At 72.2% G+C, this 56,221-nt stretch carries 50 protein-coding genes (1 of these 50 cut by a window edge); 17 read left to right on the top strand and 33 right to left on the bottom strand.

What is annotated here, in order from left to right; genetic code table 11:
* Positions 1-191, top strand: the final stretch of a protein-coding gene (locus tag ACIRFL_RS25590) for an NADPH-dependent F420 reductase (RefSeq protein WP_404032629.1). 544 nt of this gene lie to the left of the window's left edge; only the last 191 of its 735 coding nucleotides appear in the window; its start codon lies beyond the left edge, outside the window; it ends in the stop codon at positions 189-191.
* A 692-nt stretch (positions 192-883) separates the two neighbouring features.
* On the opposite strand, the gene ACIRFL_RS25585 is transcribed toward ACIRFL_RS25590, so the two are convergent.
* From ACIRFL_RS25585 to ACIRFL_RS25540, 10 genes are all read right to left on the bottom strand, one after another.
* Positions 884-1,369, bottom strand: coding sequence for a hypothetical protein (locus ACIRFL_RS25585; protein ID WP_404032626.1), 486 nt, complete (start codon positions 1,367-1,369; stop codon positions 884-886).
* 272 nt (positions 1,370-1,641) lie between these two features.
* Positions 1,642-2,901 (bottom strand): sulfite oxidase, encoded by a 1,260-nt coding sequence (locus ACIRFL_RS25580; protein ID WP_404032624.1) that lies wholly within the window; start codon positions 2,899-2,901, stop codon positions 1,642-1,644.
* A gap of 531 nt (positions 2,902-3,432) precedes the next feature.
* Positions 3,433-5,715, bottom strand: coding sequence for an SWIM zinc finger family protein (locus ACIRFL_RS25575; protein ID WP_404032621.1), 2,283 nt, complete (start codon positions 5,713-5,715; stop codon positions 3,433-3,435).
* Complete coding sequence (locus tag ACIRFL_RS25570; RefSeq protein WP_404032618.1) at positions 5,712-8,729, bottom strand: SNF2-related protein; 3,018 nt, start codon at positions 8,727-8,729, stop codon at positions 5,712-5,714. The genes ACIRFL_RS25575 and ACIRFL_RS25570 overlap by 4 nt, the downstream gene beginning before the upstream one ends.
* A gap of 99 nt (positions 8,730-8,828) precedes the next feature.
* Entirely contained in the window at positions 8,829-9,410 is a 582-nt protein-coding gene (locus ACIRFL_RS25565) for a sugar kinase (protein ID WP_404032615.1), read from the bottom strand.
* On the bottom strand, positions 9,407-10,552 hold the full coding sequence (locus tag ACIRFL_RS25560; protein WP_388706551.1) for an ROK family glucokinase: 1,146 nt from the start codon (positions 10,550-10,552) through the stop codon (positions 9,407-9,409). The genes ACIRFL_RS25565 and ACIRFL_RS25560 overlap by 4 nt, the downstream gene beginning before the upstream one ends.
* A 64-nt stretch (positions 10,553-10,616) precedes the next feature.
* On the bottom strand, positions 10,617-11,408 hold the full coding sequence (locus ACIRFL_RS25555) for an ATP-binding cassette domain-containing protein (protein ID WP_404032612.1): 792 nt from the start codon (positions 11,406-11,408) through the stop codon (positions 10,617-10,619).
* The gene (locus ACIRFL_RS25550; protein WP_404032609.1) at positions 11,405-12,442 is read right to left on the bottom strand and encodes an ABC transporter permease; all 1,038 of its coding nucleotides are present in this window, start codon (positions 12,440-12,442) and stop codon (positions 11,405-11,407) included. The genes ACIRFL_RS25555 and ACIRFL_RS25550 overlap by 4 nt, the downstream gene beginning before the upstream one ends.
* The gene (locus ACIRFL_RS25545; RefSeq protein WP_404032606.1) at positions 12,439-13,443 is read right to left on the bottom strand and encodes a sugar ABC transporter substrate-binding protein; all 1,005 of its coding nucleotides are present in this window, start codon (positions 13,441-13,443) and stop codon (positions 12,439-12,441) included. Before ACIRFL_RS25545 ends, ACIRFL_RS25550 begins: the two co-directional genes overlap by 4 nt.
* A 509-nt stretch (positions 13,444-13,952) precedes the next feature.
* Positions 13,953-14,702 carry a GntR family transcriptional regulator gene (locus ACIRFL_RS25540; protein ID WP_404032649.1) on the bottom strand — a complete coding sequence of 250 codons (750 nt, stop codon included), beginning with the start codon at positions 14,700-14,702 and terminating at the stop codon, positions 13,953-13,955.
* A gap of 117 nt (positions 14,703-14,819) precedes the next feature.
* On the opposite strand from ACIRFL_RS25540, the gene ACIRFL_RS25535 reads away from it, so the two are divergent.
* Complete coding sequence (locus ACIRFL_RS25535; RefSeq protein WP_404032603.1) at positions 14,820-15,860, top strand: Gfo/Idh/MocA family oxidoreductase; 1,041 nt, start codon at positions 14,820-14,822, stop codon at positions 15,858-15,860.
* Between the two features lie 294 nt (positions 15,861-16,154).
* Complete coding sequence (locus ACIRFL_RS25530) at positions 16,155-17,174, top strand: DUF4331 family protein (RefSeq protein WP_404032600.1); 1,020 nt, start codon at positions 16,155-16,157, stop codon at positions 17,172-17,174.
* A 116-nt stretch (positions 17,175-17,290) separates the two neighbouring features.
* Here the strand turns inward: ACIRFL_RS25530 and ACIRFL_RS25525 are convergent, their stop codons facing one another.
* The 5 genes from ACIRFL_RS25525 to allB all read right to left on the bottom strand — a co-directional run bounded on the left by ACIRFL_RS25525 (position 17,291) and on the right by allB (position 22,879).
* Positions 17,291-18,475, bottom strand: a complete 1,185-nt coding sequence (locus tag ACIRFL_RS25525; RefSeq protein WP_404032598.1) for a hypothetical protein — start codon at positions 18,473-18,475, stop codon at positions 17,291-17,293.
* A gap of 252 nt (positions 18,476-18,727) precedes the next feature.
* Positions 18,728-19,114 (bottom strand): ribonuclease domain-containing protein, encoded by a 387-nt coding sequence (locus ACIRFL_RS25520; protein WP_404032596.1) that lies wholly within the window; start codon positions 19,112-19,114, stop codon positions 18,728-18,730.
* Positions 19,115-19,217: 103 nt separating this feature from the next.
* The gene (locus ACIRFL_RS25515) at positions 19,218-19,838 is read right to left on the bottom strand and encodes a dihydrofolate reductase family protein (RefSeq protein ID WP_404032593.1); all 621 of its coding nucleotides are present in this window, start codon (positions 19,836-19,838) and stop codon (positions 19,218-19,220) included.
* Between the two features lie 531 nt (positions 19,839-20,369).
* A complete protein-coding gene (gene alc / locus ACIRFL_RS25510; protein WP_404032590.1) occupies positions 20,370-21,485 on the bottom strand; it encodes an allantoicase in 1,116 nt (371 codons plus the stop codon).
* Positions 21,486-21,538: 53 nt separating this feature from the next.
* Positions 21,539-22,879: an allantoinase AllB gene (allB, locus tag ACIRFL_RS25505; protein WP_404032588.1), complete on the bottom strand. Its 1,341-nt coding sequence runs from the start codon at positions 22,877-22,879 to the stop codon at positions 21,539-21,541.
* A 267-nt stretch (positions 22,880-23,146) separates the two neighbouring features.
* On the opposite strand from allB, the gene ACIRFL_RS25500 reads away from it, so the two are divergent.
* Positions 23,147-23,938 (top strand): IclR family transcriptional regulator, encoded by a 792-nt coding sequence (locus ACIRFL_RS25500; protein ID WP_404032585.1) that lies wholly within the window; start codon positions 23,147-23,149, stop codon positions 23,936-23,938.
* Positions 23,939-24,190: 252 nt separating this feature from the next.
* Here ACIRFL_RS25500 and ACIRFL_RS25495 read toward each other — a convergent pair whose 3' ends face one another.
* A complete protein-coding gene (locus ACIRFL_RS25495; RefSeq protein WP_404032582.1) occupies positions 24,191-24,502 on the bottom strand; it encodes a DUF5955 family protein in 312 nt (103 codons plus the stop codon).
* A 184-nt stretch (positions 24,503-24,686) separates the two neighbouring features.
* Between ACIRFL_RS25495 and ACIRFL_RS25490 the strand changes: the two genes are divergently transcribed.
* Complete coding sequence (locus tag ACIRFL_RS25490; RefSeq protein WP_404032580.1) at positions 24,687-25,295, top strand: NTP transferase domain-containing protein; 609 nt, start codon at positions 24,687-24,689, stop codon at positions 25,293-25,295.
* A gap of 172 nt (positions 25,296-25,467) precedes the next feature.
* A complete protein-coding gene (gene aceB, locus ACIRFL_RS25485) occupies positions 25,468-27,093 on the top strand; it encodes a malate synthase A (protein WP_404032577.1) in 1,626 nt (541 codons plus the stop codon).
* Between the two features lie 558 nt (positions 27,094-27,651).
* Here the strand turns inward: aceB and ACIRFL_RS25480 are convergent.
* From ACIRFL_RS25480 to kdgD, 9 genes are all read right to left on the bottom strand, one after another.
* Entirely contained in the window at positions 27,652-27,921 is a 270-nt protein-coding gene (locus ACIRFL_RS25480; protein ID WP_404032575.1) for a SelT/SelW/SelH family protein, read from the bottom strand.
* Entirely contained in the window at positions 27,918-28,871 is a 954-nt protein-coding gene (locus tag ACIRFL_RS25475) for a HipA family kinase (RefSeq protein WP_404032573.1), read from the bottom strand. The genes ACIRFL_RS25480 and ACIRFL_RS25475 overlap by 4 nt, the downstream gene beginning before the upstream one ends.
* 118 nt (positions 28,872-28,989) lie before the next feature.
* The gene (locus ACIRFL_RS25470) at positions 28,990-29,448 is read right to left on the bottom strand and encodes a RidA family protein (RefSeq protein WP_404032570.1); all 459 of its coding nucleotides are present in this window, start codon (positions 29,446-29,448) and stop codon (positions 28,990-28,992) included.
* Between the two features lie 49 nt (positions 29,449-29,497).
* Complete coding sequence (locus tag ACIRFL_RS25465) at positions 29,498-31,147, bottom strand: M24 family metallopeptidase (RefSeq protein ID WP_404032567.1); 1,650 nt, start codon at positions 31,145-31,147, stop codon at positions 29,498-29,500.
* Positions 31,148-31,197: 50 nt separating this feature from the next.
* Entirely contained in the window at positions 31,198-31,977 is a 780-nt protein-coding gene (locus tag ACIRFL_RS25460) for an ABC transporter ATP-binding protein (RefSeq protein ID WP_404032563.1), read from the bottom strand.
* 19 nt (positions 31,978-31,996) lie between these two features.
* Positions 31,997-33,022, bottom strand: a complete 1,026-nt coding sequence (locus ACIRFL_RS25455) for an ABC transporter substrate-binding protein (protein ID WP_404032560.1) — start codon at positions 33,020-33,022, stop codon at positions 31,997-31,999.
* 18 nt (positions 33,023-33,040) lie between these two features.
* Positions 33,041-33,901 carry an ABC transporter permease gene (locus tag ACIRFL_RS25450; protein WP_404032557.1) on the bottom strand — a complete coding sequence of 287 codons (861 nt, stop codon included), beginning with the start codon at positions 33,899-33,901 and terminating at the stop codon, positions 33,041-33,043.
* Positions 33,902-34,145: 244 nt separating this feature from the next.
* A complete protein-coding gene (locus tag ACIRFL_RS25445) occupies positions 34,146-35,768 on the bottom strand; it encodes an aldehyde dehydrogenase (NADP(+)) (protein WP_404032554.1) in 1,623 nt (540 codons plus the stop codon).
* Positions 35,769-35,803: 35 nt separating this feature from the next.
* Positions 35,804-36,730 (bottom strand): 5-dehydro-4-deoxyglucarate dehydratase, encoded by a 927-nt coding sequence (kdgD, locus tag ACIRFL_RS25440; protein WP_404032551.1) that lies wholly within the window; start codon positions 36,728-36,730, stop codon positions 35,804-35,806.
* A 111-nt stretch (positions 36,731-36,841) separates the two neighbouring features.
* On the opposite strand from kdgD, the gene ACIRFL_RS25435 reads away from it, so the two are divergent.
* Positions 36,842-37,744, top strand: a complete 903-nt coding sequence (locus ACIRFL_RS25435) for a LysR family transcriptional regulator (protein ID WP_404032548.1) — start codon at positions 36,842-36,844, stop codon at positions 37,742-37,744.
* A gap of 47 nt (positions 37,745-37,791) precedes the next feature.
* Here ACIRFL_RS25435 and ACIRFL_RS25430 read toward each other — a convergent pair whose 3' ends face one another.
* On the bottom strand, positions 37,792-38,478 hold the full coding sequence (locus ACIRFL_RS25430; protein WP_404032545.1) for an SDR family NAD(P)-dependent oxidoreductase: 687 nt from the start codon (positions 38,476-38,478) through the stop codon (positions 37,792-37,794).
* Between the two features lie 146 nt (positions 38,479-38,624).
* Here ACIRFL_RS25430 and ACIRFL_RS25425 point away from each other — a divergent pair, with 146 nt between their 5' ends.
* Both ACIRFL_RS25425 and ACIRFL_RS25420 read left to right on the top strand, forming a co-directional pair.
* Positions 38,625-39,233, top strand: a complete 609-nt coding sequence (locus tag ACIRFL_RS25425; protein WP_404032542.1) for a TetR/AcrR family transcriptional regulator — start codon at positions 38,625-38,627, stop codon at positions 39,231-39,233.
* Between the two features lie 188 nt (positions 39,234-39,421).
* Positions 39,422-40,912 carry a phosphoesterase gene (locus tag ACIRFL_RS25420; protein ID WP_404032540.1) on the top strand — a complete coding sequence of 497 codons (1,491 nt, stop codon included), beginning with the start codon at positions 39,422-39,424 and terminating at the stop codon, positions 40,910-40,912.
* A 172-nt stretch (positions 40,913-41,084) separates the two neighbouring features.
* Here ACIRFL_RS25420 and ACIRFL_RS25415 read toward each other — a convergent pair whose 3' ends face one another.
* The gene (locus ACIRFL_RS25415) at positions 41,085-42,590 is read right to left on the bottom strand and encodes an IucA/IucC family protein (protein ID WP_404032537.1); all 1,506 of its coding nucleotides are present in this window, start codon (positions 42,588-42,590) and stop codon (positions 41,085-41,087) included.
* Between the two features lie 123 nt (positions 42,591-42,713).
* Between ACIRFL_RS25415 and ACIRFL_RS25410 the strand changes: the two genes are divergently transcribed.
* Genes ACIRFL_RS25410 through ACIRFL_RS25400 form a run of 3 tightly spaced genes read left to right on the top strand, consistent with a single transcriptional unit; the run spans position 42,714 to position 46,315 of the window.
* The gene (locus ACIRFL_RS25410; RefSeq protein ID WP_404032535.1) at positions 42,714-44,231 is read left to right on the top strand and encodes an IucA/IucC family protein; all 1,518 of its coding nucleotides are present in this window, start codon (positions 42,714-42,716) and stop codon (positions 44,229-44,231) included.
* A 9-nt stretch (positions 44,232-44,240) separates the two neighbouring features.
* Positions 44,241-45,503, top strand: coding sequence for a VWA domain-containing protein (locus tag ACIRFL_RS25405; protein WP_404032532.1), 1,263 nt, complete (start codon positions 44,241-44,243; stop codon positions 45,501-45,503).
* Complete coding sequence (locus ACIRFL_RS25400; RefSeq protein ID WP_404032529.1) at positions 45,503-46,315, top strand: hypothetical protein; 813 nt, start codon at positions 45,503-45,505, stop codon at positions 46,313-46,315. Before ACIRFL_RS25405 ends, ACIRFL_RS25400 begins: the two co-directional genes overlap by 1 nt.
* A 41-nt stretch (positions 46,316-46,356) precedes the next feature.
* On the opposite strand, the gene ACIRFL_RS25395 is transcribed toward ACIRFL_RS25400, so the two are convergent.
* Positions 46,357-46,983 carry a winged helix-turn-helix transcriptional regulator gene (locus tag ACIRFL_RS25395; RefSeq protein ID WP_404032526.1) on the bottom strand — a complete coding sequence of 209 codons (627 nt, stop codon included), beginning with the start codon at positions 46,981-46,983 and terminating at the stop codon, positions 46,357-46,359.
* Positions 46,984-47,070: 87 nt separating this feature from the next.
* On the opposite strand from ACIRFL_RS25395, the gene ACIRFL_RS25390 reads away from it, so the two are divergent.
* The 4 genes from ACIRFL_RS25390 to ACIRFL_RS25375 all read left to right on the top strand — a co-directional run bounded on the left by ACIRFL_RS25390 (position 47,071) and on the right by ACIRFL_RS25375 (position 50,251).
* Positions 47,071-48,279, top strand: coding sequence for a pyridoxal phosphate-dependent aminotransferase (locus ACIRFL_RS25390; protein ID WP_404032523.1), 1,209 nt, complete (start codon positions 47,071-47,073; stop codon positions 48,277-48,279).
* Between the two features lie 106 nt (positions 48,280-48,385).
* Complete coding sequence (locus ACIRFL_RS25385; protein WP_404032521.1) at positions 48,386-48,982, top strand: histidine phosphatase family protein; 597 nt, start codon at positions 48,386-48,388, stop codon at positions 48,980-48,982.
* A 119-nt stretch (positions 48,983-49,101) separates the two neighbouring features.
* The gene (locus tag ACIRFL_RS25380; RefSeq protein WP_404032518.1) at positions 49,102-49,773 is read left to right on the top strand and encodes a hypothetical protein; all 672 of its coding nucleotides are present in this window, start codon (positions 49,102-49,104) and stop codon (positions 49,771-49,773) included.
* Between the two features lie 55 nt (positions 49,774-49,828).
* Complete coding sequence (locus tag ACIRFL_RS25375) at positions 49,829-50,251, top strand: acyl-CoA thioesterase (protein ID WP_404032515.1); 423 nt, start codon at positions 49,829-49,831, stop codon at positions 50,249-50,251.
* 106 nt (positions 50,252-50,357) lie between these two features.
* Here the strand turns inward: ACIRFL_RS25375 and ACIRFL_RS25370 are convergent, their stop codons facing one another.
* Positions 50,358-50,759, bottom strand: coding sequence for a winged helix-turn-helix transcriptional regulator (locus ACIRFL_RS25370; RefSeq protein ID WP_404032512.1), 402 nt, complete (start codon positions 50,757-50,759; stop codon positions 50,358-50,360).
* Positions 50,760-50,901: 142 nt separating this feature from the next.
* Here ACIRFL_RS25370 and ACIRFL_RS25365 point away from each other — a divergent pair, with 142 nt between their 5' ends.
* Entirely contained in the window at positions 50,902-52,332 is a 1,431-nt protein-coding gene (locus tag ACIRFL_RS25365) for an MFS transporter (protein ID WP_404032509.1), read from the top strand.
* Positions 52,333-52,571: 239 nt separating this feature from the next.
* On the opposite strand, the gene ACIRFL_RS25360 is transcribed toward ACIRFL_RS25365, so the two are convergent.
* From ACIRFL_RS25360 to uraD, 4 genes are read right to left on the bottom strand one after another with little or no spacing between them, the layout of a single operon-like run.
* Positions 52,572-53,948, bottom strand: coding sequence for an 8-oxoguanine deaminase (locus ACIRFL_RS25360; RefSeq protein ID WP_404032506.1), 1,377 nt, complete (start codon positions 53,946-53,948; stop codon positions 52,572-52,574).
* 20 nt (positions 53,949-53,968) lie between these two features.
* Positions 53,969-54,871, bottom strand: a complete 903-nt coding sequence (pucL, locus tag ACIRFL_RS25355) for a factor-independent urate hydroxylase (RefSeq protein WP_404032503.1) — start codon at positions 54,869-54,871, stop codon at positions 53,969-53,971.
* 4 nt (positions 54,872-54,875) lie between these two features.
* Complete coding sequence (locus ACIRFL_RS25350; protein ID WP_404032500.1) at positions 54,876-55,328, bottom strand: hydroxyisourate hydrolase; 453 nt, start codon at positions 55,326-55,328, stop codon at positions 54,876-54,878.
* Positions 55,329-55,330: 2 nt separating this feature from the next.
* Entirely contained in the window at positions 55,331-55,843 is a 513-nt protein-coding gene (uraD, locus tag ACIRFL_RS25345) for a 2-oxo-4-hydroxy-4-carboxy-5-ureidoimidazoline decarboxylase (RefSeq protein ID WP_404032497.1), read from the bottom strand.
* Positions 55,844-56,221 lie beyond the last annotated feature (378 nt).

Genomic DNA, 56,221 nt, shown 5'->3' with positions numbered 1-56,221 from the left:
GGCGCCAGCAGCCGATGGGTCCCGCCTACTGCACCGAGCTGACCCTCGACGAGCTGCCCGCCGCCCTGGCAGCGGCCGAACGCGCCAAGGACACGGCCGTACGCGACAGCATGCCCGAGCGCTTCGCAGCCCTCCCGGCCAACCCCGGCCTGGACGACGTCGTCGAAATGAACCGCGCCGCCCACCGCTGACACCCCGCCCATCCACAGGGCGACGCCCGCACGTGCCCCTGGCGCAGCGGCCCCGCGCGGCTGCCCACCGGTCACACAGGCGCATCGACACCACAGCGCCTTCTCCGCAGCCGCAGCCGACTCGTCGGGCGGAGGGCACGGCATCCTGTCCGTCAGCGCCGTGGTCGCAGACACCGAGGCCGAGGCTCGGCGCCGACGTGCACGCGCTCGTCAAGACTGGCCGGCGGCAGCGGGCCCTCGTATGTTCCTGACGGGCCTCTTCGTCTCACCGCGCTACCACGCACCTGTCACGGATTGAGCAGGCTTCTCCGGACCAGAGGGTGCTGAGTTGGAATTGTGCGCCTGCTACGGACTGGTTCGGCCCCACCTGGACACCTTCTACGACCTGTGCCAGGTGGTACCCAGTGACCTGCCTTGACACGGCGCTCGGCTTGCGGCGTCCTCGCTCGTACGGGGGCCCGACCGCCCGGGACGGCGTCTGCGGTCGGCGCGCGGCGGGGGGCGACGAGGGGCGGCGTGGTGGGAGGTGCCCGGCGGGCGGGCCGGTGAAGGGGGTCGGTGGGTGGAGTGGGCGGGCGGCCGGCAGGGTGCTCGCGGCGCGCGGGTTGTCACACAATGGTGGGGTCCGGGCCTTGCCCGGAGGGGATCGCGGCCCGATTCCGGCGGGCCGGGATCCCCGTCGGACGGCCGGGTCAGAACTTGCCGTCGCGGTCCTTGACCACCCGGAAGCTGCCCACCACTGCCTTCTCCTCGTCGAAGAAGCCGTCATTGGACCGCGGGTTCACGCCGTCGCTGGAGCTGTGCGGCCCGACCGTGGCGATGGGAGCGCCGTTGTCGCAGACCGCACCGCGGAAGACCTCGACGGTACGGCGGGTGTCGTTGCGGATGTTCAGGCTCTTGGCGCCCAGTCCGCTGACCACGGTGATGCAGCCGCCCGGGTGGGCGGAGTACGACCGCTCGTTGATGTGGATCAGACCCTCCTCGTCGAAGCCCTTGCCCCGGCCCTCGTTGCCCTCATTGCCCTCATTGCCCTCGTTGCCCTTTCCGGAACCGGCGAGGGGCGCCTGGGCGGGGGCCGCCTGGCCCGGAGCGGAGGCGGCCGAGGCGTAGGTGATGCCGGTCGCGGCCAGGGCCGCGGCGGCCGCGATACCGGCGGTGACGGCAGTGGAGCGGGTCATCAGCATGCAACGTCTCCTGTCTGAGAGGGCCGGCTGCGCAGCCGGCGCATGACTGAACGCACAAACAGCTCACATGACTGCCATGTCGGATATGTCGCCAGGCTGCCGTCGGCGAGCCGAACGAGGGACCCGCGACGCCCGCACACCCTCTCGCCGACAGCAGACGAGCCGTCAACTCCCTTCGAAATCGGGGAATTGACGGGAAGTTAGCCCTTTGAGGTGATTATCTGACGATTGGTCACCCCTTCGACGAGAGGACGCGTCCGCCGACGTCACACCACCGTCACCGGGTGCCGGACCACCGCGTCGAAGAGGTAGCCCTGAGTGTTGGGCGTCGTGGCACCGGGCTGGGCGCGGCCCGCGGAGTCGGTGGCCCGGGCCAGCAGGGCGTACGCGCCCGGGGCCGGCGGACGCCAGTCGGTGGACCAGCGGACCCAGCCGGCCCGGCGCGGCGCGTCGTGCAGCCGGGCCCGCCGCCAGGTAGCGCCCCCGTCGGTGCTGACGTCGACCCGGACGATGCCGCCGGCCCCGGACCAGGAGCGGCCGGTGAGCCGGTGCTCGGTGGCGTCGAGGCTCGCGCCCCACTCCAGCTCCCAGGCGCTCTTGACGGTCTGCCGGGTCAGCGGCGCGCTGCCGCCCTCCGGGTACGCGTCGCCGAACAGCCGGTAGAAATCGGTGTTCCAGGGCGAGTACAGCGGCCGTGCCGACACCTCGATGTCGCCGACCCACTTGATCGAGGCGACGCCGATCCAGGACGGCACCAGGACCCGCACGGGGTGGCCGTGGTCGTACGGCAGCGGTTCGCCGTTCATCTCGTACGCGAGCAGCACGTCGTCGAGCGCCTTGGACAGCGGCAGCGGGCGCCGCACCGGGCCGAGGTCCGTGCCGTCGGCCGTGACGTAGTCGGGATCGAGGCCGCGCGGCATGACGTCGACCGCGTGGGGGCCGAGCCCGGCCCGCCGCAGCACGTCGGCGAGCCGGACACCGGTCCAGCGGGCGGTACCGATCGCGCCGAGCGTCCAGGCCGTGCCGGCGACGGTGTCGCCCTGCTGGCTGGTGAACAGGCTGCGCCCGTTGCCCGCGCACTCCACGAAGGCGGTGCGGGTGACTTTCGGCAGCCGCTTGAGGTCGTCGAGGGAGAACTCGACGGTCCTGCGGTGGACGAGGCCGTCACCCCGGACGGTGAGGGTCCACTCGGCGGCGTCCAGGACGGGGGTGGAGGTGTGGTTGCGGACGAAGAAGTGGTCGACGGGGGTGTGGTAGCCGGTGCCCGCGAGGGCGGCGAACCTGGTCTCGGCGTTGGTGCCGCGCACGGTGAACCACGCCTCGGGGAGGGGTTTGACGATGCCGGCGGCGGCCGTCGCGGGCGTGGCGAGGGCGGTGGGCACGGCCGTGGCGGCGAGCCCGGCCGCCGCCACGAGCCGGAGCATGTCGCGCCGGGAGACCCCGTCGGCACGGGCCTCACCGGCGAGCCACTGGCGCAGCCTGCGCCGGTCGTAGGCCAGTTCACGGGCGGATTCGGGGGTGCGCATGGGTACGGGCCTGCCTTTCGGGCGGGGGCGGTACGCGGACGGCGGCGACTCGACCGGGACTAACGGGCCACGGCCCGATCGGCACCGGGCAAGGGCGCGTTCGGGGGTCGCTCGGGGCGCGGAGGAACGGGCCGCGGGGAAAGGGCCGTTCAGACGATGACGATCAACAACAACAGCGAGGGGACGCGAGCGCACGGAACCGCGGGGCGGCGGGGCGGCGTCGGCTGCTGATCACCCGGCCCATGGTACGAGGCCGCGGCCCGGGCCGACAGGGAATCCGACGGAAGCCACCGCCGGGACCGTGACCGATTCCGGGGGGCGCGGGTCCACACCATGCCCGGCGACACGAAACCACGCGCGGACCGACAGCGGGAGAACGGTGCCGGCAGCGAGGGCGGGCCGACAGCGGGAGAACGGTACCGACAGCGGGCGCGGCGGCGGGAGGCCGGGCGGGGGACGGGAGCGGGCGCGCGCGGACGGCGGTGGGGCGGCGGTCGCAGGTGGGGGTGGGAGGGTGCTCGGGGCTCAGGGTCAGTTGGTGTCCAGGATGTCCAGGCCGGTCAGGGCGCTGATGGGGTCCGTGGCCGGGGTGCCGCGGGGCCACCAGTCGTCGTGGCCCGGTTCCGCTTCGTAGGCGTACCACAGGCCGTCCCGGCCCAGGCGGAGTTGGACCTGGCCCCGCGGGTGGGTGAGGTGGTTGCACCAGGGGCGGAACGCGGGGAGGCCGGCGGCGAGCAGCAGCGGGCGGGCCCGGTCGAAGCGGCCCGCCGGCGGGTCCCAGGGCTCCTCCAGCGTGGCGAGCCCGTCCCGTCCGCCCTGCCGCCAGGCGGCGACCGCGCGCGCCAGCTCGGCGGGGGTGCGGCCCGCGGCGGCTGCCAGCGCGGAGTAGAGCGCGCGGGCGGCGGCGGTCAGACCGGAGCCGGGGCGGGCCGCGGCCAGCCGCACCGCGTCCTGCCACAGCGTCAGCTCCCCGACCGTGTCCCGCCCGGTGGACAGCAGCGCGTGCGCCCGGGCGGCGGCGTCCGTCGCCAGCTGGTCCAGCACGAAGGGGTCGGGGCCGCCCGGCGCCGCCGGGTACACCGGGGGCTGTCCGGGATGCGCGGGCGGCGACAACGGCGCCGGGAGCGGGGGGAGTTCACGCGCGGCCAGGGCCTCGGCCGCCCGTACACCGGGCAGCGGGCGCGGCTGCCGGTCCTGCGCGGCGCGGGCCGCAGCGGTGGCGCTGCGGCGGGACAGCGCGTCGAGCAGTTGGCGTTCGCCACGGCCGCGCAGCAGGAGCAGGACGAAGGGATCGGCGTCCAGCAGCCGTGCCGTCTGGTAGCAGAGCGCGGCGGCGTGCTTGCACGGATGGCCCGAGTCCGGGCAGCTGCATCGCGGGTCGAGGTCAGCGGCGCCGGGCAGCAGCGCGGCTCCGGCCTCGGCGAGGGACACGGGCAGTTGCCGGTCGAGCAGCGCGGCGATGCGGCCGGGTCGGTCGGCGGCGGCGTCGAGGAACCGCTCCCAGTCCGCCTCGTCGAACGTGCGCAGCCGCACCTGCACCCGGTAGGGCCGCGGCCGGCTTCCCCGCACGTAGGCCAGCACGAGTCCCGGTGTCACGGTGATCGCGTCGACGTGCCCCTGTTCGGCGTACCCCCGGCCGCGCGCCAGCCGCTTGGCATCCAGCGCGCCCCGCTCCAGCGCCTCGATCCAGGCCTGGCCCCACCAGGTGGCGGCGAAGGGCGCGTCCGTGCCGTCCGACGGCGTCCGGCCGGGAAACGCCGGGAAGGTACGGCGCAGTTCACCGTCGCGGTGGGGGCTGGCCATGGTCCGGGGAAGGCGCGGCGGACCCGTCCGGGTCCCCTGGTCGGTCGGGGTGCCGGTGTGCTCGGTGGCTGGGTCGCTCGATGGCGTCGGAGCGGGGTGCGCGGCGGGCGGTGGTGCGGACGTCCGGGGCGGCCCGCCGGCCCCTCGTGGCTCCCGGCGGGCCGCTCGAAGGGCGTGGCGGGCCGCGTCCGCGGGGCGCCCCGCGGACCGGGCGTGCGAGCCGGCCGGACGTTCGGTGTCCGGGGTGGCTTCGCCGGCGGGAGACGGGGCCGCGTCCGGCACGGCGTCCGTGCCGGAGCGCGGCCCGCCGAGGCCATCTCGTCGTGCCGCCGTGACGAAGGCGGAGCCGGGGCCGTCCCGCCGCGCCGCAGTGCCGGAGGTGGCGTCGGAGTCGTCCTGCCCTGCCGCCGCGCCGGAAGTGCCGTCGAGGTCGTCCTGTCCTGCCGCCGTGCCGGAGGTGGCGTCGCCCTCGTCCGCCCGTCGGTCGCCGCGCCCGGCGGGGTCCGCGGACACGGCCGGTCTGATCGCGGCCCGGGCCGCGTCGCCGGGCCTCGGTCGCCGCGCGGGAGGGGCGCCCTCGCCGTCGGTGCCGTGGGGCGCCTCGCCGGCACCGAACGCGGCTCCGCGCGGCACGTCCTCCGTCGCCTTCGCAGCGGCCCCGCGCGGACGCCGCTCCACCGCACGCGTGCCGCTCCCGCGTGCCGGCCCGTCCGCCGCGTCGCCGGGCGCCGCCCGCGAGGGCGCCCGCGCCGCCTCCGAAGGCACCGCACGCGACGGCGTCCGGGCCGCACCCGAAGCCACTCCCCGTGCCGTCCCGCGTGAGAGCGTCCCCACCTCTTCCCCAGCCGTACCGGGCGAGAGCGTCCCCGCCTCTTCCGCAGCCGTACCGCGCGGTTCCTCCCCCGCCTTGCTCGCAGCCGTGCGCTGTGGTGCGCCGTCGCCTGACCGCTCCCGGGCGGCTCGCAGGGCGCGGCGGGCGATGTCGGCGGGGCGTTCCCGGTCGGCCGTCATGCCGTCCTCCGCAGTGACACCAGGTCGGACAGCTCACGGTCCGTCAGCTCCGTGAGGGCCGACTCACCGGAGCCCAGGATCGCGTCCGCCAGGGCGCGCTTGGACTCCAGCATCCGGGCGATGCGGTCCTCGACCGTGCCCTCGGTGACCAGGCGGTGGACCTGCACCGGCTGGGTCTGCCCGATGCGGTAGGCGCGGTCGGTGGCCTGTTCCTCGACGGCCGGGTTCCACCAGCGGTCGAAGTGGACGACATGGCCCGCGCGCGTGAGGTTCAGGCCGGTGCCGGCGGCCTTGAGGGAGAGCACGAGGACCGGGGTCGCCCCGCTCTGGAAGCGGTCCACCATGCGTTCCCGCTCCGGTACCGGTGTGCCGCCGTGCAGGAGGTCCACGGGGACCGCGCGGGCGCCCAGGTGGGCGGTGATCAGCCGGGCCATCCCGACGTACTGGGTGAAGACGAGGGCGGAGCCGTCCTCGGCCAGCAAGGTGTCCAACAGCTCGTCGAGCAGGGCCAGTTTGCCGGAGCGTGCGGCCAGGCGGTCCCCGGGCGGCGGCTCCTTCAGATACAGCGCGGGATGGTCGCAGATCTGTTTGAGCGCGCCGAGCAGCTTGAGGACCAGGCCCCGGCGTGCGATGCCCTCCGCCGTCTCGATGGCGAGCATCGACTCCCGCACCACCGCCTCGTACAGCGCGGCCTGTTCGCGGGTGAGCGGCACCGGGTGGTCCGTCTCCGTCTTGGGCGGCAGTTCGGGGACGATGCCGGGGTCGGACTTCTTGCGGCGCAGCAGGAAGGGCCGCACCAGGCGGGCCAGCCGGTCCACCGCCTCCTGGTCCTCGCCGTTCTCCACCGCGCGCGCGTGCCGGGCGCGGAAGGACTTCAGCGGGCCGAGCAGTCCGGGCGTCGTCCAGTCGAGCAGCGCCCACAGTTCGGACAGGTTGTTCTCGACCGGGGTGCCGGTGAGGGCGACGCGCGCGGGCGTCGGGACGGTGCGCAGCGCCTTGGCCGTGGCCGAGTACGGGTTCTTGACGTGCTGTGCCTCGTCCGCGACGACCATGCCCCAGGGCTGTTCGGCGAGGCGGGGCGCGGTCGAGCGCAGGGTGCCGTACGTGGTGAGGACGAAGCCGCCGGCCAGGCCGTCGAGGGTGCGGTCGGGGCCGTGGAAGCGGCGGACCGGGACGCCGGGCGCGAACCGGGCGATCTCCCGCTGCCAGTTGCCGAGCAGGGAGGCGGGACAGACCACGAGGGTGGGTTCGTCGCGGGCCCGCTTCAGGTGCAGCGCGATGACGGTGATCGTCTTGCCGAGGCCCATGTCGTCGGCGAGGCAGCCGCCGAGGCCCAGGGAGGTCATCAGGTCGAGCCAGGCCAGCCCGCGCAGTTGGTAGTCGCGCAGCGTGGCGTGCAGTCCGGCGGGCGGCCGGGCGGGGCGGATCCCGGCCGTCAGGCGGTCGCGGAGTGCCACGAGCGCCCCGACCGGCACCGCCTCGACGCTCTCCCCGTCGACCTCCGCGGTGCCGGTGAGCGCCACGGACAGCGCGTCGACCGGGTCGAGCAGGCCCAGTTCGCGCTTGCGGGCCTTGCGGACCAGCGCGGGGTCGACGAGCACCCAGCTGTCGCGGAGCCGGACCACGGGGCGGTGCGCCTCGGCGAGCGCGTCCATCTCGGCCTCGCTGAGCGGATCGCCGCCGAGGGCCAACTGCCAGCGGAACTGGAGCAGTTCCTCGCTCTCGAAGAAGCCGGTGCCGTCGGTGGCCGAGCCGGGCGCGGAGCGCACCACCGCGGTGGCCGTCAGGTCCTGCGCCAGGTCCCGGGGCCAGTGCACGGCGACCCCGGCCGCCGCGAGCCGGGTGGCCGCCACCCCGAGCAGGTCGCCCAGTTCCCCCTCGGACAGGGCGAGCACGTCGGGCACGTCCTGTTCGGCGAGCCGGTCCAGGGGCGGCCATACGCGGGCCGCGCGGCGGACGGCGAGGGCCGCGTCCACGCGCGCGCGTGGCCCGAACGCCGTGTCGGCCTCCCCCGCCCACAGGGCGGCGGCGTCGGCCACCAGGGTGGGGTCGGCGAGGCTGTGCACCTGGACGATCGCGGCGCCCGCGCCGCGGGTGCCGTCGCCACCGGGGCCGGTGTCGAAGAGGTCGTACGCCGACAGGTCGAGGCGGAGCGAGATCCGCACGCCCGCGTCCATGCCCGCGGCGACCTCCGCCGCCCAGTCGTGGGCGCCGGGCAGCAGGTGGGATTCCCGGGCGGCGAAGGGGCCGCCGCAGGCGTGGGGGGCGGCCGGGGTGCGGGGCAGGGCGTCGGCGACCGCGTCCAGGAAGGAGCGCACCAACGCCTCGGGCTCGGGCAGCCGCAGCGGGCCGGGGCCGGGCAGCGGCACGGCGTGGCCCTCGGCGGGCAGGGCGGCGGCGACGGCGCGCAGATGGGCGATGTCGTCGGGCTCCAGAGGGCCGGCCCGCCAGGCGTCGTGCCCGGCGGGGGTCAGGCCGGGCAGCAGCCGGCCGCGGGCGGCGAGCCGCAGCGCGTGCAGGGCCGCGGCCCCCCAGCAGGCCGTCGCCGGGTGAGCGGCCGGATGGTGGCGGGCCCGCACGAGCAACGGGAGAGCCGCGTCGAGCGGCAGGGTCAGCGCGGGCACCGTCCTGCGGCGCACGCCCGCGCCGTGCCGGCGTACGACGGTCAGCTCGTCGTGGCGCACGAGGGTCGGCTCATCGCGGAGCGCGCGAGTCGGCTCGTCGGGGCGCATGAGGATCGGCGCGTCGTAGCGCGCGATGGTCGGCTCGTCGCGGCCCACGAGGGCCGGCTCGTCGTGGCGCGGGACCGCCGGCCGTCGCTGGTCGGCGGCCGGATGCGGCTCGGCCGCCGCGGGTGCGCCCGGCAGGGGGCCGCCGTCGGGGTCCCAGAAGGCGATCCGGCCCTCGCGCGGGAGCGCCGCGGGCAGGTAGACGGCGGCGAGCCGCACCGGGACGGGAGCCTCACCCCGTCCGGGTTCCACGGTTCGCCCGGCCACCGCGGCCGTGTCGCTCATACGTCCTGCCACCTCCCGCCCGTGCGTCGGACCAGACGTCTTCGACTGTACGGGCGGGGTCTGACAGCCGGCCCCGGCGGCCGGTCGGCGCCGGTGCCGTCAGGGCACCGTGCGCGAGACGACGTAGACCATCGGGTAGGTCGGGTCGGACATGTTCACGACCACGTCCTGGCTGGGCGCCGGGTTTTTCTGCTTGCGCGTGAAGCCCGACCACGGGCCGGGGCCCGTGAAGTCCCAGCCGGTGATCTTCTGGTCGCGGCCGCCGATGGGCAGTTCGTCGGGCTTCAGGTTGTCCCGCCGCATGCCGAGGGCCTGCAGATAGCTGTCGAGTCCCGCGACGGTGGTGCGGAACTGGACGTAGAGCCGGCTGGTCTTCCAGTTGTTGGTCTCGTAGTAGGCGATCTGGTCCGCCGGGTGCGGGACGTTCACCTGGTAGAGGCGGCGCTGCACCTTCGACGGCCAGCCCGCGCTGAGACCGGTCGCCGAGTATTTCGCCTCCTTGGCCTTGCCGCTGTCGCGGCTCTGGGCGGCGGAGATCATCAGATAGCCGGCCGGTACGCCGATGAGCAGCCCGATGATCAGCAGGGTGAGCGCCCGGCGGCGGGCCTTGCGGCCGGGGCTCTCGGCGGGCCGTTCCCGCAGGTCGGGCGGCTCGGACTGACGCGGCAGCGAAGCGGTCATGCGGTGTCCCGGGGTCGGCGGGCCTCCGCGTACCGTTCGTAGCGCTCGTAGCGCTCCACCCGGCGGCGCTTGGCCCGGCGGAAGCGGCGGGCGACCAGCCGGGCGAGGTCGGCGGCGCCGACCATGCCGGCCTCGGGGCCGAGCTGGGCGCGGGTGATGCGGGCCTCGGGGCGGTAGCCGCGGCCGGTGAGATGGCGTTTGAAGGCGTCGCGGGCGGGGCCGATCAGCAGGTCGTCGGCGGCCGAGACGCCGCCCCCGATCACGAAGCAGGACGGGTCGAGGGCCGCCGCCAGGTTGGCGATGCCGACGCCCAGCCACTGGCCGATGTCCTGGAGCAGTTCGACGCACATCGCGTCGCCCTCGCGGGCCAGTTCGGTGATCATCGGGCCGGTGATGTCGCCGATGTTGCCCTTGACGTGCTCGATGATCCCGTACGCCACCGGGGAGTCGGCGGCGGCGAGTTCCCTGGCCTCGCGGACCAGCGCGTTGCCCGAGCTGTACTGCTCCCAGCAGCCGCGGTTGCCGCACGGGCAGCGGTGGCCGCCGGGCACGACCTGCATATGGCCGAACTCGCCCGCGACCCCGTACTTGCCCCGCTTGACCTGGCCGTCCTCCAGGATGGCGCCGCCGATGCCGGTGCCCAGCGTGATCATGACGAGGTGGTCCTCGCCGCGGCCGGCGCCGAAGCGCCACTCGGCCCAGGCGGCGGAGTTGGCGTCGTTGTCGACCAGGACGGGCACGGCGAGCCGGCCGGCCAGCCGGTCGCGCAGCGGCTCGTTGCGCCAGGACAGGTGGGGGGCGAACAGCACGCGGTTGCGGTCGGCGTCGACCCAGCCGGCCGCGCCGATCCCCACCGCGTGCACGTCGTGCCGGTCGGACAGGTCGAGGACCAGTTCCACGATCGTGTCCTCGACGACCTTGGGACTCTTGGACTTGTCCGGGGTCTCGGTGCGCAGCCGCTCCAGGATGTTGCCGTCGGCGTCGACGACGCCCGCCATGACCTTCGTGCCGCCGATGTCGATGCCCACGGTGGGCACTCGGGGGGCGGTCAGGTGGGACCGGCGTTCTCGCGTGCCGACCGTGCGCAGGACGGGGGCTCTGCGGGAGCCGATGGGGGCCGTGAGGTCGCGGTAGGTGCTCATCAGGGCCGATTCTGCCTCACCGCGGCGGCGGGTGGGGTACGGGGACCTGATGGGGCCCGGCGCCTCAACCGCGCCGCAGTTCGTGGCGCAGGGCCTCCAGGTCGGCTCCGCCCGCCATCTGACCGGTCAGCTCGTCCAGGGTGATCTCGTCCCGTGTGTGGTGGCCCACCATGGTGCCGCGCCGCAGCAGCACGAACCGGTCCCCCACCAGATACGCGTGGTGCGGGTTATGGGTGATCAAGATGACACCCAGGCCCTGATCACGTGCCGCCGCCACATATTTGAGGACCACACCGGACTGCTTCACTCCCAGTGCGGCGGTCGGTTCGTCCAGGACCAGGACCTTGGCGCCGAAGTACACCGCCCGTGCGATGGCCACACACTGGCGTTCACCACCGGACAGCGTTCCGATCGGCTGGTCGACGTCCCTGAGGTCGATGCCCATGCGCAGCAGTTCGGTGTGGGTGGTGCGGCGCATCAGGTCGACGTCCAGGCGTCTGAACGGGCCGAAGCCGGTCCGCGGCTCCGAGCCGAGGAAGAAGTTCCGCCACACCGGCATCAGGCCGACGACGGCGAGGTCCTGGTAGACCGTGGCGATGCCGCGGTCCAGGGCGTCGCGCGGTGAGGCGAGGCGCGTCTCCTCGCCCTCGATGCGCAGCGTTCCGCCGTCGTGCCCGTGCAGCCCCGCGACGATCTTGATCAGGGTCGACTTGCCCGCGCCGTTGTCGCCGAGGACACACGTGACCTCGCCGGGGTGGACCTCGAGCGAGACGCCCTCCAGGGCGCGCACGTTGCCGTAGTGCTTGCTGACGTCGGACAGCTCCACGAGGGGCGTACGCGTCTCGTTCCGGGTCATGGGGTGGCCTCCGCGCGCTTGCGGACCCAGGCGTTGAGCAGGGTCGCGAGGAGCAGCATGGCTCCGAGGAAGAACTTGAACCAGTCGGGGTTCCACTCGGCGAAGACGATGCCCTTGCTCGTCATGCCGAACAGGAGCGCGCCGACCGCCGAGCCGACCGCACTGCCGTAGCCGCCGGTGATGAGGCAGCCGCCGATGACGGCCGCGATGATGTAGATCAGCTCGTTGCCGACGCCCTCGCCGGACTGGACGACGTCGTACGAGAAGAGCAGGTGCTGGCCGGAAATCCAGGCGCCGAAGGCCACGCCCGTATAGAGGCCGATCCTGGTCCTCTCGACGGGGACGCCGACGGCACGGGCCGCGTCCTTGTTGCCGCCGACCGCGAAGATCCAGTTGCCGGTGCGGGTGCGCAGCAGGATCCAGGACGCGACGGCGACCAGGGCCAGCCACCACACGATGGTGATCTTGAAGTCGACGCCGCCGAGGGTCAGGGTCGAGGCGAACACGGCGCGGGCGGCCGGGAAGCCCTCCATGTCGGCGACGGTCTTGGTCGAGACGGTGCCGTCGATCAGCTTGGTGAAGCCGAGGTTCATGCCGGTCAGCATCAGGAAGGTGCCCAGCGTGACGATGAAGCTGGGCAGCCGGGTGCGGGTGAGCACGAAGCCGTTGAAGAAGCCGATCGCGAGCGTGGCGAGGAGGGAGACGCCGGCGCCGACCCAGACGTTCGCCGTCATCTGGTAGCTGAACATCGACGAGATCAGCGCGGAGGACGTCACCATGACGCCGGCGGACAGGTCGAACTCGCCGCCGATCATCAGGAGCGCGACGGGGACCGCCATGATGCCGATCGTCGAGGATGCGTACAGGACCGTGCTCAGGCTGCTCGCGCGCAGGAACCCGTCGGCGGCGACGGCGAAGAACAGGAAGACGGCGAGCGCGCCGACCACGGAGCCCAGTTCGGGACGGCCCAGCAGGCCGCGCAGCGGCGAGGTCCGCAGAATCCTTTCATCAGAGGAGGTCGGCAGCGCGCTCATCGGGTGCCCCGCTTCGTGTACTCGGCCAGCTCGGCCGCCTCGTCCTCGGTGACGATCTGCGGACCGGTGAGCACCGGCCGGCCGCCGCCGAGAACGTCGCCGTTGTACTTGTACGCCCACAGCAGGTCGACGGCCTCGTAGCCCTGGAGCCAGGGCTGCTGGTCGACCGCGAACCCGAGGCTGCCGTCCTGCAGCCCGGCGGCGACCTTGGCGTTGAGGTCGAAGGTGTCGATCTCGGCCTTGCTGCCCGCGTCCGAGCGCGCCTTGACGGCGGTGTCCGCGTAGGGCGCCCCCAGGGTGACGACGGCGTCGACGGACGGGTCGGCCTGGAGCCGGGCCCCGATCGCGGACTGCACGTCGGGCATGTTGGTGCCGTTGACGTAGAGGTTGTCGACCGAGCCGCGGAAGGTCTCGGCTACGCCGGCGCAGCGCTGCTCGTGGCCGACGTTGCCCTGCTCATGCAGAACGCACAGGACCTTCTTGCGGCCGCGCTCGTTCAGCTCCTCGCCGACGGCCTCGCCGGCCACGCTCTCGTCCTGTCCGATGTGCGCGAGCGCGCCGAACGCCTTGGACCGCGCCGAGCCCGAGTTGACCGTGATCACCGGGATGCCGGCCTTCTCGGCGCGGGCCAGGGCCGACTTCAGCGCCTCGGGCTTGGCCAGGCTGACGATGATCCCGTCGACCTTCTTGTCGACGGCCGCGTCCACGAGTTGTGCCTGCTGCTGGGCCTCGTCGTCGTGCGAGTACAGGAAGTCGATGTTGTCCTTGACGGCGGCCTGCTTGGCGCCGTTCTGCACGATGTCCCAGAACGTGTCGCCGTCTCCCGAGTGGGTGATCATCGCGAAGGTCCAGCGTGGGGTGTCCACCGCCGCCCTGCCCTGGGCCGCCGCGACCTTGCGGGCGTCCTCGGCCCGTTTGCCGCCGGTGCTGCTGCATCCGGCGAGGGTCGCGCCCAGCGCCCCCGCCACCGCGATGCCTACCCAGGTCCGAAACCGTGCCACGAGGCCGTGCCCTTCTTGCCGTGCTCTGACGTACGCGAGGGGCCGCCGGGTGATCGGGCCGGCAGCCCCAAACGTCCTATTGTCGGACACGGGAATCACGGGTTCCGCGGCGGGGAGGGCCGACCGGTCAGATTGTCCGGACATCGCGACGCATCCGGCCGTCCGGCCGGGAGCGCGGGAGGGCCGCCGCGACGGGGACGCGGCCGGGCCCGGGGCCATGCCGTCCGGGCTCGTACGAGCTGCCCGCCGGGGCCGCACGCGCCGCCCGCCAGGGCCGTACGGACTGCCGCCCAGGCCGTACGAACTGCACACCGGGGCCGTCGAGCTGCCGGTCGGGGCCGCAAGGCTGCCGGTCGGGGCCGCCAGGCTGCCGGTCGGGGCCGCCAGGCTGCCGGTCGGGGCCGCCAGGCCGCCGGTCGGGGCCGCCAGGCCGCCGGTCGGGGCCGCCAGGCCGCCGGTCGGGGCCGCCAGGCCGCCGGTCGGGGCCGTAGGAGCGGTACGTCGGCCCGTCAGGGGCGTACGAGCAGCTGGAACTCGAAGGAGTAGCGGGACGGGCGGTAGATGTGGTCGCCGAACTCGACCGCGCGTCCGGTGTCGTCGAAGGTGGTGCGCTGCATGGTGAGCAGCGGGGCGCCCTCGGCCTCGCCGAGCCGTTCCGCCTCGGCCGTCGTGGCGCCCCGGGCCCCGATGGACTGCCGGGCGCTGTGCAGGGTGATCCCGGCGGCGCGCATCAGCCGGTACAGGCCGGTGGCCTCCAGTTGCCCGGTGTCCAGGTCGAGCAGGCCGGGCGGCAGGTGGTTGACCAGGTACGCCATCGGCTCGCCGTGGGCCAGCCGCAGCCGCTCGATGCGCTGCACCTCGCTGCCCTCGGCCACCCCGAGCGCCGCCGCCACCTCGGCGGACGCCGGGACGACGGTGTTGACGAGGACGGAGGTCGCGGGACGCTGGCCGGCCGCCTCCAGATCGTCGTAGAGGCTGCTCAGCTCCAGTGGGCGTTTGACCTGGCTGTGCACGACCTGGGTGCCGACCCCGCGGCGGCGCACCAGCAGCCCCTTGTCTACGAGGGACTGGATCGCCTGGCGGACCGTGGGACGGGACAGGCCGAGCCGTCCGGCCAGCTCGATCTCGTTGCCGAGCAGACTGCCGGGCGTGAGCGCTCCGTGCTCGATCGCCGCCTCCAGCTGTTGGGACAGCTGGAAGTACAACGGGACCGGCGAACTGCGGTCCACGCTGAGATCGAGCGCTGCGGTCGAGTCCACTTCAGGTTTCGGCACGGCCCGAGCGTAGCTCCGTGGCCGGTTGACGGGAAGTTGTGAGGTTCGATTGTCCGGACATACGGATTGACAGCGTCCGGGGTCGGCCCCCACTTTGTTTCCATGCGCATCGGGGTCATCGGTACGGGCCGCATCGGCACCATCCATGCGAACACGCTGAGCCGTCATCGCGAGGTCGGTTCGCTGATCCTCACGGACGCGGACCCGGCGCGGGCCCAGGAACTGGCGCACCGCCTGGGCGAGACGGCGGCGCCCGGGGTGGACGAGATCTTCACGTGGGGAGTGGACGCCGTGGTGATCACCACGGCGACCTCGGCCCACGCCGAACTGATCGGCCGTGCGGCCCGCTCCGCGCTGCCCGTCTTCTGCGAGAAGCCCATCGCCCTCGACCTGCCGGGCACCCTGCACGCGCTCGCGGAGGTCGACGCGGCCGGCACGGCCTTGCAGATGGGCTTCCAGCGGCGGTTCGACGCGGGGTACGCGGGCGCGCGGGAGGCCGTGCGCTCACGGCGGCTCGGGCGGCTGCACACGGTGCGGGCCATGACCGCCGACCAGTCCCCTCCCCCGGCCGAGTGGCTGCCGCTGTCGGGCGGGCTGTTCCGGGACACCCTGATCCACGATTTCGACGCGCTGCGCTGGGTGACCGGACGCGAGGTGGTCGATGTGTACGCGACCGGGTCCGACGCCGGCCCCGCGATGTTCCGGGAGGCCGGCGACGTCGACACGGGCGCCGCCGTGCTCACGCTGGACGACGGCACCCTGGCCACGGCGACGGCGACCCGGCTGAACGGCGCCGGCTACGACGTCCGGATGGAGCTGGCCGGGGAGCTGGACACCGTCGTGGTGGGGCTGGACGACCGTACGCCCGTCGCCTCGACCGAGCCGACCGGGCCGCCGCCCGCTGACAAGCCCTGGGCGGGGTTCCTGGACCGGTTCGGCCCCGCCTACGAGGCCGAGCTGTGTGCCTTCGTCGAGGTGGTGCGCGGCGAACGGGCCAACCCCTGCGACGGGCACGAGGCGCTGCAGGCGCTGCGCGTCGCCGAGGCGTGCGAGGTGTCCCGGCGCGAGCGGCGACCGGTGCGGCTGACCGAGATCGAGGGCGGCGACGAGACGCGGCCCACACCCAGGCCACCTGTGTGGTGACACCGGCGGGCGCCACATGGGCAGGGGCTACATGGACGGGGCCACATAGGCAGACGCCACATGGGCAGGCGCCACACAGGGGGTGCCACATAGGCAGGGCGTACGGCTACTCGCAGGACGGCGGCTGTGGGTCGGTGATCCATTCGAGGGCTGTTTGGCGGCGGCACTTTCCCGGTCGACGGCCAAACCGGTCCGCCGGGCTAGCGTGGCCGCACCGCACCCGTCCTTCACGAGCCGCCGCCGGCCATGGCGCTCTGGCGGTTTTCCAGCGAGCGAGCAGAGGAAGCGCCCGACATGTCCAATCACTTCACCGGCCTGAGCCTTGGGCCGCCGCTCGGCGACCAGCGCCTCGATCTGTGCGACCTCTACGCCTTCCAGGCCCCGGGCGATCCGAGCAGGACCGTTCTCATCCTCAACGCCAATCCCAACGCCGATGCCCTGCACCCCGACGCCGTGTACCGGCTGAACATCGACAACGACGGCGACTATCTGACGGACATCGCCTTCAGCTGGGTCTTCGGCCCGCCGGCGGCCGACGGTTCCCAGACCTACAGCGTCTTCATGGCGACCGGTACGGAGTCCCGCAGCCCCGAGGCGGTCGGCACCAAGATCGTGTCGGATGCCGCCGCCTCCTTCGGCCCCCGGGCCAACGTGGTCGACAGCGGTGCCTACAAGGTGGCCGCCGGCAGCCGCAGCGACGCTTTCTTCTTCGACTTCGACGGCATCAAGAACCTGTTCGACACCCGGGGCAACCGGAATTTCACCGCCCCGCACCTGAGCGGGCAGTCCCCGTGGACGGGCGTCGACTCCAACGTCGCGGCCAACGTCTTCTCCATGGCCGTCGAGGTGCCGACCGCGGAGCTGGCGCCCCAGCCCGAACTGCACATCTGGGGCCGGTGCAGTGTCCAGCGCGACGGCCGGCTCGTCCACGCGGACCGGGCCGGACACCCGTCGGTGAGCAGCTTCTTCAACACCGACGAGACGAAGGAGGAGTACAACGCCAGCGAGCCGGTCAACGACCGTGCCAGGTGGACGGACCAGTTCGTCCACCTGCTGGGCCACACCGGCGGCTACACGCCCGAGGAGGCGATCGCCGCGCTCGACGAGCACGGCATCCTGCCGGACGTGCTGCACTTCGACCCCTCCAGGCCGGCCGCGTACCCCAATGGCCGGACGTTCACCGAAGACGTCATCGACATCCGCGTCGCGTTCCTCACCAAGAACGAGGCACCGCCCACCGGTCTGACGCCGCACACCGACACCCTGGACCGGTTCCCGTACCTCGGCGACCCGCACCCGGCAACGGCGTCCTGAGGGCTCCGGCGGGGAGTGCTGACGGGTCCTACGAGCGGCCCGCGATGCCGGCGGCGGCCGGGTGTGGGGGCCCGGCCGCGTCGCCACAAGTGGGGGTCGGCCCGCGTCCTGGTCCCTTACCGCCCGGCGCCGGAGCAGGGCACGACCGTCAGCGGAGCGGACTCGACGGTGCTCGACGTCCCGTCGGCCCAGGTGCCGGTCACGCGGACGGTCACCGTGTCGCCGAGGTACTTGCCCAAGAGGTGGAACCGCGGCCTGGTCGCGCCCGCCACCGGCCGGCCGTTCACGAGCCACTGGTAGCTGAACTCCGCATCCGGGCTCCACTTGCCCGGGTCGGCCGTCACATACCCGCCGGCCTTCGGCGAGCCCTTGATGACCGGCGTGCCCGGCGCCTTCAGCCGGTAGTGATAGAAGGTGACGTTGCCGGGGCCGTTAGGATCGGGCTGCTCCCGGTTGAGGATGTTGAGGGTGAGACCGTCCCGGGTCTCCAGGAACGACAGACCCTCGACCTCCTGGTCGTAGGGAACCTTGAGGTTGAAGAGCACCTGGACCTCGCCGGTCGTCAGGTTGGCGCGGGACACGTTCTTCCCGTCGTCGTCCGAGGCGAAGTACATCCAGCCGTCATGGATCTTGCCGCCCTGGGCCTGGTCGACCGTCTGCGACAGCGGGATGTAGCGGTTGAACGTCCAGTCGCGCAGGTTGTAGACGGCGATTTCCGTCGCATCGTTGTAGGCCATGCCGTAGGCGAGGCCCTTGCGCGCGTCGACGGCCACCCAGCTTGCGATGTCCTTCACGCCGTGCGGCGGGTTCAGGGCGGCGGCCTGGCCGGTGTAGCTCAGACCGGCCGCGTTGTAGACGGCGAACACCGGTGTGTCGTACCGGCTGCCGGTCACCGAGTCGCGCGTGCTGGTGTCGAGCGAGATGTAGAGCTTGCCGTTGGCGTAGTCGATGTCGCCTATGTGGTTCAGGCCCTTGTAGGCGAGCGGCGAGGGATTGGCCAGTTCGGACGGAATGGCCGGCGAGCTCTTGGAGATCGTGTTGTACCGCATGTCCGTGATCTCCAGCCCGTTGGTGCTGGAGAAGTACCAGTGAGTGCCGTCGGTGGTGACGCCCTGGTCGCGCGAGCTCTCGGCGTCGCCGGTGAACACGTCCTTGCCGATGAACTGCCACTTCTCCGCCTGCGCGGGTGCCGACGTCACGGGTGCCGACGTCACGGGTGCCGCCAGAGCGGGTGCCGGCGCCACGGCCGCGCCGACCAGGGCGAGTCCGGCGACGAAAGTCCTTCTGGTGGAACGTCCCATGTTGACTCCATGTGCTCCGCCGGCGGACGACGCATGTCCGCCGTGTCGGCCCAAGTCCTACGAGGGCGAGTTTGCGCCACCACGGCGGCAGCATGACCGCACGCTGAACCTCGGCTGCGCCGGAGTTGATCGGCACCTGGAGACGGCACGGGGGCTTCGCCGGCACCGGTGCGGCGGGGCTGGAGGCCCGGCCGGGCAGAGGGCCGGGCCTCCAGCAGGTCGCACCGTTCCTCGGGCTGTTCGGCGGGGGCCTCAGCAGTCGTAGTCGACGAGGTCGAACGTGGCGTAGTGGTCGGAGGTGTAGTAGTCCTCCTGGTACTCCTCACCCGTGACGATGCGGCGCGCACCGCGCGTGGAGGAGCCCGGGGTCTTCACGGTGTATTCGTGGTAGTAGCCAGTGGGGTGGCTCGGCAGGATGCCTTCCCGGTTCTGGAAGACGCTGCCGTCCTGTGTGTACGGGAACGGGCCGCCCCGCTCGATCAGTTCGAGCGTGTCGTACGCCTGGGAGGGCAGGTCGCCGTAGCAGATGCTGCCGACCGCGGCGGCCGCCGGGGTGGCGGTGACGGTGCCGCCGACGAGAAGGGCGGACAGGACGGCGGCTGCGGCGCCGATGCGAGTGATGCGTGGGGGGAATCTCATGCCGCCATGATGACGCGCGTAGAGCATGGCATGTCAATGACAACCGAGCAGAACTTCCCGCCAAGGCCCATGAATTAGCGGGAAGTTAACCTGGCGCCCGGCTCTACTCCGGCAGTGCGTACGAGCCGTACTCGGGGCGGCCCGCGGTGTCGTACGTCTGGATCGAGACGCCCGCGGCCGTGACCCGCCCCGCGGTGCGGCGGAAGGCGGTCGGGGTGGCGCCGGCCGTGAACAGCCGTTGGCCTGCGCCCAGGACGACCGGGAAGGTCAGCAGGTGGACGGTGTCCACCAGGCCGAGGTCCAGCAGGGAGCGGACGAGCGCGCCGCTGCCGTGCACCTGGAGTTCGCCGTCCGTGCGCTCCTTGAGGGCGGTGACCTCCTTGGCGAGGTCGCCGCGTACCACGCTGGTGCCGGACCAGCCGGGCGCGTCCAGGGTCGCGGAGGCGACGTACTTCGGCAGGGAATTCAGCCGGGACGCGACCGGGTCGGCGGGGTCGGTCACCCGCGGCCAGTGCCCGGCGAAGATGTCGTAGGTGCGGCGGCCGAGGAGGAAGGCACCGGCGCGGTCGAAGACCTCGGAGATGAACCCGGCGAAGTCCGTGTCGCCGTAGGGAACGGTCCAGCCGCCCTGAGTGAAGCCGCCGCGGGTGTCCTCGCGCGGGGTGCCGGGTGCCTGGTAGACGCCGTCGAGGCTGACGAAGAGGGTGGAGACGAGCTTGCCCATGGCGGGTTCCTGCTTCCTGGAGCGGGGTCTGCGGTCGGCAGTGCAGACCCCGCGCGCCCCCGCAACTCATCGCTTCACCCCGCGCGCGTCGCGAACAGCCCGCCCGTCGGTCCCTGCTTGTCGCCGCCCTGGGACTCTTCAGGGCGTTGGCAACCCGGGCTGCGGGGCACCAGCGCCGTCGGGGAAACGGTGAGGGCGGCAGTGCGGGTGCGTGGGGGGCGGGCGCGCAGTTCCCCGCGCCCCTGGGTGAAATAGCCCTGCCGTGAACTCCCAAGCGACCCGGGCTATGGGGCACTAACGCCGTCGGGGAGCGGTGCGGGTGCGTGGGGGGCGGGCGCGCAGTTCCCCGCGCCCCTGGGTGGGATGACCCTGCCGTGGACTCCCAGGTGGCCCGGGCTATGGGGCACCAGCGCCGTCGGGGAGCGGTGCGGGTGCGTGGGGGGCGGGCGCGCAGTTCCCCGCGCCCCTGGGTGGGATGACCCTGCTGCGGACTTTCAGGCGGCGGCGCGGCGGCCGGCGTCGATCAATGTGTCAGCCGTTCAGTTGGTGGTGGCGGGCCTTCAGGCGGGTGGCGCCTTCGGGGGTCAGGGAGCCGTACAGGCGTAGTCGTGAGATGCCGCCGTCCGGGTAGATGTCCACGCGCGCGTGCGTGCCTACGGCCGGTTCCGGCAGGGCGAAGCGGTGGTTGGTGTCCGGCTGGAGGCGGGTGCGCGGGACGATCTCGGTCCACTCGCCGCCCTCGCCGTCCCGCACGGACACCGACGCCCAGCCGGCGCTGTTGCCCTTCAGGCAGGCGGTGTCGATCTCGACCGCGCGGACCGCGGCCCGTGCGGCGAGCCGGTAGCGGATCCAGTCATGGCCCTGGTCGCGGCGGCGCCGCGTCTCCCAGCCTTCGTCCATCCGGCGGGAGCGGCCCGGCTGAATGGTGTGGGTGGCGGGCGAGTAGAAGCGGTCGGAGGCGTCCTCGACCCGGCCGCCGTTCTCCAGGGCGACCACGTCGAAGGTGCCGAGCACGGCCAGCCACGCGGGATCGGGCACGACCTCGCCGTACACGCGCAGGCGCGCGATGCCGCCGTCGGGATGCTGGTTGACCCGCAGGTGCGTGAAGCACTGTTCGACGCCGACCTCGAAGCCGTTGGCCGCGTGGCCGCCGACCGGGGTGCGCGGCACCAGCATCGTCCACTTCACGTCGTCGGACAGCAGCGCCTCGGGCGACGGGGAGCCGGGCACGCAGGCGCCCTCGACGGACACGGCCTGCGGATGGTTGCCACGGAAGTGGGCGGTGTCGACGACGATGCCCCGCACCACGCCGGGCGCGCCGAGCCGGACCAGCGCCCAGTCGTGGTCCTCGGCGGTGGGCCAGGGCCGGGCGGCGGAGCCACCGCGGCGCCGGCGTGTCTCCCAGCCGTCCATGACCTTGCCCTTGTGCCCGAAGCGCTCGGGGTCGAACTCGGCGCGCCCGGGCCGCAGCAGGTTCTCCCGCTGGGCGAAGAACTCGTCGTTCGCCGCGATGACGGCGGCGCCGAGCCGGCGGTCGGCGAGGTCGGCGTGGTGGGTGAAGGGGAAGTCGCCGGTGCGGTAGTCCGCGTACGGGTCACCGCCTGCGTAGGGGCTCGCGTCGCCGGTGAAGCCGGGAATCGCCGTCACGGTGATCAGGGGTTCCTTTCGGAAGTCGGCCGCTGCGGCTGTGCGGGGGCGGCTCAGCGGGTACGGCTCAGCAGGTGGCCCTTCGGTTCGGTGAACTGCCCGTCGGCCAGGATGCGTCGGCCGCGCAGCCAGGTGGACTTCACGACGCCGTACAGGGTCTTGCCGGCGTATGCGGTGACCGGATTGCGGTGCTGGAGGCGGGCCGGTTCGACGGTGAAGGTCTCGTCCGGGGCGAGGACGGCGAAGTCGGCGTCACGGCCCGGGGCGATGGCGCCCTTGCGGGCGTCGAGGCCGACGAGCGCGGCCGTGCGGGTCGACATCCAGCGCACGACGTCCGCCAGGTCGTGGCCGCGCCGCCGTGCCTCGGTCCAGACGGCGGCCAGGCTCAACTGCAGGCCGGAGATGCCACCCCAGGCGGTGGCGAAGTCGGCCGTCTTCAGGTCGGCGGTGGCGGGCGAGTGGTCGGTGACGACGCAGTCGATCGTGCCGTCGGCCAGCGCCTGCCAGAGCAGGTCCCGGTTGGCGGCCTCGCGGATGGGCGGGCAGCACTTGAACTCGCTGGCGCCGTCGGGGACTTCCTCGGCGGTCAGGGTGAGGTAGTGCGGGCAGGTCTCCACGGTGACGCGTACGCCGTCGGCGCGGGCGGCGGCGATCAGCGGCAGCGCGTCGCTCGACGACAGATGGAGCACGTGCACGCGCGCGTCGAGCCGCCGGGCCTGTGCGATCAGCTGCGCGATGGCCGTGTCCTCGGCATCGCGCGGGCGGGAGGCGAGGAAGTCGGCGTATCTGGGACCGCCGTGCCGCGGGGCGGCGGCGAGCCGGTGCGGGTCCTCGGCGTGCACGACCAGCAGGCCGTCGAAGGAGGCGGTCTCGGCGAGCGTCCGGGCGAGCCCTGCCCGGTCGAGGTGCGGGAACTCGTCCACGCCGGACGGCGACAGGAACGCCTTGAAGCCGAAGACCCCGGCCTCGTGCAGCGGGCGCAGGTCCTTGACGTTGCCGGGCAGGGCGCCACCCCAGAAGCCGACGTCCACGTGGACCTTGTCGGCGGCGACGGCCCGCTTGGTGCGGAGGTGTCCGGCCGTGGTGGTCGGCGGGAGGGAGTTGAGGGGCATGTCCACGAGGGTGGTGACGCCGCCGGCCGCCGCCGCGCGCGTGGCGGTCCAAAAGCCCTCCCACTCGGTGCGGCCGGGGTCGTTGACGTGCACGTGGGTGTCGACCAGGCCGGGCAGCAGGACGTGATCGCCGAGGTCTTCCAGGCGGGCTCCCTCGGCCACGGGTGCGTCGTGCGGCAGTACGGCCGTGATCGTCCCGTCGGAGACGGCGACCGAGGCGGCCCGCGTTCCCTCCGGGGTGATGACACGCGTCGAGCGCAGCACCAGTTCGGCGTCGGACACCCGGGCCCCTCTCTGCCGCCGTTCGCTTCCAGAAACGGGATGTACGCCCACACAACGGAATTCAACGATCTGTTGAAGGAGTCTTCACTCCCGCTCCGCCGACGTCAAGGGCCATACGGCCCGACGGACCGTCTACACAGCCACCCTGGACGTTTCCACAAGGTGGAATTAGAATTCCGGCAAGCAGAACGTGGCTCTGCACAAGCGGGGAGTCAACCGGCCGCCGGGTAGGCTTCTTCCCTTCCCGCCAGTCGAAAGGAACGCGCCGTGCCGCCGTCCAGCGCCAGCACCACCGACTCCGCCAAGTCCGCCGGCGGTGGGGTCCAGTCCCTGGAGCGCGCCTTCGACCTGCTGGAGCGGATGGCGGACGCGGGCGGCGAGGTCGGCCTGAGCGAGTTGTCCGCGAGCAGCGGGCTGCCGCTGCCGACCATCCACCGGCTCATGCGAACGCTCGTGGCCTGCGGGTACGTCCGCCAGCAGGCGAACCGCCGGTACGCGCTCGGTCCGCGCCTGATCCGGCTCGGCGAGTCCGCCTCCCGGCTGCTCGGCACCTGGGCCCGCCCCTATCTGGCCCGTCTGGTCGAGGAGACCGGCGAGACGGCGAACATGGCGCTGCTGGACGGGGACGAGGTCGTGTACGTGGCGCAGGTGCCCTCCAAGCACTCGATGCGCATGTTCACCGAGGTCGGCCGGCGTGTGCTGCCGCACTCCACGGGGGTGGGCAAGGCGCTGCTCGCGGACGTGCCCGACGACGAGGTGCGCGCGCTGCTGGCCCGCACCGGCATGCCCGCGGCCACCGAGAGGACCATCACCACGCCGGACGGCTTCCTGGCCGCGCTGGCGGACGTACGTCGGCTCGGCTACGCGATCGACGACAACGAGCAGGAGGTCGGCGTCCGCTGCCTCGCGGTCTCGGTGCCCGACTCCCCCACGGCCGCCGCCCTGTCGATCTCCGGCCCGGCGGGCCGGGTCACCGAATCGGCGACGGAGAGAATCGTGCCGGTGCTCCAACAGGTGGCAGCAGAACTGTCCCACTCCCTGGCCAGCACCGCTTCCTGACCCCGCGCGCCCCAAAGGGGCGCGAGGAACTGCGCGACCAGCCACAACGACGCCGCACCCGGCAGACGACCGGACACGGACGGCGGGACCATCGCTCGACCACCGACGGCCGGTCCGCGCCCCAAAGGGGCGCGAGGAACTGCGCGACCAGCCACAACGACGCCGCGCCCGAAGAACACCGCATGAGCCGAGGCCGGCGCCGGGCAAGCGGAACGGCGCCGGCGCCAGCAGGACCGCCCAACCGGCGGAGCCCTACCGTGGGGGCTCCCCGAACAGTTCCACCGCCTCGCGGACCTCCGCGAGGCCCCGTGACAGGGCGCTGACCGAGCCGATCGAACCCGCGATCAGGAGCAGGGAGCGGCGCAGGCGCGGGATCTCCGGGTTGCCGTCGGAGGTCATCGCGGCCAGGGCCGCCAGCTCGTCCTCGGCCACCGCGCGGTCCCGGAACTCGGCCGGATGCGCGGCGAGTTCCCGCCGCAGCCGGGAGACCGCTGTCCGCAGTCCCGTCACTCTCGGGTCCTCGTCGCTGCCGGTCACCGGCATCTGCCCCAAACTCCGCAACACGGCCCTCCCCCTCACTACGCGTGGCGCACCCCTCGCGGTCCCGGCCCCACGCCCGCGGCGCTGGTCGGACACCGGGGGGACGCGGGCCAGTAAACGCCACCCGCCGCGCGCCGCGCCACTGCGCGGACCGAAATTCAGCCCCATGACACCGACTACTCCTCCCCGCGTCAGGTATGCAGGAGCCATGACGGACAACCAGGGCAACGTGACCGAGGTCGCCGGGCTGCTGCTCGCCGCGGGCGGCGGACGACGGCTCGGCGGCCGGCCCAAGGCACTGCTGGCACACCGGGGCAGACCGCTGGTGGAGCACGCGGTCGCGGTGCTGCGCACGGCCGGCTGCGCACGCGTCCACGTGGTCCTCGGGGCCGCCGCGGCGACCGTGCGGGAGCGGGCCGACCTCGGCGGCTGTGTGGTCGTGGACAACCCGGACTGGGCCGCGGGCATGGGTTCCTCGCTGCGGGCCGGGCTGGACTCGCTCGCCGGCACGGACACCCGCGCGGCCCTCGTCTCGCTGGTCGACCAGCCGGGCATCGGGCCCGAGGCAGCGGCCCGGGTGCGCGCCGCCTACCGGGACGAGGCGTCCCTCGCATCGGCGGCCTACGCGGGCGTGCGCGGCCATCCCGTCCTGCTCGGCTCCGCCCACTGGCCGGGCATCGCCGCCGCCGCGACCGGGGACCGGGGCGCCCGCGGCTACCTGAAGGCGCACGAGGCGGCGATCACGCTCGTCGAGTGCGGGGACGTGGCGCGGCCGTACGACATCGACACGGAGGCGGATCTGATCCACCTCGAGTGAGCGGCGTGGCACCGGGCGCCGCCCCGTCTCGGCGCAGAGACTCACCACGTCGACAGTCCATTGAGCTTCCACGATGAGGAAACTAGTATCCACTGATCAGAAGGAACCGACCGCTCCACGCGCCCACGGAACGACTGGCACCCGGTGCCACCGCTGAAGGAAGTGACCGCTCATGTCCGCACCAGCGCCGTCCCCGCTGGCCATCGTCGACGCCGAGCCGCTGCCCCGGCAGCCGGAGGTCCTCACCGACGCGGCGCTCGCCTTCGTGGCCGAGCTGCACCGGCGGTTCACGCCGCGCCGCGACCGGCTCCTCGCCCGCCGGGCGGAGCGCCGCGCCGAGATCGCCCGCACCTCCACGCTCGACTTCCTCCCGGAGACCGCCGCGATCCGCGCGGACGACTCCTGGAAGGTGGCTCCGGCCCCTGCGGCCCTGGACGACCGCCGGGTCGAGATCACCGGCCCGACCGACCGCAAGATGACCGTCAACGCGCTCAACTCCGGCGCCAGGGTGTGGCTCGCGGACTTCGAGGACGCCTCCGCGCCCACCTGGGAGAACGTCGTCCTCGGCCAGGCCAACCTGATCGACGCCTACACCCGGACCATCGACTTCACCGACCCGGTCAGCGGCAAGTCGTACGCCCTGCGCCCGGACGCCGAACTGGCGACGGTCGTGATGCGCCCGCGCGGCTGGCACCTGAACGAGCGCCACCTGGTCGACGCGGACGGCACCCAGGTGCCCGGCGCCCTGGTCGACTTCGGCCTGTACTTCTTCCACAACGCACAGCGCCTGCTGGACCTCGGCAAGGGCCCGTACTTCTACCTCCCGAAGACGGAGTCGCACCTGGAGGCCCGCCTCTGGAACGACGTGTTCGTCTTCGCCCAGGACCACGTCGGCATCCCGCAGGGCACCGTCCGCGCCACCGTCCTGATCGAGACCATCACGGCCGCCTACGAGATGGAGGAGATCCTCTACGAACTCCGCGACCACGCCTCCGGGTTGAACGCGGGCCGCTGGGACTATCTGTTCTCGATCGTGAAGAACTTCCGGGACGCCGGGCCGAGGTTCGTGCTGCCGGACCGCAACGCCGTCACCATGACGGCCCCGTTCATGCGCGCGTACACCGAACTCCTCGTCCGCACCTGCCACAAGCGCGGCGCGCACGCGATCGGCGGCATGGCCGCGTTCATCCCGTCGCGCCGCGACGAGGCGGTCAACAAGGTCGCCTTCGAGAAGGTGAAGGCGGACAAGGACCGGGAGGCGAACGACGGTTTCGACGGCTCGTGGGTCGCCCATCCCGATCTGGTCCCGATCGCGAGGGAGTCGTTCGACAAGGTGCTCGGCGACCGGCCGAACCAGAAGGACCGGCTGCGCGAGGACGTCCACGTCACGGCGGCCGAACTGATCGCCGTCGACTCCCTCGACGCCAGGCCGACCTCCCCGGGCCTGGTCAACGCCGTGCAGGTCGGCATCCGTTACATCGAGGCGTGGCTGCGGGGCCTGGGCGCGGTCGCCATCTTCAACCTCATGGAGGACGCGGCCACCGCCGAGATCTCCCGCTCCCAGATCTGGCAGTGGGTCAACGCGGGCGTCGAGTTCGAGAACGGCGAGAAGGCCACGCCCGAACTGGTCCGCAAGGTCGCCGCCGAGGTACTGGCGGAGATCCGCGCCGAGATCGGCGACGACGCCTTCGCCGCCGGACACTGGCAGCAGGCGCACGACCTGCTGCTCCAGGTCGCCCTCGACGAGGACTACGCGGACTTCCTGACGCTACCCGCGTACGAACGCCTGGAGGACTGAGGCCGACCACGAACGTGCGGGGCCCGGTCCGGTGAGTCGGCATCGTCGGCAGCGCTTGAGCAGGGCCCAGGGGCCCGTGGGCACGGCCCGCGGTGACCTCGGGGCCCGCTTCGTCCGCGGCCTCCGCCGCCGCACGGCGGACCGAGACCGGTCCAGAACCAGGGGCCGAAGCCGGCCGCGAACGCCCCGGGGGATGCCGAAGCCAGCCAGAAACCGTCAGCGGGCCGAAGCCCACCACGAAGGATCGGCAGGCCGGATCCGGCCGCACACTGTCGGCGGCCCGAAGCCCATCACGGCCCATCAGCAAGCCCAAGCCAGCCACAGACGACCGGCAGGCAAGCCAGCCGCGAACCATTCGGCAGGCCGAAGCCCACCACGACCGACCGGGGGCTCAAGCCAGCCACGCGCCGTCGGCGGCCCCAAGCCCGCCACAAACGACCGAAGGCCGAAGCCCGCCACGGACCATCGGCGGGCCGAAGCCGGCCACCACGAACGATCGGCGGCCCGAAGCCGGTCACGAACGAACGGCGAGCCCAAGCCGGGCGCGGATGCCGGCGCTCAGGTGTCCGAGTGGCCCAGGGGTTTGCCCGGGGCCACTCGGTCGCGTACGGCCCGCTTCACGGCCGTCGGTTCGGGGAAGCCCTGCTCCCGCCGGTCCCACACGACCTCGTCGTTCACCCGGACGACGAAGACACCGCCCGTGCCCGGCTTCAGGGCCAGTTCGGTCAGTTCGGCCTCGAAGGTGGTGAGCAGTTCCTGCGCCAGCCAGGCCGCGCGCGGCAGCCACCGGCACCGGGTGCAGTACTCGATCTCCACGCGCTGGGTCATCCCAGGTGCACCGACCAATCCTGTTCAGCCCCCGGTCTGCCGTGCAGGTCGGGGACCCGCTTCAGCCACTGCGGGCGGCCTTCCTGGGTGCGCGCCGCCCGCAGGGCCTCCTCGGCGGCGCGTTCCTCCCCGGTGGGGAAGTCCGTGGGGATCCAGGCCGACGACGCCCGTACGCGCGCGTGCAGATAGTCCACGTACGCCTGCCGGACCACGTCCGGCGTCGCGAAGCCGGGCTCCCCGGCCAGCCACGCGTCAGGTACCGCCGCCGCGACCTCGCGCAGCAGGTCGCGCGTCACCCTGGGCGCCAGCTCGGCGTCGGCCGCGCGGACGTCCGGCGCCGCGGACGTCCCCGCCGCCCCGGCGGGGCCCGGGACGCGGACGCGGCCGAGGGCGTGGTGCCGGAAGTCGTACGCCTTCGCGGGGTCCGCGCCGTCCCAGCGGTGGTGGAAGACGAGGGCCGCGCCGTGGTCGATCAGCCACAGCCGGGGCGGCGCGACGCCCAGGGTCGGCCAGATCATCAGGTTGGAGCTGTGCACCGTGCGGTCGACGTTGACGGTCAGCGCGTCGAGCCAGACGACCCGGCCCGCCTCCACGGGGTCCACGGGGAAGGTCCGCGCCACCTCGGGGGTGAAGTCCCGCGCGCCCGGCAGCAGGTCCATGCCGAGGTTGACACCGGCGCTGGCGCCGTGGAGGTCCCGCACCTCCTGGTGCGGCTCGTGCGCGGCGATCCGGGGGTCGAAGCGCACCAGGACCAGTTCGGGGAAGCGCAGTCCGAGGGCGCGGGCCAGCTCGCCCACGATCACCTCGGCGACCAGCGCCTTGCGCCCCTGCGCCGAGCCGGTGAACTTCACGACGTACGTCCCGAGGTCGTCGGCCTCGACGATCCCGGGCACGGAGCCGCCCTCGCGCAGTGGCGCGACATAGCGGGTCGCAGTGACCTCACGCAACATTTTCCCCAGGCTACACGCCCTTTCGCCCTTCCCGTCCCTGACGGGAGTGGAGGCATGCCGAGGCAGCGCCGCCGGGTACTGCAACACCCCGGGGAGCTGCCTCGCCATGCATACGTTTCTAGCCGCGGATGGCGATCGTGGCGTCGAGTTCCACCAGCGCGCCTTGGGGCAGCACATGGGCCGGCAAGGCGGTTCGAGCGTGCCGACCCGCGTCCCCCAGGACGTCGAGCAGCAGTTGCGACGCCCCGTCGATCACCGACGGCTGGTCCACGAAGGTCGGTGAACTCGCGGCCCAGGCGTTGAGCTTCAGTATGCGCACGTTGTCGAGGCCGACTGCGTCATCCACACGCGCCAGGAGGTTGAGCGCAGCGGTTCTCGCAGCGGTCACTCCGTCGGCCAGGGTGGCGTTGTCTCCCAGGCAGCCCCGCAGTATCTCGCCGGAGGCGGTCCGTGAGATCTGGCCGGACACGTACAGCAGATCGCCCCATCGAGTGGTCGCCTCATACGCGTAGCGAGGCGCCCCGAGCACCGGCAGTTCGATGGAGAGCGCCCTGAGGCGGTCCTTCACGTCAGTCATGTCGCATCCCGGTTCACGATGTGGCTCTTGGGCGTGGGCAGTTCAGCCGTCATCGCTGGCTCAGGATGTAGGTGCGGTCGCGCCCGATGTACCACAGGTCCTCCGTGCCGATCGCCGCGTTCTCGTAGCGCCAGGGGATCTCGGCGGCCCCGTACGAACCGACCTTGAGTACGTGCTTGTAGCCGGGCCGGAGTTCGTTGGCGAACGACTCCTGCTTGCCCATGAGGTGGCCGACGTTGCGCTTGCGGTACTCCGTGTTGAAGTCGACGTCCGTCCCGAGCATCCCGATCTGCACCATCCGGTCCAGGTGCGGTGCCAGGTAGCGCAGGGTTCCCTCGTGCACGTCCTCGCACACCACGCCGGGCTTGAGCTGTCCGATGATGCCCTCACGCACCACGTCGAAGAAGAAGCCGTACGCCTCCTTCGCGGCCGCGGTGCGGGGCAGCGAGCGGGCCATGTCGGAGGTGGCGACGTTGACCCCGTCGAACACGATGCGCACTCCGGCGTCGAGCTGGATGCACGTCGTCTCGTCGTTGATCGGGTAGTCGACCGGCGGGCCGGGGAAGAGCATCCGGTTCGACGAGTGGAGGTTGGTGAAGTAGGGCTCGATGCCGAAGGGGATCTCGTTCACCGTGCGGAACTCGGCGATCTTCTTGAGGTACACCTCGTTGATGTCCAGCTCGGTGAACGAGCGGCCGGCGTCCAGGCCCTCCTCCGCCCAGGCCAGCGCCTCCTCGATGGCGAACACGCTCGCCCGGGCGGCGACGACCTGGAAGGGGAGGTCCTCGTGGTCGCGGATGTCGCGCCAGTGGCCGAGGTCGGTCGAGACCGGAACCAGTTCCGCTCCCTCGCGCTCCAGCTCGCGGGCCAGTCCGACGCTGATCCATTCGTCCTCGACCCCGGTCCGTACGCCGCCGGCCAGTGCTCGGACGGCGGCGCCGATGGACGGGAACCGGCCGACGGCCGCCCCGGAGACCTCGGGTGTCTCGTCGGGCGCCAGCACCATCAGCTTGTCCGAACCGGCCAGCCACAGGCCGACCGCGCCGTCCGGCTGCGCGAACCCGGTCGCCTCGGTGAAGTTGGGCGGTGCCGCGAGGAGCAGCGCGTCGAGGGAGCGGTCCTCGACGAGCGCTTTCAGTCCCGAGAACCGGCTGTCCTCGCCGGCGGTGAACTCCTCCGCCAGGCCGGAGAGGTGTTCGACATCCTCGATGAGCCGTCGCGCGGTGTCGACGCCCGTCGCGCGCCACGCCGCGAACCTCGCCACGACCTCCTCGGTGTCGAGTTCGTACGCGGTGACGGGGGTGGGGGCCTGGTCCTCGACGACGAGTTCGACGGAGCCGGACAGCGTGCGGTAGTGGCTGTAGACGACGTCGGCGGCGAGGTTCACCGCAGCGCCGTCGGCGAGTTCCTGCACCAGGCTCGTCAGAGACTCCGAGGCGGGCGTGTCGGCGACGACCCGGGGGTCGATCGTGACCCAGGGGGCGTAGAACCTGATCCGGTCCTTCGGGACCCCGGCGGAGAGGACGTTGCCCTGCTCCTGTTGGCGAACGAGCAGGTACTGTCCCTTGTCGGTCCGTGCGATCAACGGCGCGACGAACGGGTGGGAGTCGAGGCGGATCGCGGAGAACAGGAAGCTCTTGCGTGCGTTGAGTCCGTAGGTTTCTTCGACCTGCGCGGCATCTGCGGTGAGGCTCAGCATGGGGGCTCCTAGGGTGTCGATTTCGGTGTCGGCGTCCGGGCCGGCGGTGGTCAGCTGATTCCGGTCACGACTCCGATGTGGGACTCGATTTCCGTTGTGTAGTCGGAGAAAGCCGCGGAGAACCGGTGCTCCTTGCCCCGGGGCCGTGGGAAGTCGATCGCGATGTCGGCGACGATCCGGCCGGGGCGGTCGCCGACGACGACCACCCGGTCGCCGAGCCAGACCGCCTCGGAGATGCTGTGGGTCACGAACAGGACGCTGCATCCCGTGGTCTGCCAGATGCGCTGGATCTCGAAGTTCATCGAGTCGCGGGTCATGGCGTCGAGCGCACCGAAGGGTTCGTCCATTAGCAGCAGTTCGGGGTGGGAGACCAGCGCGCGGCAGATGGCCACCCGTTGCTGCATCCCGCCGCTGAGCTCGTAGGAGTAGTGCTTGGCCTTGTTGCCGAGCCCCACCATCTCCAGCAGTTCCTGGGCGTAGCGGCGTGCTTCGTCGGTGCGGGCGCCGCGGAACTCCAGGGGCAGGAGCACGTTGTCGATGTTGTTGCGCCACGGCAGGAGCACGGGGCTCTGGAACACCATCGCGATGTCCTCGATCCCTTCGCGGATCGGCCGCCCCTTGACCAGGATTTCGCCCTCGGTGGGCTCCTGCAGGCCGGAGATCGTCTTGAGCAGCGTGGTCTTTCCGCTGCCCGACTGTCCGACGATCGAGACGAACTGTCCGGGCTTCACATGGAAGTCCAGCCCCTTGAGCACCGTGTTGTCTCGGCCGTCCCGGGATCGGTAGGTCTTTCCCACGTTGTTGACCGAGATGGCGTACTCGTTGTTCATGTGACTCTCCGTCCGGCCGTCACGGGGCCTGGATGGTCTCGTTGGCGTGCAGCGGCTCAAGGTAGGAGTTGCTGTACACGTCCTTGGGCGTGAGATTGCTCTCCGGGTTCAGGCCGAGGAACCGGCGGGCGACGTCGATCGATTTCTGGGCGCCGGCGTCGTCCATGACGCCGAACTGGTTCGCCGACTTGCCGGTGCCCCAGTTGAGACCGCACTGCGCGCGGATCGCGAGGGTGATGGTGCCGGTCTCGTAGCCCGAGACCTGTTTCTGGAAGTCCTTCGCGGCGTCGTCCGGGTGCTGGCACGCCCACAGGAAGCCCTTCTGCATCGCCCGGTTGAACCGGCGCACCTGCTCGGGATCCTTTTTCAGTTTCTCGTCGGAGACGACGATCCCGTTGCCGTACAGGTTGATGCCGAGATCGGACCACTTCAGCACGACTGCCTTCCGGCCGAGTGCGTCGATGGCCGGCTGGTCGGAGACGTACAGGGCGAGGTTGGCGTCCCACTGACCGGCCAGCAGTCCGGGGATCTTCGACGCGCTCGACGCGGAGACGACGTTGACGTCGCCCTCCTTGAGGCCCAGCTTGCTCATCGCGAACGGCCACATCGCGGTCATCGCGCCACCGCCCTCGGTGGCGACCGTCTTGCCCCTGAGGTCGTCCCAGCTCTTGATTCCGGTGCCCGCGAGGGCGACGACCGCGTAGGCGGACCTGGCCTGCAGGAGGTTGACCTGCTTGACCTTGACTCCCCTGCCCTGGGCGGTGACCGTGGCGCCGAAGTCCGCCCAGCCGGCGTCGACCTTGCCGGTGACGACGGAGGTGACCGTGTTGGTCGAACCGGACCCCGGCATGACCGTGAGGTCGATACCTTCCGCCTTGAAGAAGCCCCGCTCGACAGCCGATATGAACGGCGCGTGCTTCGGCAGGTACCCCACGTCGAGCATGAGGGTCATCGAGTTCTTCCCGCCGCTGCCCGCGCAGCCCGAGACGGACATGAGGAGCACCGCGCCGCCGATCGCGGCGATCCGGCGAATCGAGTTACGCATCGAATCTCCGATCCCCGGTCACTTCGTGTGGCTCTTCCACGGGACCAGCTTTCGTCCCGCGAAGTCGACGATGAAGAACAAGGCCAGGGCAATGGCGGCGAGCACGATGAAGGCCGCGAACATCGACGGGAGGTCGACCTGGCTGTTGGCGAGGAGGATGACATATCCGAGCCCCTTCGAGCCGGCGATGAACTCACCGACGACCGCCCCACCGACAGCGAGCGAGATGGAGATCTTCGCTCCGGAGAAGATCGACGGGATCGCGTAGATAAAGTCGATCTTCGTCATCTTCTTCCATGGCGATGCCTTGTTGATCCGTGCGAGTTCCTGCAGTTCGTGGGGTACCGAACTCAGGCCGTCATAGGTGTTGATCACCAGCGGGAAGAACGCGATGGCCATCGCGACGAACGCCTTCGACTCGAAGCCGAACCCGAACCACACGATGAACAGCGGTGCGAGCGCCACCTTGGGGATGGTGTCGATCGCGATGAGCGCGGGGTAGAGGAAACTGCGCACGGTTTTCGAGTAGTGCAGCATCGCACCGCACAGCACCCCGAGCGCGGTGCCGAGCGCAAACCCGGCGAGCGCTTCCTGCAACGTGACATAGGTGTTACTCGCGAAGTAATCGGGTCGGTCGATCAGTTCGGCGAAGGCCGCGACCGGCCCGACGAACAGGTATTCTGGCGGGGCGATGATGGTCACCAGCAGTTGCCACACGACGAAGAGCCCGATGATCCCCGCGGCTGCTTTCGCACCGGCAGCGATCGAGTCACGGCTGAACCTTTTCGGCCGGGGTGCCGCCGGTTCGCTGAGCGCCTGCTCGGACAGGGACTGACGCGGGCCGTCCGAACCGACTTCGCGGACTTCAGGAGAGGCCATGGCGGAACCCCTCACATGGCGCGTCGTGCGGGGGCAGCGCGGGGGCAGCCGACTGGGGGTGCGGGTGCCGCCAGGAGCCGGTGGCAGGCAGCGGCGGCGCAGCCGGTATCCGGCGCGACAGAGGGGACGGCGAGAGCCATCGTGGTGTCATTGCGTCCTCACAACACTGGAAGGGGTACCACTGGGCAGTCGTGGGGGGCTGGGCCTGGCCGGGGGGAGACAAGCGCCCCGCCCGGCCGGCTGATCAAGCGGCGCTGTGGACGGTGAGCGCGCCTTGGCCGGGTTCACCGTCGAGTCGACGCCACACACCGAGCGGGTTTTCGTCACGAACCTCGGCAGGCAGCAGCGCGTTCGGCACGTCCTGGTAAGCGACGGGCCGCAGGAAGCGCTCGATCGCGAGCGTCCCGACGGATGTGCTCCGTGGGTCTGTTGTGGCCGGGAAGGGGCCCCCGTGCACCATCGCGTGGCCGACTTCCACGCCTGTGGGCCAGCCGTTGAACAGGACGCGTCCGGCTCGCTCCTCCAAGAGCGGCAGCAGCTTCGCGGCGAGTGGATGATCGGCCTCGTCGGCGTGCACGGTCGCGGTGAGCTGACCTTCCAGCGTGCGCACCGCGGCGATCAGCTCGGATGTGTCCGCGCATCGGACGAGCAGCGATGTCGCGCCGAAGACTTCGGCCTGCAGCTGAGGATCGGCGGCGAACCGGGCGCCCTCGACGGTCAGCAGCCGGGCGCGGCCGGGGGCCGCGCTGTCGGGCCGGCTGCCGCCTGCGAACTCCTCCACGCCGTCCCGGGCCGCAAGGGCGTCACCGGCGGCAGCGTAGTGGTGGGCCATGCCCGTGCTGAGCATGGTGGCTCCGGCGTCGGCGGCCACGGCGTCGGCCGCGGCCTTCATGAACGCGTCGAGGCCCGGTCCCTCGATGGCAAGGACCACACCAGGGTTGGTGCAGAACTGACCGGCGCCGAGCGTCAGTGATCCGGCGAACGCGGCGCCCAGTTCGGCGCCGCGGGATGCGAGCGCCGCGGGAAGCAGCAGCACCGGGTTGATGCTGCTCATCTCCGCGTACACCGGGATCGGCACCGGCCGAGCGGCGGCTGTGGCCGCGATCGCCAGCCCACCTCTGCGGGACCCGGTGAAACCCACGGCACGGATCCTCGGATCGCTGACGAGCAGGGTGCCCGTTTCGGTTCCCCTGCCGACGAGCTGGGAGAACACTCCCGCGGGCATACCCGTGTCAGCCGCTGCTTCGGCGATCGCCCGCGCCACCAGCTCCGCGGTACCCAGATGAGCCTGGTGCGCCTTGACGACCACCGGGCAGCCGGCGGCCAGCGCCGATGCGGTGTCGCCCCCGGCGGTGGAGAAGGCCAGCGGAAAGTTGCTCGCCCCGAACACCGCGACCGGGCCGAGCGATATCCGGCGCTGGCGTATGTCGGCGCGTGGGAGCGGTTCGCGGCCGGGCCGTGCCGGATCGATGCGGGCACCCTGCCATGTCCCGGCCCGCAGCTCCGCGGCGAACAGCCGCAGCTGACCGCTGGTGCGTCCGACTTCCCCGGCAAGCCGCGGACGAGGCAGCGCGGTCTCGGTGTGGGCGCGCTCGACCAGCGGATCCCGCCGTTCGTCGAGGAGATCCGCGATGCGCTCAAGGAACTCGGCACGCCGCTCGGCGGTGGTCTCCCGAAACACCGGATGTGCCTGCTCCGCCAGCGCACAGGCCCGCTCGACCTGCGCGGCCGACGCCGCGGGGTACCCGGGATCGAGAGCCGCGCCGGTACGGGGATCGACGGACCGGATCTCCTCACCCGTGCCGATGACGGGTTCGGCTCCGATGACCATGACGCCGGCGGGGCTGGTCCGGGGAAGAGCAGACACGGGTGTCTCCTTGCACTTCAATCAGATGGGTGGCGTCAGGCGATGGCAGTGCGTGACGCTCGGATGACACCGGCCAGCAGTTCACGCTCGGAGTCGTCGAGGTCCGTCAGCGGCGGCCGCACCGGACCGGCGGGGTGTCCGGTCAGATCCATGCCGGCCTTGACGATGCTCACCGCGTAGCCCGCCTTACGGTCACGAATCGCGGTGTAAGGCAGCACGACGTCGTCCAGCAGTCGACGCACCTTCTTCCGGTCCCGTGCCCGCACCGCCTTGTAGAAGGTCAGGGCGAACTCGGGCAGGAAGTTGAAGATCGCCGAACTGTAGGTCGTGGCGCCCAGCTCCAGGTACGGCAGCGCAAACGTCTCCGCCGTCGGCAGCCCGCCGACGTAGACCAGGCGGTCACCGAGACGCGAGTGGATCTGCGTGATCCGCTCCAGGTCACCGACACCGTCCTTGATTCCGATCAGGTTCGGGCAGGTGTCGGCGAGCGTGGCCACTGTTTCAGATGTGTACACGGCGTTCGCGCGGCTGTAAAGCACCACGCCCAGCGAAGTGGATTCGCACACCGCGCGCACATGAGCCGTAAGACCCTCCGCGGAGGCCTCGGTGAGGTACGGCGGGAACAGCAGCAGGCCGTCGGCGCCGGCTGCCTCGGCATCGCGGGCCATGGCGACCGCTTGCGCGGTGCCATGTCCGGCCGGGGCGAGGATCGGGGTGCCCTCGGGCGCGCTGTCGACGGCGGCTCGGAGCACGGTGCCGACTTCCTGGGGGGTCAGGGAGAAGAACTCTCCCGTCCCGCCGGCGGCGAACAGCCCGGCGATCTCGTACTGGCCCATGCGGACGATGTTCTCCCGATAGGCGGGTTCGTCGAACGCAAGGTCAGGTGTGAAGTGGGTGACGGGAAACGACAGCAGCCCGGAGCCGAGGCGCTCGGCAAGCTCGGTGGGGGTAATGGTGGGCATCGGCGTTTCCTCCCGGAGGACATGCAAGACAGCGATTGCGATGAACCATAAGAACGAAAACGATGCACGTCCAACACTTCCTGGGCATCAACCGATACCTATAATGGATCGGTGTTTACGCTGAATCAGCTGGAAAGCTTTGTCGCCGTCGCCGAGACACTGCACTACGGCCGCGCGGCGGAGCGGCTGTCGATGACCCAGCCCCCGCTGTCCCGGCGAATCCAGCTGTTGGAGCGCGAGTTGGGCGTCGAGCTGTTCGACCGGATCGGACGGTCCGTGCGGCTCACCGCGGCCGGACAGGCGTTCCTGAGCGACGCCCGGCGCATTCTCGGGCTGTCCGAGCAGGCGGCACTGTCGGTACGCCGCGTGCCCGCAGGCGAGATCGGCACAGTGGCACTGGGCTTCACCGCGTCGTCCGCGCACTCGGTGCTCGACGCCATCGTCGGCGGCATCCACTCCCGGCTGCCGGGCGTCGATCTGGTGCTGCGTGAGCGGGTGTCCGGCACACAGCTGGAGAACCTGCGCTCCGGGGAACTGGACCTGGGCCTCGTCCGTCCCCCGGTCCCCGGCACCGGGCTCGCGCACCGCCTCCTGCACCGGGAGGCCCTGCTGGCCGCGATCCCGGCCGGGCACCCGCTGGCCGCGCCGGACCGGGTGCCGCACGTGCGCGACCTCGACGGCGAGCCGTTCGTCATGTACTCACCGGCCGAAGCCCGCTACTTCTACGAGGTGCTGGTCAGCATCTTCCGCAGTACCGGGGTCGTGCCCAGGTACGTGCACCACCTCAGCCAGGTGCACACGATCCTGGCGCTGGTGCGAGCCGGGCTGGGACTCGCGCTGGTCCCCCGGGCGGCCGAGGCGCTCGGGCTGGACGGCATCGTGCTCCGCCCGGTGGTCGGGGTCGAGGGTGAGCCGGTCGAACTCGTCGCCGCCTGGCGGGCGAACGACGACAACCCGGCCCTGCACGCCGTCCGGCACCTGGTGATCGACCTGGCCGGCCGGGACGTCTCCTGACAGCCGCGTCCGCTCGTCGGCCCCTGCGCTCCTACGCTCCTACGCTCCTACCAGGGCAGTTCCCCGGTTTCGTCCTGGAACGTTCCCGTCGGACCGTCCGCGTCGAGGGTGGCCAGACGCACGACGACCCTGGCGCTGTCTTCCACCGGCCTTCCGATGCCGAAGCCCGCGGTCAGGTCGGTGGCGGTGGTGCCGGGCTCAAGTGCGTTGAACTTGATGCCCGGCTGGGACTTGGCGTACTGGACGGTCAGCATGGTCGCCGCCGCCTTGGACGCGGAGTAGAGCGCGAGCGGCAGGTTGAACTCCGGCCGGTCGGGGTTGGTCACCGCCCAGAACGACCCGAGGCTGCTCGAAACGGTGACCACGGTGGGGTTCGAGGATCTGCGCAGCAGGGGAAGTGCCGCCTCCGTGACCCGCACCATTCCCACCGCGTTGGTGTCGAACATGCGCAGGGCCGTGGGACCGTCGAGGACTTCGCTCCCGAGGATGCCCGCGTTGTTCACCAGGACGTCGAGGCGGCCCTCGGCCGAGTCGATCGCCGCCAGCGCGCTGCTCACCGATGCGTCGTCGGTCACGTCGAGTTGCACGCTGCGTGCGCCAAGTGCCGCCGCGGCCTTTTCACCTCGCTCGACGTCGCGCGCGCCGATGTAGACGACATGCCCCAACTCCAGGAGCTGTCTTGCCGTTTCGAAACCGATGCCCTTGTTGGCCCCGGTGATCAGCGTGATGGTCATGCGTTTCCTTCCCCGGCCATGCGGCTCGGGTCAGCCGGTCGGCTGCCGGAGCGGATGACCTGCTCGGTGACTTCTGCATCGACCGCTGCAGAACGCTCACGGTAGCACTTCCGCATCGACCACTACGGAAGAGGTAGGGTGCGGGAGTGGAGACGAAGAGAAGCGGCCCGATCGGCCGACCGCGAGGATTCGACGCCGACGAAGCCCTTGAGCGCGCCATGCTGGTCTTCTGGGAGCACGGCTACGAGGGGGCGAGCCTCGCCGGCCTGACGGACGCGATGGGCATCTCCACCACCAGCATGTACGCGGCGTTCGGCAACAAGGAGGAACTGTTCCGCAAGGCGCTGGAGCGCTACACCGAAGGCCCGAGCGCCTACCTGGCCCGAGCGCTGGAAGAGCCCACCGCCCTCGGCGTCGCCACCGCGCTCCTGACCGGCACCGTCCGCACCACCACCCGCCCGGCACATCCCCACGGATGCCTGGGCGTCCAGGGCGCCCTGGCCACCAGCGACTCCGGGCGTGAGGTCCAGGACCTTCTCGCCGCCTGGCGCAACAACGGCTGCTCCCGTGTGCGAGAGCGGTTCCAGCGAGCCGTGGACGACGGCGACCTGCCTCCGAAGGCCGATGCGGGGCTGCTGGCCCGCTACGTCACCACCTTGGCATTCGGCATCGCCGTGCAGGCCGCGAGCGGTGTGGGCCGCGACGAACTCCAGGACATGGCCGACGCCGCCCTGCGCACCTGGCCGCTCCCCTGAACTCCGCCGGGCATGCGCCCGCGGAGCGTGCCGGGCGTTCCCGTAACCGGCCACGGCTGACGTGTGTTCAGTCGCTCAGGGGCCGCTCTTCGTGATCGCGGCCGGTCTTGTTCACCCGGATTTTGGTCACACCTTTGAGGCTTCGTGGTTGACACATACGGAGGCTGGCTCACTGAAAGGTGCCGGTTTTGTCTGCAAGTGAAGAGCAGGACGGTTCGCGGTTCTCGCGGCGGCAGTTGGTCAAGTACGCGGGTGTCGGGGCGACCCTGGCGGCGGCGGGCCCGGTGGTCGGCGGTGGCGCGGCCTGGGCGCGCGAGGACGGCGAGCACGACGGCAAGCGGGGCGACTCGCGCGGCCGGGTGTGGCGGGCCGGTGATCACCACGTCCACTCGGAGTACAGCGGCGGCTGGGACGACTCGGTCAACCCGCCGAAGTTCATCAAGGGCGGCGACGCGGTCTACCCGATCGTCACCAACGCGATCATGGCGAAGAACTTCGGTCTGACCTGGGCGATGTGCACGGACCACGGCGGCCCGAACCACTCCAAGGTGAACCTGGAGCAGGCGTACCCCGACCTGCTGCGCTCCCGCCGGCTGGTGCCGGAGGTGCTGCAGTTCTGGGGCATGGAGTTCGACGCGCCGGCGCTGGACCACCACACGCTGATGATCCCGCGCCACGACGACGAGGCGAAGATGCTCCACGACCTGGAGAGCAGGTTCGCCAAGCTCGACGCCTTCCCCAAGGACCCGGGCCGGGACACCGAGGCGAAGATGGTCGAATTCCTCAAGTACGCCAAGGACCTGCGGCACAAGCCCCTCGTCATCGCCCACCACGCCAGCCGCTCGGCGACCGGCCTGGGCGTGTGGGGGCAGGACACCCCGCGCGAGTTCCGCAACGGCAACAACGCCGCCCCCGACGTCTACGTCGGCTTCGAGGGCGCGCCGGGCCACCAGGCGGGCCCGCTCAACGGCGAGGCACGCGGCGGCTACGGCAACCACCCGACGTACGGCGGCTACGACCAGATGACCGCGCGGGTCGGCGGACTGTGGGACGCGCTGCTCGGTGAGGGACGGCGCTGGTGGATCACCGCCACCTCCGACTCGCACGTCCACTGGACCCGCGGCGGCTCGGACTTCTGGCCCGGCGAGTACAGCAAGACATATGTGCTGGCCCGGCAGGACTACGCCGACATCATGGACGCGCTGCGCAACGGCCGGATCTTCGTCACCACCGGCGACCTGGTCACCAGCCTCGACGTGACCGCCCGCAGCCAGGGCAGGGGCGCCGGGGTGGGCGAGACCGTCACGGTCAGCCGCAAGAGCCGCACCGACGTCGAGATCGAGATCAGGTTCCGGCCGCTGGAGGGCCCGAACCACAACGGTGACCGTCCTCGGGTCCGGCGCGTCGACCTGATCACCGGTCGGATCACCGGGCCCGCCGCCCTCGACACCGACACCAACCCGACCACCGAGGTCGTGGCGCGGTTCGGCCCGAAGGACTGGCGCAGGCAGGGCAAGGACTACGTCATCAAGCACACCCTGCGGGGCGTGGCGAGCGACATGTACGCGCGCGTGCGCGGCACCAGCACCGACGAGGCCGAGCCGCGGGCCGACGGCCTGGAAAGCCCGTGGGAGGACCTGTGGTTCTACTCCAACCCGGTCTTCGTCCACGTCCGCTGACCGGCCGGCCCTGAACCGCGCCCGCGGGCCGCGGGCCGTCACTCCGCGCGCACCAGGACCGTGACGGAAGGCACGCCACGGCCCCCGCACAGCGGCCTCCCGCCCTGAACGCGACCGCTCCCCACCCGCGCCGGTCGGCCGCGGTGGCGGGCGGCGGGCCGCCTGTGTGGGGTCAGGTGTGGGGGGTCAGGGGGTTCGGTAGGGGGAGGTAGCGGGCGGCCGCGCCGTCCGCTCGGGTCCAGCGCAGCAGCAGGTTCGTCTTGCCGGGCAGGGTGGGCGAGGCGAGCAGTGCGCGGGCCTCGGGCAGGTCGTGCCGGGCCAGCTCCCGGCGGGCGGCCGGCCCGGGGTCGTATCCGGGGTGGCGCTCGGCCAGGGCGGCGGCGACCTCGATGAGGTTGTTGACGACCAGGCAGTACACGAGCCGTTCCCAGCCGGCCGCCCGGGACACGTCCGGGAGCAGCTTGACGCCCTCGGCGTCCCGGAACAGGGCCTGCACCGGCGTCCCGGCGCCGTCCACGGCGACCAACGTGTTCTGCAGATGCGCCTCGATCACCACGCCGTGGTCGGCGAAGGCGGCGAGGGCGGGCGGGACGACCTGGCGCAGATACGCCGCCCACCAGGCCGCCGGGTCGGCGGCGGTGGCCAGCGGGTCACCGGTGAAGCCCTCCACCAGTCCGGCGGCGAGCAGCGGCGTCGCGCCGGGCAGCAGATGGCCGCGCAGCCCGTCGCGGACGAGGACGGCCAGTTCCTCGAAGGCGAAGCCGGCGGTGCGGTAGCCGCGGTCCGCGAGCCAGGCCGCGGGCCCGTCGAAGGCGGCGAAGGCATGGCTCGCCGCGGCGTCGGTGCGGCGCAGTTTCAGCAGGTCATGACGCCACAGACGGCGGATGTCATTGGTGATGCGCACATCGAGGCTGAACTTCAGAAACAGATCGTGCCCGGGCTCGTACAGGGTGCGGATCGCCGCGGTGGGCCAGGCGGTCGACGCGGTCGTGCCCAGCCGCAGCAGGCGCCCGTCGGCGAAGGCGGGCGCGAGGGTGCGGGCGACCAGGTCGAGCTGCCAGGGGTGGGCGGGCAGCAGCCGGTAGCCGGGCGGGGCGGTGCCGAGGGCGTCCAGCGCCGTGGTGTCGCCCTCCTCGACCACCGTGTCCGCGCGCACGCCGAGCAGCACCAGCGGGAAGCGTGCGTACGCCTCGGGGGCGTACGGCAGCCAGCGGTGCACCGGGCCGCCGCCGCGGGCCTTGGGCGCCGGATGGTAGGGGTGGCCGGTGACCAGGGACTGCTCCGAGAGCCGGTAGGGGTCGTCGGGCGGCGTCGCCGCGGCGCGCGCGGTGAGCAGCGCGGCGATCGCGTCGCGGCTGTCGATCATCTCCGTGAGCAGGTCGTCGTTGGACAGCCCGGTGTGCCGGCGCAGCTCGTCGGCGACCAGTTTGACCAGCTCGGTGTGGCCGATGCGGTGCCAGCCGCCGGCCGCGTGGACCTCGGGTGCGGCGGGCCGCCGCCCGCCGCGCACGCGCAGCAGCCGGCCGCTGCCGGGCAGCCGGTGGGCGCGCGGCTCGCCGGATTCCGGCAGCGGCTCGGCGATCTCCCGGAGCAGGCAGTTCAGCAGGGGCGCGGCGGCATACGCGTCGGCGCGCGCCCCGATGTCGTCGCTGGGGGGCATGAGGTCCACGCGGTCCATTCGTCGTTGTGTGTCCTCAGGGTGGCACGGCCCACACGGTGCGGCCGCACGGTCCGATCGCGATCAGTATGTCTGTGGAACCCGGCATTGCTGCCACCCACCCTGGATCGTAGGAGCCCGCCCGTGCACCGTCCCCCCACCGCCGAGGCCCAGGTCGCCGCCGAGCTGGCCGGCCTGCGGCCCGGCCTCGTGCCCCGGTACGCGGCCGAGCTGCCCGGTGCCCGCGCGGCCGTGCTGACCCGTCTGTGGCGGGCGCTGGCCCATGAGCCGCTGCCGTGGATCGCCCGCCGGACGGCCGGGGCGGGCGGCCTCGCGCTGCGGCTCGCCGACGGCCGCACGCTGCGCGGGCCGCTCGCGGATCCGTACGCGACCGACCCATATGTGACCGCCGTGTTCCTGGACGGTGCGGCGTACGACGACCCCGCCCGGCTGCTGACGGCTCTCGCGGTGCCGAACGCGGCGGGCTTCGCGGGAGAACTGGCGCACAGTGTCGCCTCGTTGGCGCTGTCACGGGCGGGCAGCCCGGAGCCGCCGGGGGCGTGGCCGCGGCGGGACTGGGAGTGGGAGCAGCGGGTGGTCGACGGCCATCCGTTCCACCCCAACTGCCGTTCCCGGCCGGGTTTCTCGGTGGCGGAGCAGTTCGCGTACGGGCCGGAGCACCGGCCGGTGGTGCAGCTGGGTACGGTGCCGGTCGCGGCCTCGGAGTGCCTGCTGACGGGTGCGTGGCCCGCGGAGCTGCGGGACGGGGGCCGGCTGCTGATCCCGGTGCATCCGTGGCAGGCCGCCCATGTCCTCAAGTCGCCTTGTGAGCCCGGGCCTTCGGCTCATCCGCTGATGTCCCTGCGCACCCTGGCCGTCCCCGGCGGCCCGCATGTCAAGACCGCCCTGAGCACCCGGCTGACATCCTCGGTGCGGGACATCTCGGTGTACTCGGTGGGCGCATCCGCGACCCTGTCGGCGTTCGCGGAGAGTCTGTCGGACCGCATGGACGGGTTGCTGCACATCACCCGCACACTGGGCGCGGCCACCGCGAACTCCCCCGATCTGGCGGCCGTGTTGCGCGAGTCTCCGCAGCGGTTCGCGGGGCCGGGAGAGTATGTGCTCCCGGTGGCGGCGCTGGCCGGCACCGGTCTGCCGGACAGCCCCGCCCGGCTGGCGGCGCTGGCCCGGCTGACGCTCACCGTCGGGCTGCGGCTGCTGGAGTGGGGCGTGGCCCTGGAGGCGCACGGTCAGAATCTGCTGGTGGTGCTGTCCGGGGCGGGCGATCCGCTGCGTCTGGTCTACCGCGACCTCGCCGACATCCGGATCAGCCCCGCCCGGCTGGCCCGGCACGGCATCACCCCACCGGAGCTGACGGGCCGTCTGGTCACGGACGATGTGCCGGCCCTGCGCCGCAAGCTGTTCGGCTCGCTGGTGGCGGGTGCACTGGCCGGGGTTGCGGGTTCGGGTCCTGCGCTGCGGGCCGCACTGGCCGCGGCCCTGCCGGACGTACCGCGCACCGCCGATCTGGCCGCGCTGCGCGAGGGGCCGCTGCCGGCCAAGGCGCTGACCCTGATGCGGCTGTCCCCGCGAACCCCCGGTGACCAGTGGGCCGCGCTGCCCAACCCGCTCGTTTTGGAACAGGACACCTCTGATCAATAGGATCCGCCGATGATCAGAACACAACGGCTGGCGGCGGGAGTCTGCGCCCTGCTCGCCGCCCTGACGGCCGGGATCGCGTTCCCAGCCGGAGCGGTCGCCGACGAGACGGACCAGGCCGCTCCGAAGGTGGAACTCGTGCTGGACGTCAGCGGTTCCATGCGTACGCGGGACATCGACGGCGGGTCGCGGATGGCCGCGGCGAAGCAGGCGTTCAACGAGGTGCTCGACGCGACACCCGAGGAGGTGCGGCTCGGCATCCGCACCCTGGGCGCCAACTACCCGGGCGACGACCGCAAGCAGGGCTGCCAGGACACCGAACAGCTCTACCCGGTGGGCCCGCTGGACCGGACCGAGGCCAAGACGGCGGTGGCGACGCTCGTGCCGACCGGCTGGACGCCGATCGGGCCCGCGCTGCGGCAGGCGGCCGGCGACCTCGACGGCGGCGAGGGGACCCGCCGTATCGTGCTGATCACCGACGGCGAGGACACCTGCCCGCCGCTCGACCCGTGCGAGGTGGCCCGCGAGATAGCCGCCAAGGGCATCGGGCTGACCATCGACACCCTCGGTCTTGTGCCCGACGCCAAGACCCGCGACCAGCTCATCTGCATCGCGGACGCCACCGGCGGCACCTACACCTCCGTGCAGCACAAGGAAGAACTCAGCGACCGCGTCGGCGAGTTGGTGGACCGCGCCGCGGAACCGGTGGTGACTCCGGTGGCGGCCGAGGGGGCCGCCGAGTGCGCGAAGGCGCCCGCGCTGAAGGCCGGGCTGTACACGGACCGCGAGGAGTTCGGGCAGCAGCGCTGGTACAAGGTGGACGTCAACCCCGGCCAGGAGCTGCGCGCCTCGGTGAGCGTGGCCGCGGACCGGGCCGTCAACCCCGACCACGGGGTGCTGCTGCGGGCCGTCACGGTGCACGGCCGGGAGATCGTGCGCGGCGAGGCCGCGGGCAACGGCCGTACGGACGTCCTCTCGACGGGCCTGCGCTATCCGAAGCCGGAGAGCGACGACGACACCGCCACCGCGGAGACGGTGTGCCTCCAGGTCACCAACTCCTTCTCGGTGGCCGCCGGGGTGAAGACGACGCCGGGGCTGCCGCTGGAGCTGACCGTCGACGTCGTGGACGGCCCGAGCAGGGCGAGCGATGTGGCCGCCTTCGGTCTCGGCCGCGGCTGGTGGCTGCTCGGCGCGCTGGTGCTGACCGGCTTTGTCGCCGGTGTGCTGTGGGGCTGGCTGTCGCGCTGGCGGGTCGCGGTCTGGAGGACCAACTGATGCGGATCACCAAGGTATTGAGCGGCGCCCTGCTGGCGCTCGGGCTGGCCGCGGGTCCCACGGCTGCCGACTCCTCCCCGTCGCCGGGCGCCTCGGACGACGGCGGCGCGCCCACCCGGGCGGGGACGTCGTTCCGTACGGCGACCGAGATCGAACAGGGCCAGCGGGCCACCGCGAGCGCTTCCACGGGCGACTATCTGTACTGGTCGTTCCCGGCGGACGCCGGGCAGCGCCCCGACGTCAGGGCCACGGTCAAGCTGCCCGACACGCACGGCGCCCAGACGTGGCAGCTGGACGTGTACGACGGTCTGCGCCGCCGCCAGTCCTGCCAGTACGGCGCCCAGACCCGCACCGCGGCCGAGGGCGCCGCCACCGTCGAGACGGCGTGCGTGCTGCGCACGGTACGGGCCTGGTCGGAGCCGTGGGCGAACGACCCGCTGCCGGGCACCTACTACATCCGGCTGACGGTGGTGAACGCCGCCCCGGCCGATCTGGGCCTGCCGGTGAGCGCCGAAGTCCGCGTCGGATCCAAGGAGATCGGCGGTTCGGCCGCGGTGGACGGCTCGCTGGCGCAGCCGCTGGTGCCCGGCGTCTCGGTGACGTCGGACGCCGCCGGTGCGGACGAGGACGGATCGGTGAAGTCGGCGGTGCTGTCCAGCATCGAGCCCGACGGCGGCTGGTCGTCCGGCTGGTGGTCGGACCGCTGGGTGTGGACCGGGGTGGGCGGCGTGCTGGCCGCGCTGGCCGGCATCGGCGGGTACGCGCTGACCCGTGGCACAGGCCGGCCGTCCCGGATACCCCCGGGCGCCTGACCCCCGCGAAGGCCCGCCGCCACGGCGGGCCTTCCGTGTCTCTACGGCTCCCGTAGCGCCTTGGCGAGCGTGCCGTCCCCGGTGACGGCGACGCGTCCGGCCCGTACCGCGTCGCGCAGGGTGAGCGTGCCGCGGGCGATGTCCGTGCATGTCCCGGTGTCCATCGCGAGCCGTGCGTCGGGCTCAGCGGGGGCCCGCCCTTCGCCGTACACCGGCCCTTCCTCGCGGCCGGCGTACAGATGGAAGTCCCCTTCTTCCAGGTGGACTTCGACCAGTCCCTCGCCGTCCAGCGCCCGCAGCAGCGGCAGCGCGAACCAGTGCGCGCGCACCGCGTCCGTGGGCCTGCGCTCGGCCAGCTCCGTCCGCCCCCAGGTGCCGAGCGCGTGCAGCACGGGCAGCAACTGCCGTCCACGCACGGTCAGTTCGTAGACGTAGGCGGCGCCGGGCGGGGGCAGCCTGCGGCGGGTGGTGAGCCCGTCCCGCTCCATGTCCTTCAGCCGTGAGGCGAGTACGTCCGTGCTCACCCCCGGCAGGTCGGCGTGCAGGTCCGTGTAGCGGCGCGGGCCGGCCAGCAGCTCCCGGACGATCAGCAGGGTCCAGCGGTCGCCGACGAGGTCGAGCGCGCGGGCGGCGGAACAGTACTGGTCGTAGCTTCGGCGAGGTGACATGCGACGCAGTCTAGACATGTTGTTGGACTTTCCAAGCTCTCACTTGGTAAAACCAAGCAACACCAGTTACCTGAGGGGAAGCGGCGCATGGAGTTCCGGCAGTCGAACAAGCTCAGCGAGGTCTGCTACGAGATCCGCGGCCCGGTGATCGAGCACGCCAACGCGCTGGAGGAGGCGGGTCACAGCGTGCTGCGCCTGAACACCGGCAACCCCGCGCTGTTCGGCTTCGAGGCACCGGAGGAGATCCTTCAGGACATGATCCGGATGCTGCCGCAGGCGCACGGCTACACGGACTCGCGCGGCATCCTCTCCGCCCGCCGAGCGGTCGCCCAGCGCTACCAGAACCTGGGCCTCGCGGTCGGCGTCGACGACGTCTTCCTCGGCAACGGCGTCTCCGAACTGGTGTCGATGGCCGTCCAGGCGCTGGTGGAGGACGGCGACGAGATCCTGGTACCGGCACCGGACTTCCCGCTGTGGACGGCGGTGACCACCCTGGCGGGGGGCAAGGCAGTCCACTACCTGTGCGACGAGCAGGCGGAGTGGTACCCGGACCTGGCCGACATGGCCGCCAAGATCACGGACCGCACCAAGGCCGTGGTCGTCATCAACCCCAACAACCCGACCGGGGCCGTCTACCCCAAGGAGATCCTTGAGGGCATCCTCGACCTCGCCCGCCGCCACGGCCTGATGGTCTTCGCCGACGAGATCTACGACCAGATCCTCTACGACGACGCCGTCCACCACTCCACCGCCGCGCTCGCCCCCGACCTGGTCGTCCTCACCTTCTGCGGGCTGTCCAAGACGTACCGGGTGGCCGGCTTCCGCTCGGGCTGGCTGGTGGTCACCGGCCCGAAGCAGCACGCGAAGGACTATCTGGAGGGCCTGACGATGCTGGCCTCCATGCGGCTGTGCGCCAACGCGCCCGCCCAGTACGCGATTCAGGCGGCCCTCGGCGGCCGCCAGTCCATCCGCGAACTGACGGCGCCCGGCGGCAGGCTGCGGGAGCAGCGGGACGTGGCCTGGGAACGGCTCAACGAGATCCCGGGCGTGTCCTGTGTGAAGCCCAAGGGTGCGCTGTACGCCTTCCCGCGCCTCGACCCCAAGGTGCACCGGATCCACGACGACGAGAAGTTCGTCCTCGACCTGCTGCTCCGCGAGAAGATCCAGGTCGTCCAGGGCACCGGGTTCAACTGGCGGGCCCCGGACCACTTCCGGATCCTCACCCTGCCGCAAGCGGACGACCTGGAGGCGGCGATCGGGCGGATCGGACGGTTCCTCGGCGGCTACCGGCAGTGACCGCCCGCGGCCCGGGTGCCGCCCGGGGTCCGTCCGGCCCAGTCCCGCCTGCGGCCACCGGCCTGCCGTGCCACGGTGCGAGAAGACGCGCGGGAAGGGTGGGCAGGTGGGCGACCTCTTTCTCGTCCGGCACGGTGAGACCGAGTGGTCGCGGTCCGGACGGCACACCGGCTGGACGGACGTGCCGCTGACCGAGCACGGCCGGGACGAGGCGCGCCGGCTGGTCCCGCTGGTGCGCTCGCAGCGCATCGGCGCGGCCTTCGTCAGCCCCTTGGGACGGGCCCGGGAGACCGCCCGGCTGATCGGTGTGGGCGACGCCCGCGTCGACGCCGACCTGCGCGAATGGGACTACGGGGGCTACGAGGGGGTCACCACCGCGGACATCCACCGCACCCGGCCCGGCTGGTTCCTGTTCACGGACGGGGTGGCGCCGGGCCCGCCGGAGCACCCCGGGGAGAGCCCGCGGCAGGTCGGCGCGCGGGCCGACCGGGTCCTGGCCAAGGTGGGCGCCGCGCTCGCCGGCACCGAGGGCGTGCTTCTGGTCGCGCATGGGCATTTCCTGCGGGTCCTCACCGCCCGTCGGCTCGGCCTTCCGGCCACCCACGGGGCCCTGTTCCTCCTCGCCACCGGAACGCTGTGCCAGCTGGGCACCGAACACGACCGCCCGGTCGTCGCGGGCTGGAACCTGCGGCCGGATCCGTGACACCGACCGGCACGGGCCCCGGCACCCGCGGCGCACCCGCTGTCGTACCCAGGTCGTAGGGTGCGAAGGAGCCGGCCGCCGGATCCCGGCAGCGGACGACCACCGGGGAGGAGCAGAGCGTGACCCGACCGCCGACCGCCGCGCAGCGGCGCGTGATCGACGCCGCCGACCCGGTCACCGGGCGGCTGCGGGGCACGGAGGCGCAGCTCGAAGCGCTGGTGCGGCGCGGGCTCGCCTTCAGGCATCCGCGTCCGCCGCACGACCACTTCCTCACCCCGCCGGGACACCGCCTGCGGGAGACGGCCGCGCCGGCCGCGGGCCCGGCCACAGCGGCATCCGCCCCCGCCGGGCCCGCCGCACCGGCCGGCGCGCCCGCCGCGGACGGCGGGGTCTTCGCGGCCCGGGTCGGCGGCGCGGAAGAGGCCGGCGTCCCGTCAGGGCCCGCGCGGGCGCGCGAGGTGCACAGCGCCTGGCAGGGCCTGCTCGAACTGCGCCGGATGACCAACCCGGACGGGGCCGCCGACCGGCCCTGCGGCTGGGAACGCGCCCATCTGGTGCGGGCCGCCGCCCTCGCCCTGGAGGCGGCAGGCCACCGCCCGGCCGGGCCGGACGCCGACGGGTACCGGGTGCGTGCGACCCCGCAGCCGGAGGCGGTCGCGGTGTACGCGCCGGACGCCGGGGCGCTTAGGGCGTACGCGGCCACGCTGGAGGAAGCGGGCTGGCAGGCCGGCGAGTACACGCAGCCGCGGACGCGTGAGCGCTATGTGCTGGCCTCCCCGCGCCGGGTGTGAGGCGGGCGTGCCAGGATCAAGGACATCAGGGCGTCCTACACGAGAGAGGCCAACCGTGAGCGAGCCGTTTTCCGTCCGGGTGACCGTCCGCGGATACGAGACGGATGTCCAGGGACACCTCAACCAGGCGGTGTACCTCAACTACGCGGAGCACGCCCGCTGGTCGCTGCTCCAGGCGGTCGGGGTCAGCCAGACCCGGCTCGTCGGACAGGGCGTGGGCCCGGTCGCGCTGGAGACCAGGATCCGCTATCTGCGTGAGCTGCTGGCCGGTGACGAGGTCGAGGTGACCTGCGCGTTCGAGTGGGGCGCCGGCAAGACGTTCCGGATCCTGCAGACGATACGCAAGACCGACGGCACCGTGGCCGCCGAGATCAGCGCGGTCGGCGGGATCCTCGACCTGAAACTGCGGAAGCTGGTCGCCGATCCACGGGAGGTCTTCAAGGAACTGGCGACGGACCTCGGCCCGCTCGGGCTGTAGCGGACCCCCGCCACGCGGCGGACCCCCGCCACGCGGCGGACCCCCGCCACGCGGCGGACCCCCGCCACGCGGCGGACCCCCGCCGCGCGGCGAGCCCGCGCGCGGCCTACGCGTCGAGCAGTTCCGGTCGGTGCTCGGCGTCGTAGGCCGCCCGCGCCTGCGCGATATGGCCGCGGTGGCGCTCGGCCCAGTCCGTCAGCTGTTGCAGCGTCTCGTGCAACTCGTGGGCCACCGGCGTCAGTCGGTACTCCACCTTCGGCGGCACCGTCGGATGCACGGTCCGGGTGACCAGGCCGTCGCGCTCCAGGTTGCGCAGGGTCAGGGTGAGCATGCGGCGGCTGATGCCCTCGACGGAGCGTTCCAGTTCGGTGAACCGGATGGGCCCGTGCGCCGCCGCGACGAGGATCTGCACGCTCCATTTCCCGGCGACCCTGTCAAGAACTTCGCGGACCGGGCAGGCGTGCGCGTTGACTGCCTGGACCGTTACACCGGTGTTCCTCTGGGACATCGAACTGCCTCCTTCTGCCGACCTCCATGGTCACTCACGATGGTCCCCGTTACAAGTCGTGCACCAAGAGCACGAACAGTACCCGCGGGCGCCGTTCGGCCCCCGTGGGTATCCCCCCGGAGAATGCGGAGGCCATCAGCCCATGCCGACCACGACCGAGCCACCGGCACGGGTGACCCCGTCCCGGACGTACTCCCGCTGGGCGTCCCTCGTCGTGCTCTGCGCGGGCACGCTCATGACGATCCTGGACGGAAACATCGTCACGGTGGCGATGCCCGCCATCCAGAGCGACCTCGGCTTCAGCGGCCCCGGGCTCGCCTGGGTCGTCAACGCCTATCTGATCCCCTTCGGCGGGCTGCTCCTGCTGGTCGGCCGGCTCGGCGATCTGGCGGGCCGCAAGCGGATGTTCACGGCGGGGCTCGCCGTGTTCACCGCGGCCTCGCTGCTGGCCGGGGTCGCCACCGGACCGGGCCTGCTCATCGCCGCCCGGGCGGCACAGGGTGTGGGCGGTGCGATGGCGTCCGCCGTGGTGCTCGGCATGCTGGTCGCGCTCTTCCCGGAGCCGACGGAACAGGCCCGCGCCATCGCGGTGTTCAGCGCCGTCGGGGCCGCGGGCGGGGCGCTCGGCACCTTCCTCGGCGGGGCGCTCACCGAGGCCCTGGGCTGGCACTGGATCTTCCTGATCAATCTGCCGATCGGTGTCACCGCATGGCTGGCGGCCGTCCGGATCCTCACGCCCGAGCGCGGCCTGGGAGCCGGGCGGGGCGCCGACTATCCGGGGGCGGCGCTGGTGACCGGCGCCCTGATGCTGACGGTGTACGTCATCGTCGGCGCCGGGGACCGCGGCCTGACGGGCACGCTGTCGCTCGCCGCGCTCGCCCTCGTGCTGTTCGGCGCGTTCGTACTGCGCCAGGCGCGGGCCGCGCGCCCGCTGCTGCGGCTGCGGCTGTTCCGCTCCCGGGTGCTGACCGGCGCGAACGCGGTCCAGGTGCTGATGATCGCGACGATGTACGGGTTCCAGTTCATCGGCGCGCTTTATGTGCAACGCGTCCTGGGCTTCGGCGAGTTGGCGACCGGTTTCGCCTTCCTGCCGGCGCCGGTCGCGATCGGGCTGCTGATGCTGGGCCTGTCGGCCCGCACCATCGGCCGGTTCGGGCCGTACCGGGTGCTGCTGGGCGGTCTCGTGCTGATCATCGCGGGGATGGCCCTGCTGAGCCGGGCGCCCGTCGACGGCCGTTACGCCACCGATGTGCTGCCGCCGCTGCTCCTGCTGGCCGCGGGTTTCGCGGCGGCGATGCCCGCGCTGACCGGGCTCGCGATGTCGGGGGCCCGCGCCGAGGACGCGGGGCTGGCCTCGGGGCTGTTCAACACCACGCAGGTGGTGGGCGGTTCACTGGGCCTGGCCGCCCTGACCACACTGGCCGCGACCCGCACGGACACCGTCCTCGCCCGGGGCACCGCCCTTCTTCCGGCCACCGCCGACGGCTACCGACTGGCGTTCAAGGTGGCGGCCGGGATCGCGGTGGCGGCCCTGGTGCTGGCCGGGGCGGTGCTGCGGCCCCGCAGCCGGTGAGGGGCGCCGCACACGGCGGCCCTGGCGCCACACCGGCGACATCGAGCCGGGGCCGCGAACGGCGGCACGGCCGTCTCGTGTTCTCGGCCGAGTACACGATCCGCGACACCACCCGGGCCCCGGTCGTCCACCGGGTCGCGTTCGCGTTCCTTGACGGCGACGGGCCGGCGTCCGCCCTGAAGTGGGTCTCCCGGTGACCAAGGTTCAGCAGACCTCGCTGTGAGCGGCGGCGCCGCCGGTCAGCGCTCGGTGGTGAGCCGTGCCAGGCGTTGGGCCTCGGCCCGGGTGGACCGGGCGACGGCGTCCTCGTCGACGTGCAGCAGCCGCCCGTCCCGCACGATCTGCCGGCCGTTCACGAAGGAGGCGGTGACCGGGGCCGCCGCGCCGAAGACGAGAGCGGTCACCGGGTCGGCGATGGAGGCGTGCGCGAGGGTGTCCATCCTCCACAGCACCAGGTCGGCCAGCTTGCCCGGCTCCAGCGAGCCGATCTGGTCGGCGCGGCCCAGCACCTGAGCGCCGCCGTACGTACCGAGCCGCAGCGCCTGGCGGGCGTTCAGCGCGGCCTCACGATGGGCGCCGAGGCGGTTGATCAGCAGGGCGTTGCGCAGTTCGGTGTGGAGTTCGCCGGACTCGTTGGAGGCCGTACCGTCGACGCCGAGGCCGACCGGGACGCCGGCGGCGAGCAGGTCGGGGACGCGGGCGATGCCGGCGGCGAGGCGGGCGTTGGAGGAGGGGCAGTGCGCGACGCCGGTCCGTGTGCGGGCGAAGGCGGCGATGTCGGAGTCGTTCATGTGGACGCAGTGCGCCATCCACACGTCGTCGCCGAGCCAGCCCGTGGACTCCAGGTAGTCGGTCGGGCCCATGCCGAACTGTTCGTGGCAGAACTTCTCCTCCTCGACGGTCTCCGAGCCGTGGGTGTGCAGCCGTACGCCGAGCCGGCGGGCCAGTTCGGCGCCCTGCTTGAGGAGTTCGGTGGAGACGGAGAAGGGCGAGCAGGGCGCGACGGCGACCTGTGTCATGGCGTCGAAGGAGGCGTCGTGGTGCAGGCGGACGGTCTCCTCGGTCGCGGCGAGGGCGTCCTCCAGGCTCTCGACGGCGAAGTCCGGCGGCAGCCCGCCGTCCTTGTGGCCGCGGTCCATCGAACCGCGGGCGAGGGTGAACCGGACACCCGTCTCGCGGGCGGCGCGGATGATCGCCCCGGACAGGTCGCCACAGCCCCGCGGGTAGACGTAGTGGTGGTCCGCCGCGGTGGTCACGCCACCGCGGGCCATCATCGCCAGCGAGCCCTGGGCCGCCGCGTACACCATCGGCTCGTCGATGCGCGCCCAGGTCGGGTACAGCGCGACCAGCCAGTCGAACAGGTTGTGGTCCGTGGCCAGGCCGCGGGTGATCCACTGGTAGAAGTGGTGGTGGGTGTTGACCAGGCCCGGGGTCACGAGGTGGCCGCCGGCGTCGATGCGGCGCACCACGTCCGGCAGGCCCTCGGGGGCCCGGCCCGCGCCGACCGCCTCGATGCGGTGGCCGGCGACGATCACATGCCCGTCCGCGTACTCGGTGTCGTGCGCGTCGACGGTCGCGATCGCGGCGTTCTCGATGACGATGCGCCCGGATGCCATGCTTCGTCCTCTCGCTTGCGTCACAGGTTGGTGAGGTCCACCGGGATCCGCGCCTCGCACCCGTCCCGCAGCACGGTGGCCTCGATCAGGCCGTAGGGGCGGTCGGCGGCGAGGTAGACCGCTCCGTCGGCGGTGTCGTTCTTCAGCCCGAACGGCTCCAGGTCGACCAGGAAGTGGTGCTGGTTGGGGAGCGAGAAGCGGACCTCGTCGATCTCGCCGCGCTGGTCGATGACGCGGGCGCCCATCTGGTACAGCGTCTGCTGCAGGGAGCGGGAGTAGGTCTCGGCGAATGCCTGGAGCAGGTGTCTCCTCGTCTCCCGGTAGGAGGTCTCCCAGTCGGGCGTCTCCTGGTCGTCGCGGCTCCAGTTGAACCGCCAGCGTCCGCGGACCTGGGTGGCCAGGACGCGGTCGTACGCCTCCGGGAGCGTCGTGTACTTGTCCTTGACGTAGCCGCGGAACTCGGAGTCGGTCGTGTTCATCACCGTCAGGTCCTGCAGACCGGAGACGACCTCCCAGGAGGAGCCGTCGTAGGTGATCTGGGCCAGCCGGGTCTCCTGGCCGGTGCGGACGAACGAGTGCGCGCCCTCTCCGGAGTGCTCGATGCGCTCCCAGGCGTACTCCTCGATGCGGACGCGGGCCCGGTGGATCGGCTCCTGCGAGGTCACGAAGTGCCGTGCGAGGCGGATGCCGAACTGCTCGGCGGAGTCGATGCCGTACTCCTTGGCGAACGCGTACACCGTGTTCTTGGTGGTGTCGGTCGGCAGGACGTTGGCGTTGGAGCCTGAGTAGTGGACCTCGCGCATGTCGCCGCTCAGCGACACCGACACATTGAGGTCCTTGATGTGGTGGGTCGTACCGTCCCGCGTGACGCGTACGACCCGGTTCTCGGCCTTGCCGTACTGGTTCTGTCCAAGGATGGGCACTGTGCTAGCTCCCTCGGTAGACGGAGTAGCCGAACGGGGTGAGCAGCAGCGGTACGTGGTAGTGCTCCCCGGGGTGCACGGCGAAGGTGATCGCCACCTCCGGGAAGAACACACCGGCTCCGCCGCCGCGATGCGCGGGGGCGTCCTGCCGCGCGTCGGCTTGCTCGTCCGCGCCGTTCGCGCTGTTCGCGCTGTTCGCGCTGTTCGCGCTGTTTTTGAAGTACGCCTCGACCTCGAAGTCGAGCCGTACATGTGTGGTCGCCTCCGGCAGCGCCGGCAGGTCCCGGCACCGGCCGTCCGCGTCGGTCACGGAGCCGCCGAGCGGCCGCCAGTCGGCGTGGCGTCCGGCGCGGGCGGCGAGCCGGACGGCGACGCCCTCGGCGGGGCGGCCGATGCTGGTGTCCAGGATGTGCGTGGACACCGGACCCGGCGGTGCGGCGGCGGTGCTCGTGGTCATGCTCAGGCGTCCTCTTCGACGAGTCGGGCCAGTCGGATGCGGTTGATCCTTCCCAGTTCGGCGCGGACGATCTCACGCTCCCGCTCGGGCGTGTTACCGATCCGCTCCTTGACCGCGTCCCTCATCTGTTCCGCCGTCTTCCCCGTGGCGCAGATGAGGAACACATGGCCGAACCGGTCCTGGTAGGCCAGGTTCAGGGCCAGCATCTCGGCCCTCAGGTCATCGGCGGCGTCCGCCATGCCGCGCTGCTCCCGGGCGGAGGTCGCGTCGCCCGGTGTGGGGCGGCCGATCGGCGGGTGCCCGGCCATCGCCTCCGCCAGGTCCTCGGCGGTCAGCGCGGCCATGGCGGCGTCGCTGGCGGCGCAGAGGTCGTCGACGGTGGCGTAGGGCCGGTGGGCGAGCAACCGTCGGACCCATGCCGCGCAGGCGCACGCCTCGTGCAGGGCGGCGCGGGCCCTGTGCTCCTCCAGGGTGTTGAACCGGGCCAGCCCCGGGGGCGTGTCGGTCGAGGTCACGGGAGCCTCCGTGGCCGCGGGCGGCCTTCGTGCGGATCGGGCTGCGGCCAGCTAACGCCCTGCATATCACCGCGTCAACACTTTGTTGAAAATTCCGGGTGACGGAGGCTCCGCCGGGTTGGCCCCGGGGGTCGGCTTTCGGACGCGGGTCCCCTGCGGGGGGCTTGGCCGTCGTTCGGGTGCGGGCCCCTGCGGGGAGCCTCGGCCGTCGCTCAAGTGCGGGTGCGTCGTGGTTTCTCGCGCAGTTCCCCGCGCCCCTTACGGGGCACACCTGCCCGTCGCTCAAGTGCGGGAGCGTCGTGGTTTCTCGCGCAGTTCCCCGCGCCCCTTACGGGGCACACCTGCCCGTCGCTCAAGTGCGGGAGCATCGTGGTTTCT

Origin of the sequence: Streptomyces sp. NPDC102462 (assembly GCF_044765425.1) — a bacterium.
Lineage (GTDB): Bacteria > Actinomycetota > Actinomycetes > Streptomycetales > Streptomycetaceae > Streptomyces.
Note: the sequence above shows the minus strand (reverse complement) of the source record. Positions and strands in the feature narration are given on the sequence as shown.

What these genes read in the sequence shown, in the direction of transcription:
- ACIRFL_RS25585 (WP_404032626.1), bottom strand. Translation starts at nt 1,369, where the DNA reads ATGACCCGCTCCACTGCCGTCACCGCCGGTATCGCGGCCGCCGCGGCC.
- ACIRFL_RS25580 (WP_404032624.1), bottom strand. Translation starts at nt 2,901, where the DNA reads ATGCGCACCCCCGAATCCGCCCGTGAACTGGCCTACGACCGGCGCAGG.
- ACIRFL_RS25575 (WP_404032621.1), bottom strand. Translation starts at nt 5,715, where the DNA reads ATGACGGCCGACCGGGAACGCCCCGCCGACATCGCCCGCCGCGCCCTG.
- ACIRFL_RS25570 (WP_404032618.1), bottom strand. Translation starts at nt 8,729, where the DNA reads ATGAGCGACACGGCCGCGGTGGCCGGGCGAACCGTGGAACCCGGACGG.
- ACIRFL_RS25565 (WP_404032615.1), bottom strand. Translation starts at nt 9,410, where the DNA reads ATGACCGCTTCGCTGCCGCGTCAGTCCGAGCCGCCCGACCTGCGGGAA.
- ACIRFL_RS25560 (WP_388706551.1), bottom strand. Translation starts at nt 10,552, where the DNA reads ATGAGCACCTACCGCGACCTCACGGCCCCCATCGGCTCCCGCAGAGCC.
- ACIRFL_RS25555 (WP_404032612.1), bottom strand. Translation starts at nt 11,408, where the DNA reads ATGACCCGGAACGAGACGCGTACGCCCCTCGTGGAGCTGTCCGACGTC.
- ACIRFL_RS25550 (WP_404032609.1), bottom strand. Translation starts at nt 12,442, where the DNA reads ATGAGCGCGCTGCCGACCTCCTCTGATGAAAGGATTCTGCGGACCTCG.
- ACIRFL_RS25535 (WP_404032603.1), top strand. Translation starts at nt 14,820, where the DNA reads ATGCGCATCGGGGTCATCGGTACGGGCCGCATCGGCACCATCCATGCG.
- ACIRFL_RS25530 (WP_404032600.1), top strand. Translation starts at nt 16,155, where the DNA reads ATGTCCAATCACTTCACCGGCCTGAGCCTTGGGCCGCCGCTCGGCGAC.
- ACIRFL_RS25525 (WP_404032598.1), bottom strand. Translation starts at nt 18,475, where the DNA reads ATGGGACGTTCCACCAGAAGGACTTTCGTCGCCGGACTCGCCCTGGTC.
- ACIRFL_RS25520 (WP_404032596.1), bottom strand. Translation starts at nt 19,114, where the DNA reads ATGAGATTCCCCCCACGCATCACTCGCATCGGCGCCGCAGCCGCCGTC.
- ACIRFL_RS25515 (WP_404032593.1), bottom strand. Translation starts at nt 19,838, where the DNA reads ATGGGCAAGCTCGTCTCCACCCTCTTCGTCAGCCTCGACGGCGTCTAC.
- ACIRFL_RS25490 (WP_404032580.1), top strand. Translation starts at nt 24,687, where the DNA reads ATGACGGACAACCAGGGCAACGTGACCGAGGTCGCCGGGCTGCTGCTC.
- aceB (WP_404032577.1), top strand. Translation starts at nt 25,468, where the DNA reads ATGTCCGCACCAGCGCCGTCCCCGCTGGCCATCGTCGACGCCGAGCCG.
- ACIRFL_RS25480 (WP_404032575.1), bottom strand. Translation starts at nt 27,921, where the DNA reads ATGACCCAGCGCGTGGAGATCGAGTACTGCACCCGGTGCCGGTGGCTG.
- ACIRFL_RS25475 (WP_404032573.1), bottom strand. Translation starts at nt 28,871, where the DNA reads ATGTTGCGTGAGGTCACTGCGACCCGCTATGTCGCGCCACTGCGCGAG.
- ACIRFL_RS25470 (WP_404032570.1), bottom strand. Translation starts at nt 29,448, where the DNA reads ATGACTGACGTGAAGGACCGCCTCAGGGCGCTCTCCATCGAACTGCCG.
- ACIRFL_RS25465 (WP_404032567.1), bottom strand. Translation starts at nt 31,147, where the DNA reads ATGCTGAGCCTCACCGCAGATGCCGCGCAGGTCGAAGAAACCTACGGA.
- ACIRFL_RS25460 (WP_404032563.1), bottom strand. Translation starts at nt 31,977, where the DNA reads ATGAACAACGAGTACGCCATCTCGGTCAACAACGTGGGAAAGACCTAC.
- ACIRFL_RS25455 (WP_404032560.1), bottom strand. Translation starts at nt 33,022, where the DNA reads ATGCGTAACTCGATTCGCCGGATCGCCGCGATCGGCGGCGCGGTGCTC.
- ACIRFL_RS25450 (WP_404032557.1), bottom strand. Translation starts at nt 33,901, where the DNA reads ATGGCCTCTCCTGAAGTCCGCGAAGTCGGTTCGGACGGCCCGCGTCAG.
- kdgD (WP_404032551.1), bottom strand. Translation starts at nt 36,730, where the DNA reads ATGCCCACCATTACCCCCACCGAGCTTGCCGAGCGCCTCGGCTCCGGG.
- ACIRFL_RS25430 (WP_404032545.1), bottom strand. Translation starts at nt 38,478, where the DNA reads ATGACCATCACGCTGATCACCGGGGCCAACAAGGGCATCGGTTTCGAA.
- ACIRFL_RS25415 (WP_404032537.1), bottom strand. Translation starts at nt 42,590, where the DNA reads ATGGACCGCGTGGACCTCATGCCCCCCAGCGACGACATCGGGGCGCGC.
- ACIRFL_RS25405 (WP_404032532.1), top strand. Translation starts at nt 44,241, where the DNA reads ATGATCAGAACACAACGGCTGGCGGCGGGAGTCTGCGCCCTGCTCGCC.
- ACIRFL_RS25400 (WP_404032529.1), top strand. Translation starts at nt 45,503, where the DNA reads ATGCGGATCACCAAGGTATTGAGCGGCGCCCTGCTGGCGCTCGGGCTG.
- ACIRFL_RS25395 (WP_404032526.1), bottom strand. Translation starts at nt 46,983, where the DNA reads ATGTCACCTCGCCGAAGCTACGACCAGTACTGTTCCGCCGCCCGCGCG.
- ACIRFL_RS25390 (WP_404032523.1), top strand. Translation starts at nt 47,071, where the DNA reads ATGGAGTTCCGGCAGTCGAACAAGCTCAGCGAGGTCTGCTACGAGATC.
- ACIRFL_RS25370 (WP_404032512.1), bottom strand. Translation starts at nt 50,759, where the DNA reads ATGTCCCAGAGGAACACCGGTGTAACGGTCCAGGCAGTCAACGCGCAC.
- ACIRFL_RS25365 (WP_404032509.1), top strand. Translation starts at nt 50,902, where the DNA reads ATGCCGACCACGACCGAGCCACCGGCACGGGTGACCCCGTCCCGGACG.
- ACIRFL_RS25360 (WP_404032506.1), bottom strand. Translation starts at nt 53,948, where the DNA reads ATGGCATCCGGGCGCATCGTCATCGAGAACGCCGCGATCGCGACCGTC.
- ACIRFL_RS25350 (WP_404032500.1), bottom strand. Translation starts at nt 55,328, where the DNA reads ATGACCACGAGCACCGCCGCCGCACCGCCGGGTCCGGTGTCCACGCAC.